This window comes from Pseudomonas pergaminensis, assembly GCF_024112395.2.
In the GTDB taxonomy this organism is placed as follows: Bacteria; Pseudomonadota; Gammaproteobacteria; order Pseudomonadales; family Pseudomonadaceae; genus Aquipseudomonas; species Aquipseudomonas pergaminensis.
Genome location: NZ_CP078013.2, coordinates 2060209 through 2117103, shown reverse-complemented (window position 1 = coordinate 2117103; position 56895 = coordinate 2060209). Strand labels below are relative to the sequence as shown.

Genomic DNA, 56895 nt, shown 5'->3' with positions numbered 1-56895 from the left:
AGGCCCATCACTGGCCGGGCGAAGGCAAGATCACCTTCATCCGTGGCGAAACCGCGCAAGCCATGGAAGCCGAGACGATCCAGCAACAGGTCAACCGATGGATCGCGGCAGACTACCCGCGCCATATGAACCTGGAAGACGGCACCCGGGAAGTCGGCTTTGGCGAGTTGCCCGCGTATGCCTGCGGCGGTACCCACGTGCAAACCTTGGGTGAACTGGGCCAGGTGACCATCCTGGCCCTTTCCGAAAAAAAGGGTGCGCTGTCCGTGCGCTACAGCCTCAACGAAACCGCGCCGCTGTAATCACCACAACCCCAGCAGGAGCCGGCTTGCCGGCGCCTACAGGACTGCGCCGGGTCGGCCGGACTCGTTCACAAATGATTTCAAGGTCGAAACGGTCGCCGCAGGGTCGCGCGGATCGGTAATCACACGAAAGTGCGTCAGCATCTTCTGCGCCTCCACTTCCACCGACACATACCCGCGCTGGCGACTGTCGAAGAACTTCACATGGGGATTGAGCGGCAGAATCTTGCTGAACGCCTCAAAGGGCGGCCCATCAGACGTCACCGACGTGCCGACGAACTCGGTGGCAACCACCGGCGAGTCCGGGTTGCTGGCATCCGCATGCAAGTCCGTCACCCAGAACGAATGGATATCGCCACCCCAGAACACCGGGTTCTGGACACGATGGCGCTCGATGGACGCCAGCATCCGTGAGCGGTTGGCCATGTAGCCATCCCAGCCATCGGTCCAGCGTCCCGGCTTGTGATTGGTCAGGTCGCGCTGGGTCAGCGGCGCGACCAGCAGGTCCTGGGCGATGATGTTCCACTGCGCCTTCGACTGGGCAAAGCCCTGATCCAGCCAGGCTTCCTGTTGCCAACCGAGCATCGTACGACCGGGGTCGCGCAAATCGTGGCAAAGGTTGTCGGCGATATGCCCTTGGTGACTGCCATTGGCCAAGATGCAGGGTTGTTCGGAGCGATACTGTCGGCCGTCCAGCACATGAAAACGGGCCAACTGCCCGTAGTCCAGGCGCCGATAAATGCGCATGTCCGCGCCTTTGGGCAGGCTGCTGGCACGCAGCGGCATGTGTTCGTAGTAAGCCTGGTAGGCCGCCGCCCGCTGCTGCAAGAATTGCCCGACCGGGATCTTCGGGTCCTGGGACCAGCGGTTGGCGTAGTCATTCTGCACTTCGTGATCGTCCCAGGTCACGACGCTGGGCGCTGCGGCGTGCAGGGCCTGTAGATCCGGGTCGGTTTTGTACAAGGCATAGCGGTTGCGGTAGTCACTCAAGCTCACCGCATTGCCGCTGCCATGGGGGCGAATGATTTTGCCCGAGTCCGCCGCGTAGGAACTGTCGTAGATGTAGTCGCCGAGAAAGAACACCAGGTCGGGCTGTTCTTGCGCCAAGTGGCGATAGGCACTGAAATAGCCACGTTCCCAATGCGAGCACGAGACAAACCCCAAGCGGGCCGACGTCATGGCATGCAACGCCGGCGCCGTGCGCGACTGCCCCACCGGGCTTTGCGCGCCGAGCCCTTCGAACTGATACCAATACGGCCTGCCCGGCTCCAGTCCCGCCACCTCCACATGCACCGAGTGCGCCCAGCGCTCGCTGGCCATCACCTCGCCCTGGCGCACCACGCGAGTCATCGCCGCATCGCTGGCAACCCGCCAACGCACCGGCACTGAACGGCTCAAGCCACCACGACCGTCCGCGGCATTGAACAGCGGCGCCAGGCGCGTCCAGATCACAAACCCATCCGGCAGCGGATCTCCGGAGGCCACGCCCAGGGTGAACGGATACTCCACCCCGGCACTGCGGGCAAACGGGCTGAGGATCGAAAAGGTGGTAGCGACCGCCAGCCCGGCAAGTACCCGGCGCCGGCCATGATCCACCTCGCCCCTCACAGCCGGTACTCCCAATCCTCACGCAGGGTGGCGAACACCAGCAGGTCTTCATGCACGCCGTTCTTGAAGAACGCCCCGCGCCTGCAGCCTTCGTATTGCAGGCCGATTTTCTCCATGACCCGCGCCGATTCCTTGTTGCGGCTGAAGCACTGGCTGCCCACGCGATGCAGGCCGAGTTCGGCAAAGCCGTAGTCCATCAACGCGGTCGCGGCTTCGGTGGCATACCCCAGGTTGCGCGCGTCCGCCGCCGCCCAGCCGCCTAGGTGCCCATAGTGATGATCTGCATGGATGCGCAAGCTGGCAACACCGATCAACTCGCCGGTGTCACGCACATGCACGCCAAGGCTCAACAGCCCCGTCGAGCGATATTTCTCCTGCATGCCGTCGATAAAATCCTGCGCCGTTTCCAGAGTGTAGGGCGATGGAATACTGGCGGTGTTGTCGGCGATCTTCGGGCCGTTGGCGAGGGCGCACAACCTGTCGGCCTGGTGTTTTTCCAGGGCGCGCATTAACAGTCGCGGGGTGGACAACTGTGGCAGTTCACTACTCATTTCCGGGGGCCCTCGATGTAAAGTTTTTGAGAATGCCCCTGCCGTATGTCAATTCTGTTACGTCACAAAAATGACTTGCGATTCACCTGTAAGACGCGTCCTAGAGCCCTTAAAACGTCAATTAAAGTTAACCAATCGGTCATTTTTGGTTGTTAGCGTGTCGCCCCTAATTCAATAACGGGGTAACGGAATGAGAACCTGGGACGAACCGAAAAAACGCAAGGCGCACATCGAACTGATCCCGATGATCGACGTGATGATGTTCCTCCTGGTGTTTTTCGTACTCGTGAGCCTGAACGTGATTCCGGCCCTCGGCATGAAGACCCAACTGCCGAGTGCCAGCAGTTCGCAGCAGCTCAAGCCACAGAACAAATTCATCCTCACCTTGGGTCTCGAAGGCCAACTGCAGTTGGATGGCAAGGACCTGACAGTCGATGCGCTGGTACCGGCGTTGAAGGCTGCCGAGAAGCCCGACACCAAGTCGACCATCATCGTTAACAGCGACAAAGGCGTAGAGGTTTCGCGCCTGGTCGAGGTGATGGACACCCTGCGCCTGGGTGGCTTTACCTCCGTGTCCATCGCCACGCGTAAGTCCTGATCATGTACGTCCTGTTTCGTGCGCGTCAGCTGCTCGGCAGTGTGCCGGCCCTGATCGCCCTGGTGCTGATTGCACTGGGTATCCAGTCCCAGACGTTGAAGGTCGAGCCGGTGTATGACGAGTCGGCGGTCGAGTTGGCGCTGGTCGAGCCAGAGCCGCAAGTGATCCCGGAGCCGGTGGTGGAACAAGAGCCGCCACCGCCGGTGATCGAGGATGAAGAGTCCGAGCCGGCCCCGCCACCGCCGCCACCTAAACCCTTGCCGAAACCCAAGCCTGAGCCCAAGCCAAAACCTGTGCCCAAGCCAGTGGCTGCCAAGCCAACGCCCGCCCCGACACCACCACCGGTCGCCGCCAAACCGGCACCCGCGCCCGTTCCCCAGGCTGCGCCAACGCCGGCGCCGCCGGCCCCCCCCAAAGTCGACGGCCAAGCGTTGGAAGGCGGTTACCTCAAGGGTTTGCGCAATGAGTTGGACACCTACAAGCAATACCCCACCGGCCGCCAGGCCTCCCTCGAACGCCCGACCGGCGAAGTGGTGATCTGGTTGCTGGTAGACCGCCAGGGTCGGGTTCTCGACTCCGGCTTGCAGACCCAGGCCTCGAGCATGTTGCTCAACCGGGCCGCCACCAACAGCTTGCGCCGTATCAAGCAGGTCAAGCCGTTCCCCGAGCAAGCCTTCGGGGGGCGCAATGAGCAGCGCTTCACCGCCACCTTCAACTACAGCGTGCAATAAGCACCCGACACCAGGACGACAGTGATGAGGTTCACACGGATTCATCTGGCACTCGTTGCCGCAAGCATGGGCCATGGCATGGTTATGGCCGACACCAGCGACAGCGACGTCGGGACCATTGGGGTCCAGGGCAAGGCCACGGCAGGTGGCGGCTACATGGTGCAGGAAGAAAGCATCAAGGGCCGCTCCACCGTGACCAAGGAGGCGCTGGATAAACAGACCGCCACCGGTAACGCCGTGGACAAGCTCAAATACACCCCGGGCTTGAACATCTCCAGCGAAGACGCCACCGGCCTGTCGGGCTTTCGCTTCACCATGCGCGGCCTCAACTCCGACCAGGTGGGCATGTCGGTTGACGGCATGCCGATCAACGACTCCGGCAACTACGCGCTGTACTCCAACCTGCTGGGCGACCCGGAAAACATCGAGCAGATCTTCGTCACCCAGGGCTCGGCGGAAGCCGACGGCCCGCACATCGGTTCCAGCGGCGGCAACATCGGCATCGTGACCATTCGCCCGACCAAGGAAACCGGTGCGTTCGTCAAACAGATCATGGGCAGCAACGCCACGCGCAAAACCTTTGCCCGCCTCAACACCGGCGAGATCAATGGCCTGAGCAACTGGTTGTCGGCGTCCCATACCGAAGGCCAGATGTGGCGCGGTTCGGGCGCCGTGCGCGCGGACAAAGTCGAGTGGAACAGCTTCTTCGACGCTGGCGATGGCAACACCGCCAACCTGATCCTCAAGTACCACGAGCAGGACAACAACAGCTACAGCCAATTGACCAAGGCCCAGTACCAGCAGAACGGCCGCAAGTACGACCCCTACCCGGCCACGCCTACGGTGGGCAGCAACGGCAAGTACAACAGCTATTACGCCCTGGCGCAGAACCCCTTCCAGACCTTCACCGCCGTGCTCAACACCCAGTTCAAGCTGGCAGACAACCTCGCACTGTCGGTGATCCCGTATTACTACTGGGGTAACGGCAGCGGTGTCGGTTCGTCCAGCTATGCACTGAACCGTGGCTCGAACCAGGGCGGTGTATTCGACCTGGGCAACCTGCCTACCGGCGCCCAGTACAATGCCGATGGCACCCCGAACAGCGGCGTGTACTACCGCCCTTCGCGCACACAGACCTGGCGTCCGGGCATCACCACCAAGTTGAACTGGGACCTGGGCGATCACAGCGTGCAAGTGGGCTACTGGTACGAGCGCGCACGCCAAAGCCAGACCCAACCGTTCATTCCGCTCAAGGCCAGCGGCAAACCGGTCGACACCTGGCCGGACTCCAACGACGCCGTGGTCGATGCCAATGGCAACACCATCCAGGGCCGCGACCGCTTTACCGTCACCCCAGCGCAAAAGGTCTGGGCCCAGGACACTTGGTACATCAACCCGGACTGGACCCTGGTGGCGGGCCTGGCCTACATGAACGTCAAGCGTGACGGCACCAACCACGGCAGCCTCACCGAGCAGGCGGAAAAACGTAACCAGACCTACAACAAACTGCTGCCCAACGTCGGCCTCAAATACCAGTTGGATGAGCGCGACCAGTTGTTCTACAGCCTGTCGCGCAACATGCGCATCCCGCAGAACTACGTGCTGTACGACAAGGGCGCCGGCTCTATCGACGCCAAGCCGGAAACCAGCTGGAACCACGAACTGGGCTGGCGCTACACCGATGACGACATGACCGTAGCCGCCACCTTGTTCTACATGCAGTTCAAGGACCGCCAGGTGTCGTCGCGCGACATCAACGGTGACTTCGCCGACATCAACGCCGGGGCCGTCAACAACAGCGGCCTGGAACTGGAGTGGAGCGGCCTGCTGCCCAACCACTTCAACTACTACACCTCCTACACCTACACCAAGGCCGAACAGCAGGACGACCTGACCGTCTACAACGCCGGCCAAGCCATCCTGTTGCCCACCAGCGGCAAGCAGTTCGCCAACGTGCCGAAGAACATGCTGGCCGCCAACATCGGCTACGACGACGGCCGCTTCTACGGCACCTTCGGCGGCAAGTACACCAGCAAGCTCTACGGCGACCTGACCAACGACGAAGCCATCTCCGGGCGCACCGTGTTCAACGCCGGCGCCGGTATCTACCTGCCGGTGGACAAGAAGGTGGTCAAGGACGCAACGCTGCGCCTGAACGTCGACAACCTGTTCGACAAGAAGTACCTGGACGGCGTGTACACCACCAAGACCAACGCGGCCACCTACGGTGGGTTCCGCGACGGCGACCCGGCCTACATCGTGGGCCTGGAACGCACTGTGACGGTTTCCCTGGAAGCCAATTTCTGACGGCGAGGTAATTGAACATGGACATGAACCTGCTCCACGACATCACCTTTTATGTGATGTATGCCGCGATGGCCATCGCGATCTTTATCACCATCGAGCGCGGTATCTACTTCGCTTACGTACGCCGCCAGGCCCGCGCGCTGACCGAGGTGCTCGGCGCCCACGTACACAGCGAGCGCGACCTGCCCGAAAGCTTGACGCGCCGTGACAGCTTGCCGCTGAACATGGTGTTGCCGGTCCTGGCACAGAAAGCGTCGCAAGGGTCGCGCAAGGACCTGGATGACGTCATCGAAACCCAGTACCTGACCACCCGCGCACCGCTGGCCCGCAGCCTGTGGATCATCGAAACGATCACCACCGCCGCGCCGCTGTTGGGCTTGCTGGGCACCATCCTCGGCATCATCGACACCTTCAAGGCGCTGGCCACGGCCGGTGTGTCCGACCCAGGGCAGATTTCTGGTGGCATCGGCACGGCGTTGTTCGCCACCGGCCTGGGGATCGCCATCGCGCTGTTCTGCGTGGTGTTCCACAACTTCTTCCAGGACAGCCTGGAGCGCATCAACGACCAGCTGAAAATCCTGCTGATCCGCGCCGCCACCGGTGCCCGCGTGCAGAGTGAACTGCCGCACCTGGTGCCAACGCCGCTGCATAGCCGCACGGCGTAAACGTTCAAGCGGGCGCGCAATGCGCCCGCTTTCTTTTGTGATGGGAATCCCTATGTCTGTTTCCTTGAAATTGCGCATCGCAGGCTTGGCCGGCTTGCTGATAAGTCCGCTGGCCCAGGCGGACTTTTCGATTCCGGGTTTTGAATTGGTGCATACCGTGCCGGTGGATACCGCCCTCGGCACCGACGACTTGCGCCAGCCCGGCCCAGTGTGGAGCGAGCTGTTTGACGGCGCAAAAAGCCACATCGAAATCGGCCAGTTCTACGCTGCCGATCACCCAGGCTCGGTGATGGACGGCGTGATCGAACGCCTGGAAGCCGCCGGTAAGCGCGGTGTGAAAATTCGCTTTTTGCTGGAAGAAAAAGGCATCAAGTTGTCGGAAGCCTCCACCCTTGAACGCCTGCGGGCGATCCCCAACCTGACCTTTCGCGTGTTGCCCTACGCGCGCGTGAGCGGTGGGATCATCCACGCCAAATACCTGGTGGTGGATGGCAAGCAGGCCTTTGTCGGCAGCCAGAATTTCGACTGGCGCTCCCTGGAACACATCCACGAAACCGGGCTGCTCATCACCAACTCGACCGTGGTGAGCCAGGTGCAGGCGATCTTCGAGCAGGATTGGAAAGCCCAGCAGGCCTTGACCGACAACCAACCGGTGCCGCTGCCTGCCATGAGCAACGAACCACCACGCACCGGCAACTACCTGGTCGCTAGCCCGCAACGCTACAACCCACCGGGCGTAGGCGATTCACAGCTGGAACTGCCGCGTTTACTGAGCGAAGCAAAACACGAAGTGCGCGTGCAACTGCTGGACTACGCCCCCCTGTCCTACGGACCGGACAAGACCCGCCCGTACTACGCGGTGATCGACAATGCCGTCCGTGCGGCGGCGGCACGTGGGGTGTCGATCAAGCTGATGGTGTCCAACTGGAATACCGACACGCTGGAACTGCCCTACCTCAAAAGCTTGGCGGTGCTGCCTAACGTCCAGATCAAAATCGTCACCCTCCCCGAGGCCAAGCAAGGTTTTATCCCGTATGCGCGAGTAATCCACAGCAAGACCATGGAGATCGACGGACAGGTTGCCTGGATCGGCACCAGCAACTGGCTGGGCGGGTATCTGGATAATTCGCGCAATCTGGAAGTGGTGATGCGCAGCGAAGCGATGGCCAAGCGTGTCGGGGCATTGCATGAGCAGTTGTGGGATGGGCCGTATGCCAAGGCGTTGGGTGTGACGGCTGAGTACGCGGCTCCGCACCCGGGAACCTTGTGATACGAAATCGGCTTGCGGACATTTGAATTCTGGCAATTGGCGGCTAGCCTTTTCAGGCTCCGGACGCAGCTTTAGCGGTGCTGCGCCCGGAGCCCACCCACACGAGAGCACAGCCATGAAAACCGCTACCCTTCGCACCTTGTGCGCACTGCTTCTGCTTATCTCCCTCAGCGCCTGCGTCAACAACTCGCCAACAGTCATGCTGGTCACCTATGCCGATGGTACTCGGGGCCTCAAGACGCCTGTGGATACAGGTGCACCGGGCCCCTCCCAAGGCGACCTGTTTGTCTATGACCAACCGTTGCAGGATCAGGGCGGACAGGACATCGGCAGCAACAGCGGCTACTGCGTCACCACACTGCCTGGTGCTCACAGCCAGTGTCAGTGGACATTGATATTCAGGGATGCCACCGGGAATATCGTAGGTACCATTGTCGTAGGCGGACAAGAGCACGAAACAGGCCTTTCCACCGTAGCCATTCTGGGCAGCACCGGGAAGTATGGAGGTTTTACAGGACACATGAATTCCGAACCCATGCCCGACGGCAGATTCAAGCAAACCTTGTATCTGGTTGCTCGCTGACCCTGCAAAAACGCCGCTCATGAAGACGCGGCGTTTTTTATTGAAGTACGATATTTCCTTCATTCGCATCTCCCCTCCCACGCCTTCGCAGTGGTAGTGTGTGGAAATGTTTCTGACAGTTTGATCAGAAACTTCCCACTTACTACCTGCAAAGGAATGCGTCTCTCCATGCACTTTCCACTCAAGCAACTGGCCGCTGCCACCCTGTTCGCGGCGAGCCTTTCGGCCATCACCAGCCCCGCTTTCGCCAACATCACTCCAGACCAAAGCACAGCGATTCTGAAGCATTTCAACGAAACCTCCGTCACCGATTTCCGGGGTTTCCTCGGCACCCTGGCCAAGGGCGACCTGGGCAAGACCAGTGACGTGGGCCCGGCGATCAGTGCGTTTCTTGATAACAAAACCTTGAGCGCGGATCAGCAGAACGAGATCAATCGCCTGCTCGGTATCTACACCCGAGTGAAGTACGGCAAGGCCGCCACCGAAACCCTGCGCGAGCTGGTGGAAATCCCGACCTTTAACGTCGATGGTGTGCCGCAGTACAAGAACCCGGAATTCATCAAGATCGCCGGCAAGATCCAGGACCTGGCCAAGGCCTTTAACCTGAACTTCCGCAACATTGATAACCGTGTGTACGAAATTTCCCTGGAAGGCAGCGGCGATGAAGTCGTCGGCATCCACGCCCACGCCGATGTGGTGCCGGTGACGCCGGAGAATTGGGTGCTGAAAGACGGCACCAAGCTCGACCCGTTCAAAGTCACGCTGATCGGCGACCGCATGTATGGCCGTGGCACCGAGGATGACAAGAACGGCATCGTGGTCGCCATGTACGCCATGAAAGTGATCAAGGAAGAGAAGCTGCCGCTGGCGCGCAACTTCAAGCTGCTGGTGGACACCACCGAAGAAACTTCCGGCGACGCGATCCCCTACTACTTCGAAAAGAATCCGACACCGCAATACAACCTGGCACTGGACGGTGGCTACCCGGTGGTGATTGCCGAAAAAGGCTACGGCACGGTGATGGCGACGTTCCCGCGTCGCAAGGGTGAAGGCAAAGGCGCGGAAATCATCTCGATGACCGGCGGCATGGCCACCAACCAGATTCCGTCGGCGTCGGTGGCGACGTTTGTCACCGACAAGCCAGCCGAATTGGCCGCCAGCCTGCAAAAAGCCGGCACTGAATACGCCAAGAACAACGGTGGCGATTTTGAAGTGGCCGCCAAGGTCGACGGCAAAAACGTCAAGCTGACGGTCACCGGCGTGTCCGCTCACTCGTCCGAGCCGGAGTCTGGGGTCAACCCGGTCGCGCGCATGCTGGAGCTGATCCACAGCGTCGACGGCAAAATCGCCCTCAAGCACAACCACATCACTGACGCCGCGCGTTATGCGTCCGACAACTGGGGCCTGGATTACCTGGGCGGCAAGTTGGGCGTGGGCTTCTCCGATGAGTTCATGGGGCCGCTGACCACCTCGCTGACCTTTGTCGGCCTGGATGACAAAGCCTTCAAGCTGGCGGTGAACCTGCGGGTGCCAAAGGGCAAGTCGCCGGAGAAACTCAAGGCCGAGATTGCCGACAAACTGAGCGCCTGGGACAAGCAATCCAAGGTCAAGGTGGACTTCACCTACTCGGTCGCGGAGCCGATGTACCGTAACCCTGAAGGCGAATGGGTCAAGGCCCTGCTCGCAGTGTCCACCGAAAACCTGGGTATGGAGCACAAGTTCGGCACCTCGGCCGGCGCAACCTCCGTGCATGAACTGCCCAACGGCGTGCAATTCGGCCTGGCGCGTCCGGAAGTGAAGTACACCGGGCACACCGACAACGAGTTCAAGACCGTCGACCAGTTCCTGCTGGACCTGCAGATCGTCACCGAGATGATGGGCCGTATCGGCCAGTTGCCGAAGCTCTGACCCTCAAGCGCTGACGCAAGCGAGCCCGCCGCAACGGCGGGCTCTTCAGGCCTGCAGCATCAACATATCCTCGAAAAAACCACCGACCGGTTCCGTGGGATGGCACAGCTGGATTTCCAGGACCCAGGCCATTTCACTCGGCGGGATCTCCAGCTCCGCCAGCACCTTGCTCTCGAACAACGCGTGGGGGAAATCCGCAAGGCGATGGCCTGCGAGATTACGCGCCAGCCTCCAGCCTTTTGCCACGGCGCTCTGTTCGGCAAAGTCATACAGTTCGCGACCGGTGAGGCCGCGCAACCAGGCTTCGCGAGTTTCGTCGAACACTTCGTGCAGTGCGGTCCTGCATGCCAGGTGCAGCGGCGATTCACCGAACACAAAAGTATCGCCGTAGTCGCCTTCATAGCCGTCCCACACCGGGCCCAGGTCAACCACGACGATATCGGTGGCGCGCAGCCTGCGCTGGCGGTCAATGCCTTCGCGCGGTGGGCGTACGGTGTCGTCGCCAAAGCGGATGTACGTCGGGTGCCACGTGTGGGACGCGCCCATGGCCTGCAGTTGTTCGGCGGCCATGTCGAGGGCTTCGCCGGTGGTCATGCCAACCTTCAGGCGACTGGCGATCGCCGCCAGGGCGCGGATGGATTGGTCACGGGCCGCCAGCATGCCGTCAAACGAGTAGCGCGGGCCGACTTTTTCCCAGATCGGGTCAAACGCGGGTGACGGCGTTTGCGCGCCGGAGCGCCCACTCGGCACAAAGGCCTCGGCGACAAACCGGTGAGCCGGCAAACCTGCGTCGAGACACTGCTCGCGGGCCTGGCGGATCATTGCGCCGTTACCACACGCGTACACCTGAGCGTGCTCCCAGGCATGCCCGTGACTCAACGCAACCTCCTGCACCCTGCCCTGCGACGCCAGCACCGGATGCCAGCAAAATCGCGGATGCTCGGCACTCGCGTCAGCCAGGAAGGCACGGTCATAAAAGTCCGTCGGTTGCGCCCCGCCCCAGTACAGCGTGACCTCGATGTTGCGTGCCAATGCAGTCAGCAGTATCGGCTTGATGCCCGCATAACCGGTGCCGGTGGCGAACAGGACGACAGGGCTGTCGTCCGTGTCCTGCCAGGTGCAGGCACCAAAAGGTCCTTCCAGTTGCACCAGATCGCCGGCTTCCAGGTCGCCGAGGATGGCCTCGGAAAACAGCCCGCCGCTGACCCGGCGAATCTGGAAGACCAGGCGCCCATCGTCTTCGGCCGGCAGGTTGGCGATCGAGAAACACCGCGAGTCACCGTCAACCAGTCGGAACTTGAGGTACTGGCCCGTCCGCACCGCCAATGGCCTATCCGGCATCACCACCAGCTCAACAATGTCGGGGGCCAGCGCGCGCTTGCTCACGACCTGTGCCTCGACCATCAGCACCGGCGTGTCCAGCGACCAGCCGGGGATTTCCAGGCGCATGTCGCCGCAGGCATGGCTCTGGCACAACAGCATTTCATTCGCCGCCAACGGATAGCACGGCGCGGGGGCACCTGGCGCCAGCTGCTTGGCCCGGTACTCGCCTTCTGCGACCACCACCTTGCACGATCCACAGGCCCCGCGCCGGCAGGAAAACGGCACGGACAGGCCATTGGCGAGCATCGCATCGAGCAACAGCTCGTCACCGGCCTCAAAGGTTTTCCCCGAGGGGGACAGTTCGATGACATGACGTGTATTCATAACAACCTCGGGGTGAGTGAGGCTTGATTGTTGCGCTAGAATAGGCCCATTAAAACCTCCAGTTTTGGATACTTCAGATGGTCCAGATGCGAAAATGGCGCCCGCTGCTCAAGCTGGACGAAAGTGGCAGCCAGGCGTCCTACCACAAGATTGCCGAAGGCCTGGTGACTGCAATCGTGGAAGGCCGTTTGCCGCCCGGCACCTTGCTGCCCGGCACGCGGGAAATGGCGCAGTTGCTCGACGTCAACCGCAAGACCGTGATCCTGGCCTACGAAGAAGCCCTGACCAAAGGCTGGCTGGTCAGCGAGCCGCGTCGCGGGACCTTCGTCAATGCGCAGTTGACGCCCAAGCCATTGCCGAGTCGCGCGCAGCAGTCCTTCGCACCGCCCATCCTGGCGCAGGCGAACGCCCCGTATTTCACCCAGAACGCCCAGGTGACGGCCCTGCAGCATCGGCAGGGGGCGCTGTTTTTCGATAACGGCACCAGCGACCACCGCTTGCTGCCCCAAGCCGTCCTGCATCGCTATTACCGCAATGCCCTGCGCAACAGCTTTGCCTCCAACACCGTGCGCTATGGCAGTGAAGGCACCGGCTATGAGCTGCGCTGCGCGCTGGCCGAGATGCTGCGCAATAACCGTGGGCTGACGGTCAGCGCCGAGAATATCTGCCTGACCCAAGGCACCCAGATATCGCTGTACCTGACCGCCAGCCTGCTGCTCAAGCCAGGCGATGTGGTACTGGTGGAGCGCCTGAGCTACCCGCCGGCATGGGAGATTTTTCGCAAGCTGGGCGCGCAACTGGTCACGGTGGACGTAGACGACGAAGGCTGTCGAACGGACCAGATCGACCGCCTGTGTCGCGAACATAACGTGCGGATGATCTATCTGACGCCGCATCACCAATTCCCTACCACCGTGAGCCTGCACGCAGCACGGCGGCAACAGCTGCTGGCATTGGCGGCGCAGCACGACTTCTGCATCATCGAAGAAGACTACGACCACGAATATCACTTTAACGGACGGCCCTACCTGCCCTTGGCCAGCGACCGCTCGCAACGCCATGTGATCTATGTCGGGTCGTTATCCAAGGCGCTCGGCTCAACGTTTCGCTGCAGTTATGTGGTCGCCCCCGCGCCGGTGGTTGAAGCCCTGCACAGCAACGCTGCATTGATGCTGGGGGACGCCGATGCAGTGGCGCAGAAGATGCTCGCGGACCTGATCAACAACGGCGAACTCAAGAAGCACCTGCGCCGGGTATCGAAGGAATACCGTGCACGCCGCGAAACCTTGCAGACATGCCTGCATGCGGCATTTGGTGAGCGGATCAGCGTGCGGGAGCCCGAAGGCGGGCTGGCGCTGTGGGTGCGGTTCGACGATCAGATAAACGTCGACCAGATGGTGGCAACCGCCGTGGACCATGGGCTGGTCGTGCGCAGTGGCCGGCAATTTTCGCCGCTGGACCAGCCAGAAAATGCGCTGCGCCTGGGCTTCGCCTCACTCAACCAGGACGAGATCCGCGAGGCTACATTACGCCTGGCCAACGCGGCGAACGCGCACGCACACGCGCAAAAAAATGCCGATCATCACTGATCGGCATTCGGTCAAAGCGGCAGCAGGAAGCGGGATTTCTCTTCGGCCCGGGCAAGCTCCGGGAATTCCAGCAACAACGCCCGGTTACCCCGGCCAATATGCTCCATCACCGCCCGCGTGATGTACTCACGCACCATGCCCGCCGAGACGTAATACATGGCCCAGGCTTGTTCGGGCGTACAGTGGCCGATCTGCTCTTCGATTTCCTTGTACGCACTGTCATCGTTCGACTTCACGTCACGCTGATAATAGCCTTGGCCCATGATTAATCTCCTTGACTGGAACGTCTGCGACAGCTGCATAGCCAACCGCTGGACATGCCTATTCATTCACTCGATCACGTCCCACTCTTCACCTTGGTCCACACACGCGTGCGGATCCGCTCCAACTTCAAGGGCAGCGGCTCAAGGGGCACCAAGGTGGCGATGGTCTCTTTGGACGGATAGATCCAGGGGTTGTCGCGCAACTTCTGCTCGACCAACTCGGTGGCATCCTTGTTGGCGTTGGGGTACAGCGTGTGGTTGGAGCTCTTGGCTATGACGTGCGGGTCGAGCATGTAGTTGATAAACGCCAGGCCTTGCCGGGCATGGGGCGCATCCTTGAGCAGCACGAAGTTTTCCGACCACACCAGCCCACCTTCACGCGGCAGGCTGTAGGCGATCTTGCGGCCGGTTTTGTTTTTTTCATTGATGGCCTGCGCCGTCAGCGCCCCGCTCGCCCAGCCCACCACCACACAAATATTGCCGTCGGCAAAGTCAGCATCCGTTCTGGATGAATCGAAATAGAGCACGTAAGGGCGGATCTTCAGCAACAACGCCTGGGCTTTCTGGTAGTCCTCAGGGTTCTGGCTGTTGCTCGGCAGCCCGAGGTAATGCAAGGCGATCGAAATGATTTCACTCGGGGAGTCGAGCATCGCCACGCCACACGACTTGAGCTTGCTGATGTTCGCTTCCTTGAAGATCAGGTCCCAGCTGTCCACCGGGGCATCGTCGCCCAGGGCGGCCTTGACCTTGTCCACGTCATAACCAATGCCGGTGGTGCCCCACAAATACGGCACGGCATACCGGTTACCCGGATCGTTGGCGGACAGCAGCGCCAGCATTTCGGGATCGATGTGCGAGAAATTACTCAGTTGGGAGCGGTCCAACGGTGCAAGCACGCCGGCCTGGATCAGGCTGGGCAAGACATTCGAGGTGGCGACGACGACGTCATACCCGGTGCGTCCGGCCATGACCTTGCTCTGCATGATCTCGGCGCTGTCGAAGGCATCCAAGTGCATCCGGGTACCGGTTTTCTGCTCGAATTCCTTCGGCGTTTCCGGCGCGATCAGCCCGAACCAGTTGTACAGGTTGACCCGTGATTCGGCCGCCGAAACCGGCGCACTGACACATAGGCAGACCAACACAGACATAAAAATGCCGCGCAAATGGGGTTGACTCATATAGCTATCCTTGTCAAAAACGACAGGCCATCATGGCCTTCATCCATTGGGGGGTGAATATACTCGGCACGTCCGATTAGTAAATACCTATAAGTACTTAGCCCCGTTCAACGCATCACTAACCCTAAAGGGGTAGTAAATGTCGCTCGACCTTCACAACCTGGCCTGGCATCGGTCGGCCGGGACGCTGATCATGCAGCTCAACCGCCCGGCCTTCTGGAGCTCGCTGGTTCGCGTGTTAAAGGAATACATGCAGCTCGACAACTGGGTGGTGCTGATCTTCAGCGACCAACACGTGCGGGTCATCAGCATGACCGAAGTCGCCGATGCGGATGAAGTGGACGCGCTGACCCAGCGCTATGTAAAGGGGCTGTACCTGCTGGACCCGTTTTACATCGCCAACCGAGAGCAGCCGCAGAGTGGTTTTTTTCACCTGTCCGACATTGCGCCGGAGCACTTCCTGACCACCGAGTACTACCACCAATATTTTGCCCAGTACGTCAGCGTGGATGAGGTGCAATACAACGTCCAGCTTGATGCCGACAGAACGTTGTGCATTTCATTGGGCAGCAACGTGCGCTACAGCCCGCAGCAGATCACCACGCTGGACATCATCAAGCCCTGGGTGATGGCATTGATGCATCAACGCATGTGCTTTGAGAGCGATGCAGAAAAAAGCCAGGCCGAGCCGCCGCCTTGGTCAGAGGCCATCGTGCAATTGGGCGCACAAATCACTGTGCGGGAAAAAGATGTGCTCAGGTTGCTGTTGAGCGGTTTTTCCAACAAAGAAATCGCCGGCAAGCTGAACCTGTCGACAGAGACCATCAAAGTCCACCGTCGCAACCTCTACAACAAACTGAACATCAAGTCTCAATCCGAGCTGTTTGCGCGTTTTTTCATGCCCGGGCAGGAACCCCTCACAGCGCACTGAACGGCGCCGCAGCAGGCCTGCGGCGTTTGCGCACAAATCACGCACACACAAAAACGCCGATCATCGCTGATCGGCGTTTTCATTGAATATGGAGCGGGAAACGAGACTCGAACTCGCGACCCCGACCTTGGCAAGGTCGTGCTCTACCAACTGAGCTATTCCCGCAAATGGCGTCCCCTAGGGGACTCGAACCCCTGTTACCGCCGTGAAAGGGCGGTGTCCTAGGCCACTAGACGAAGGGGACACACAACTGAAACACATGGTGTGTATTTCAGTGTCCAGAGATTAAATCCGAAGATTATGCCCTGGTTTCACTCAGTACCACCCGAAGGCAATACTGCTTAAATTTGGAGCGGGAAACGAGACTCGAACTCGCGACCCCGACCTTGGCAAGGTCGTGCTCTACCAACTGAGCTATTCCCGCATATTGGCGTCCCCTAGGGGACTCGAACCCCTGTTACCGCCGTGAAAGGGCGGTGTCCTAGGCCACTAGACGAAGGGGACACACGTACAACATTCACTCCCTACCGCGTTTCGCTGTGTGCTTTACGCTGTAAGTGGCGCGCATTCTATGGATGGATTGAAAGGTCGTCAACCCCCAAGGATAAATTTATTTAAATCAATGACTTCGCCCTGCTTTCCGGGCCCTGGCGGGCATTCTGCCCGTCCGGCCCTTGACGCCTATATTCTGGCGCCCGACAAGACGCTATAGTTCGTTCCAGCAAATGATGGCAATGTGCATCCATGCAGGGAACGCCTTTCTATATAGAAGCAAAGTACCCGGGCAACTGGTCGATCAGTCCTATCCGCCGGATGGCCCAGTCACTACACTCCACTGTAAACCCTATAAAGAGGTCACACCGGTGACACCACTCATGATCACCCTGCTGGTAATAGCCGGGATCGCAATACTGATCGCCATTGGCTACATGAACCACGTGGTGGAAAACAACAAGCTGGAAAAGAAGCGCACCGAGATCGAACTCAACGATCGCCTGCGCCGCTGCGGTGAAATCACCGAGACCTTCCCCGGCCAGTTGATGACCCCGGCGCTCAAGCTGTTACTGACTCGCCTGGAACTCAACGTCAACCAGCGCCTGTTGAACCTCAACAAAGGCAGCGCACCGATCAAGGCCCGCATTGCCGAGCTGAATACGCTGGTGGCCCAGGGTGAATCCATCCCGGTGAACAACCCACCCGCGCCGATCCAGACCGAAGCCAAGGCCAAGGACGTGCGCTTCCTGCTCGAAGCCCTGCATGGCCAAGTCACCCGCGCGGCCCAGGACGGTTTCCTGCCGGCCAACGAAGCCAAGCACTGGATCAGGGAAATCCGCCATATCCTGGTGTTGCTGCACATCGAATTCTTCAACAACCTCGGCCAGCACGCCCTGCAACAAGGCCAACCGGGTCAGGCACGCCTGGCCTTCGAACGTGGCGTGCAGTACCTGCGCAAACAGCCGGAGCCGGTGATCTACAGCGCACAACTGCAACAACTGGAAGCCCAACTGGCCCGCGCCAACTCCACCGTGCTGACCAACAGCAAACCGGCCGAAGACGAAGTCAACGAACTGACCGAAGGCCTCAAGGTGGTCGACGCCGACGCCGAGTGGAAGAAAAAAGTTATTTACGACTAATGATGCCCTCTCAGTGCATAGGTGCCTAACAACGCTGTAACCACCACCCCCAAACCACGATGCAAAGCGAGTCGCTGTTGATCGTGATCTTGATCTTGATCTTGATCTTGATCTCGCTTTTGATCTTAGGCGCCCCGTCAAACACGCTGGCCGGAATTCGACAGGGATTTGGGGGGTAAACCGGCAGGGATGCCGGTTTAGCCGCCCCGCGCCATGGATGGCGCGTGGCGGCGGCCCCCCAAATACCTGTCGGATTACGGGCACACCGAGCCTAAGCGAGGTGCCGAGTGTTGGGGCAAGAGCGTTTTGCTTACTTTTGCGCTTTTCAAAAGTGAGCCGCCGTAAGGGCGGAACCCATAGCAGCCCTTACCTAAATAACGGATATGTACCCGGTAAGATCCAACATCTAGGTCGGCTGTCAGGCCGCCTTCGCAGGCAAGCCAGCTCCCACATTTGGATCGTGGGGTGACAGTTAGATTGTGGTCGGCTGTCGGGCCGCCTTCGCAGGCAAGCCAGCTCCCACATTTTTAAATCGCGGGATGACAGTTAGATTGTGGTCGGCTGTCAGGCCGCCTTCGCAGGCAAGCCAGCTCCCACATTTTTGAATCGCGGGGTGACAGTTAGATTGTGGTCGGCTGTCGGGCCGCCTTCGCAGGCAAGCCAGCTCCCACATTTTTGAATCGCGGGGTGACAGTTAGATTGTGGTCGGCTGTCGGGCCGCCTTCGCTGGCAAGCCAGCTCCCACATTTTTGGATTGCGGGGTGACAGTTAGATTGTGGTCGGCTGTCGGGCCGCCTGCGCAGGCAAGCCAGCTCCCACATTTTTGAATCGCGGGGTGACAGTTAGATTGTGGTCGGCTGTCAGGCCGCCTTCGCAGGCAAGCCAGCTCCCACATTTTTGAATCGCGGGATGACAGTTAGATTGTGGTCGGCTGTCGGGCCGCCTTCGCAGGCAAGCCAGCTCCTACAGTTTGGATCTCGGGGTGACAGTTAGATAGCTGTGGCTTGTGGTCCAGCACCATCCCCAGACGCCCCCTGTGGCAAACCCAGTTCGCCATATGCCATCACTTTGCATCTATCCCCCCGCCTCCGACTAGCGTACAAAAGTGCCCCTTACTCCACGAAGTCAGAGGCCTGCTATGCCTGTCGCCGTCATTGATGGACAACCACTGCACTACGTCGACCAGGGCTCAGGCCCCGTCGTCCTGCTGGGCTCAAGCTACCTATGGGGCGCCGACATGTGGGCGCCGCAGATCGAAGCCCTGTCGCAACAATACCGCGTGATCGTGCCCGAGCTGTGGGGCCATGGCGAATCCGGCCCACTGCCGGCGCACACCCGCTCTCTTGACGACCTCGCGCGCCAGGCCCTGGCCTTGCTGGACCAACTGGATATCCCCCAGATCAACCTCGTGGGGCTCTCCGTCGGAGGCATGTGGGGCGCACGCCTGGCGTTGCTGGCGCCGCAGCGCATCAACAGCCTGGTGCTGATGGACACGTACCTGGGCGCCGAGCCCGAAGCCACGCGCCAGTACTATTTCTCGCTGTTCAAGATGATCGAAGACGCCGGTGCCATCCCTGAGCCCTTGCTGGACGTGGTCGCACCGATCTTTTTCCGCCCGGGTATCGACCGCGAATCAGCGCTGTACCAGGATTTTCGCAGGCAATTGCAGGGCTACTCCAAAGAGCGCCTGCTGCAGAGCATCGTGCCCCTGGGCCGCTTGATCTTCAGTCGCGAGGCTGTGCTGGAGCAGTTGCCACGCCTGGACGCCGACACCACCCTGGTGATGTGTGGCGAGCAGGACAAACCACGCCCACCCGCCGAGTCCGAGGAAATGGCCGGCCTGATTGGCTGCAGCCTGATCCTGATTCCAGAGGCGGGCCATATCAGCGCCCGGGAAAATCCGGACTTCGTCAACGAAGCGCTGCTGACCTTCCTCGCCAACAACGCCTGACCCCCCTTCCCTGTGATCGCTGCGCCAACGCGGCGATCACAGGCGGAAATGCCCCACCATCCCTTTGAGCTCCGCCCCCAACTGCGCCAGCTGGATGCTCGACGCGGCGTTGCCCTGCATGCTCAGCGCCGACTGATCGGCACTGGCGCGGATACTGGTGACACTGCGGTTGATCTCTTCGGCCACTGAGCTTTGCTCCTCGGCGGCCGCGGCGATCTGCTGGTTCATCTGCTGGATCAACGACACCGCCACGGCGATGCTGCCCAGGGCACTCTCGGTTTCCAGGGCGTCGCTCACCGCCAGCTTTACTAGCTCCCCGCTTTGCTGGATCTGCTGCACCGACGACTGGGCCGCGCTGCGCAAGCTACTGATCAGGCGCTCGATTTCTTCGGTGGATTGCTGGGTACGCTTGGCCAGGGCCCGTACTTCATCCGCCACCACCGCAAAGCCACGCCCTTGCTCGCCGGCACGGGCGGCTTCGATGGCGGCGTTGAGGGCCAGCAGGTTGGTCTGTTCGGCCACGCTCTTGATCACACTCAACACCGTGCCGATATTCTGGATCTCGACGCTCAGGCTCTCGATGCTGGCGCTGGCACTGGTGCTGGAGGTGGCGAGCAATTCAATGCGCTGCAGACTTTGGCGCACCACCTGCTGGCCACTGTCGACTTTGTCGTCTGCGGTCTGTGCAGCTTGCGCGGCCTCTTCAGCGTTGCGTGCCACGTCGTGTACCGTGGCGGTCATCTGGTTCATCGCCGTGGCGACCTGCTCGGTTTCTTCTTTCTGGCTGCTGACCTCGACGTTGGTCTGCTCGGTGACGCTGGACAGCGAATGCGCCGAGCTCGCCAGTTGCTCGATACCGGCTTGCAGGCCGCTGACCATCTGGCTGAGGCCGTTGCCCATCTGTTGCATGGCCTGCATCAGTTGGCCGATTTCATCGCGACGGCTGACCTCCATGCGCCCGCTCAAGTCGCCGGCGGCAATCTGTTGGGCTACCGCGATCACACTGCGCAGCGGGGCGACGATCAACCGGGTAATCACCCACGCCGCAATCAACCCCACCAGCAAGGCCAGGGCCGACGAGCCGATGATCAGCATCGCGCTTTTCTTCAACTGCCCCTGCATGGACTGGTCTTCAGCGTCATACGCCTGGTTGACCCGGCTGACTACCTCACCCGCCCGGTCATGCAGCTGTTTGTAGACCACCTTCTCCTGGGCCAGCAAGCCGGTGTACTCACCGAGTTTTTCACTGAAGGCGGCAATATGCCCGGACACTTCGTTGAGCACAGTCTGGTAGCCGGGGTCCTTGACCGAGGTCTTCAGTTGCTCGACCTGGGCCAAAGCCTGGTCGGCCTGCTCGATCTTGCCCTGTTCGATTTCTTCCTCGCTCACCTTGCGGCTCTGGTCCAGGCGCACCCGCGCTTCGTTCATGGCTTGCAGCATCAGGCGCGACACCTGGCTGACTTGCCCCGCCTGCTCGATGAATTCGGCACCCTCCTTGCCCTGGCTTTCCTTGAGGCCATAGGCACCGTCATCTGCCAGCCCGGCTTGCAGCACATCGAGGTTATTGGCCACGCTGGACACCGACCAACTGGCCATTTCCAACGCCAGGTCCTTGGTCTGGGTCAGTTCGACAAACTCATCGAACGCCTTGCGGTACGCCGCCAGGGCCTGCTCGACGTCGGTCATGACCGGCACATTGGTCGCCGACTGGGCCTTGAGGCTCGCGGCAAGGGCCGCCAACGCGTCGACACTTTCATGCAGCGCGTCGACGGCCTTGGGGTCGGCATGCAGCGCGTAGTCCTGCTCGATCAGGCGCACTTTGAGCAAGCCGCTGTTGAGCGAGGACATGGCCTTGAGGCCTTCGAAACGCTGGCCAACGGTTTGCAGGGACCACACGCCGATCGCCGCGACCACCGCCGTCAACAGCAGCACCAGGGTGAAGCCCAAGCCCAGTTTTTTTGCCATACCGAGGTTGGCGAATTGTCGTTGCACGGCCGAAATCATTGCACTTGAATCCTCTTGCAATGGCAATTGCCATCGAGCCCGGTTTACACAGGCGAGATTCGCAACCACAAGGCACTGAGCACAAGTCGTTGGCGCCACAATAATGGCAAAAAGCTACACGCTCGTCGTTTTCAGAATGGTCGAGGTCGATCTGGCGGGGCCCATGGCCCGGAACAACGCCAAGGCGCGTTGATCCGCCGCATAGGCCACATTAATGCGCAGCCAGTCGCAGGGCTCATGGGTTGGACTGAACAGCGCCCCCGGTGATAACAAAACCCCGAGCCGCCGCGCACAAGCCTGCAACCGCGACCGATCCCCCGACCCCGGCCGCGCCCACACAAACATCCCGCCGGCCGGAGCAGTGAACACCTCCCACTCCTCGTCTTCCAGCACCTGCAACGTGGCAGCCATTTGCGCATTCAGGCGCTTGCGCAAACGCTGCACCCACTTGCGGTAGGTGCCGTTGGCCAGCAGCGTGGCCACCACCGCCTCGGCAAATCGCGAGGTACCGAAGCCGGTCAAGGTCTTGAGGCTGGCCAATTGCCCGATGATCGCCGCGCTGGCACTCAGGTAACCCACGCGCAAGGCGCTGCTCAGGGTCTTGGAAAAACTCGATACGTAGATCACCCGGTCATCATGGGGCAACGCCGAAAGCCGTGTGCAACTGGCGTGCTGCAGGTCACCGAAGACATCCTCTTCGATGATCAGGAAATCTTCGCGGCGCGCCAGCTCCAGCAAACGCTCGGCCACCGTGCGGCTCAGGCTGGAGCCGGTGGGGTTGTGGTACAGGCTGTTGATGAACAGGCACTTGGGCCGATGCTGCTGCAACAGCGTTTCCAGCGCCGGGATGTCCGGGCCACCGCGAGTGCGTGGCACCTGCAGCAGTTGCACGCCGTGGAACGCCAATTGCCGATAAAGGTTGCCGTACCCCGGCGTTTCGACCACCACGCAATCGCCGGCCTTGAGCAATGTGCGGATCAGCAGGTCCTGGGCATGGCTGGCGCCGGCCGTGGTGAGGATGTGGTCGAGATGGGTAGCGATGTGGACCTGGCCCAGGCGCTTGAGCAATTGCTCGCGCAATGCGGGCAGCCCCAAGGGCGTGCTGTAGTTGAACAGGCCAGCGGTGTCGGTACGGGTCACTTCGCGGACCGCGTAACTGATGTCATCGCTTTCACGCCAGGTATCCGGCAACCAGCCGCAGCCCAGTTTCAGCTCACCCAACGGGTTATCGGCGAAGGCTCCCCAGTCTTGCTCGGCCCCTTCGTACCACTGGCCTTCGTGCGACGTCGGCGGTTGGGCAACGCTGAAACCCGAACCCTGTTTTGAAACCAGCACTCCCTGCGCGACCAATCGTTCAAACGCCTCGACCACGCTGGACTGGCTGAGCAGGTTATCAAGGGCCACCTGGCGAACGGACGGTAAGCGTGTGCCAGGGCTCGCCCCACTCGTGCGAATCCATTGCGCCACCGCGCTGATGATTTGCTGCACCACCGGTACAAGGGCTTGTCGATCGATCCCTAAATCCATGCGCCACTCACTTCACTGTCTGTTATTCAACCCAGGACAGTTAAGCACAGAAGCCCACCCCGGCCGCTCGCCAAGTTTTATTAAAGTATTGATTTTATTGAGTTATTTACCTGCTGATACACAATCTGACAAGGCACGGTGCCAGCTATGGAAATACCTCACGCCCCCCACACCGTTTTCGAATGAAGGGCGACCCGAGGTCCTAGATAGCCGTCGCGCCACCGTCCACCGCCAAGGCTTGGCCGGTGGTAAAGGCCGCACCGTCGCTGCACAGGTACAGCACCGCGCTGGCGATTTCCTCGACCTTGCCAATGCGTCCCACCGGGTGCATGGCGGCGGCAAATTCGGCCTTGCGTGGGTCGGCTTCGTAGGCACGCCGGAACATATCGGTATCGATCACGGCCGGGCACACCGCATTGACGCGGATTTTCTTCTTCGCATACTCGATGGCCGCCGATTTGGTCAGGCCGATCACGGCATGCTTGGACGCGGCATAAATGCTCATCTTAGGCGCCGCGCCCAGCCCCGCGACCGATGCAGTGTTGACGATCGCCCCGCCGCCCTGGGCCAGCAGCAGCGGCAATTGGTGCTTCATGCACAACCACACGCCCTTGACGTTGACCCCCATGATCGCGTCGAACTCATCCAGGCTGCCGTCAGCCAGCTTGCCTTTCTCAATCTCGATGCCGGCATTATTGAAGGCGTAGTCCAGGCGGCCATAGGCGGCGAGGGTCTGGGCCATCAATTGCTGTACTTCGGCTTCCTGCGTGACGTTGCAGCGCACAAACAGCGCTTCGCCACCGGCCTGGTGGATAAGGGCGACGGTGCCTTCACCGCCCGCTGCATCCAGGTCGGCAACCACTACCTTCAAGCCTTCGGCGGCGAACGCCAGCGCGGTAGCGCGGCCAATACCGGCGGCGGCGCCAGTCACCAGGGCAACCTGGCCGGAAAACGTCATGCTCATGGAAGATGTCCCGTGGGAAAAATAACTGTGGGTCGAGTCTAGCCAACGCCGCGCCGAGCGCGTCAGCACTATCAGAAGGCCAGTTGAGGCTGCATGAATCGCAGTGATAAGAGCCACAGCCCGACTATCAGCAGTGCCTATCGAGCGGCATTCGCGCCCTCGGTGAACCTTGCTCCCAGACCGTTCAAGGTCTATCACTTCAGGTTCATTTCCAGAAGAGTCGCTGCCATGACCGCCCAGACCAATCGCCAATTCCTGCTCGCCAAGCGCCCGGTCGGCGCGGCCACCCGGGAAACCTTCACCTACCAGGAAGTGCCCGTGGGCACGCCCCAGGACGGCCAGGTGCTGGTGCGCAATGAATACCTGTCCCTCGACCCCGCCATGCGTGGGTGGATGAATGAAGGCAAGTCCTACATCCCGCCGGTCGGCATCGGTGAAGTAATGCGCGCCCTCGGCGTGGGCAAAGTGATTGCCTCGAACAACCCAAAGTTTGCGGTCGGCGACTACGTCAACGGCGCCTTGGGCGTACAGGACTACTTCCTGGGCGAGCCTCGGGGTTTCTACAAGGTTGACCCGACACTGGCCCCGCTGCCCCGTTACCTGTCGGCCCTGGGCATGACCGGCATGACGGCTTACTTCGCCCTACTGGACACCGGTGCGCCCAAGGCCGGCGAAACCGTGGTGATCTCCGGTGCGGCCGGTGCCGTGGGCAGCATTGCCGGGCAAATCGCCAAAATCAAAGGCTGCCGCGTGGTGGGCATTGCCGGCGGTGCGGGCAAATGCAAGTTCCTGGTGGACGAACTCGGCTTCGATGCGGCTATCGACTACAAAAGCGAAGACGTACCCGCCGCACTCAAGCGCGAGTGCCCCAAAGGCGTAGACGTGTATTTCGATAACGTCGGCGGCGACATTCTCGACGCAGTGCTCAGCCGCCTGGCATTAAAAGCCCGCGTGGTGATTTGCGGTGCCATCAGCCAATACAACAACAAGGAAGCCGTGAAAGGCCCGGCCAACTACCTGTCACTGCTGGTCAACCGCGCACGCATGGAGGGCTTTGTCGTCATGGATCATGCCGCCCACTTCGCCGCCGCCGGCCAAGAAATGGCCGGCTGGATGGCCCAGGGCAAACTCAAGAGCAAAGAAGACATCGTAGAAGGGCTGGAAACCTTCCCCGAGACGCTGATGAAGCTATTCAACGGCGAAAACTTTGGGAAGCTCGTACTCAAAGTTATCTGAAAAAGCTGCCCCAACGTAACCACGATGCGAAGCGAGCCGCTGTTGATCGTGATCTTGATCTAGCTTTTGATCTGGCTTTTGACCTTAGGCGCCCCGTCAAACACGCTGGCCGGAATTCGACAGGGATTTGGGGGGGGTAAACCGGCAGGGATGCCGGTTTAGCCGCCCCGCGCCATGGATGGCGCGTGGCGGCGGCCCCCCAAATACCTGTCGGATTACGGGCACACCGAGCCTAGGCGAGGTGCCGAGTGTTGGGGCAAGAGCCCTTTGGTTACTTTGGGGCTCTTTTCCAAAGTGACCCGCCGTAAGGGCGGAACCATTAGCAGCCGTTACCCGAGTAACGGATATGTACTCGGTCTGATCCAACATCCCGGTCGGCTATCAGGCCGCCTTCGCAGGCAAGCCAGCTCCCACATTTTTAGATCGCGGGGCTACAGTTAGAGAGTGATCGGCAGTCAGGCCGTCTTCGCAGGCAAGCCAGCTCCCACATTTGGATTGCGGGGTGACTGTTAGATTGTGGTCGGCGTTAGGTCGCCATCGCTGGCAAGCCAGCTCCTACAGTTAGATCGCGCGGTGATAGTTAGATTGTGGTCGGCTGTCGGGCCGCTTTCGCAGGCAAGCCAGCTCCCACAGTTTTGGATCGCGGGGTGACAGTTGGAGAGTGGTCGGCTGTCGGGCCGTCTTCGCAGGCAAGCCAGCTCCCACAGTTTTGGATCGCGGGGTGACAGTTGGAGAGTGGTCGGCTGTCGGGCCGTCTTCGCAGGCAAGCCAGCTCCCACATTTGGATCGCAGGGCAGCAGTTGAAGAGTGGTCGGCAGTTAGGCCACCGTCGCTGGCAAGCCCGCTCCCTCACTTGGATCGCGGGGCTTCAGTCAGACAGCGGCCATCGGTCAGGCCGCCTCCAACAGGACGTCTCGGTCAGGCGATTTCGGCAACAACCGCCGCCAACGCCTTGGCCGGATCAGCCGCCTGGCTGATCGGCCGGCCGATCACCAAGTAATCGGAGCCCGCATCCAACGCCTGCCGCGGCGTCAAAATGCGCCGCTGATCATCCTGGGCACTGCCCGCCGGACGAATCCCCGGGGTCACCAGTTGCAGCGACGGGTGCGCAGTTTTCAACGCCTGGGCTTCCAGCGCCGAACACACCAGGCCATCAAGGCCAGCTTTCTGTGCCAGCGCTGCCAGGCGCAACACCTGCTCCTGAGGCTCAATGTCCAAGCCAATACCGGCCAGGTCCTCACGCTCCATGCTGGTCAGCACAGTCACACCGATCAGCAACGGCTTAGGCCCGCTACGCTGTTCCAGCACTTCACGGCAGGCACTCATCATGCGCAGGCCACCGGAGCAATGCACGTTGACCATCCACACGCCCATCTCGGCGGCAGCCTTGACCGCCATGGCAGTAGTGTTCGGGATATCGTGGAATTTCAGGTCGAGGAACACCTCGAAACCTTTGTCACGCAAGGTGCCGACGATTTCTGCGGCGCAACTGGTGAACAGTTCCTTGCCGACCTTGACCCGACACAGCTTCGGGTCCAACTGGTCAGCCAGCTTCAGTGCGGCGTCACGAGTGGGGTAATCCAGGGCGACGATGATAGGAGTCTGGCAGACGGACATTGGAATGGGCTCTCAGGCAAGTCGAAATCGGCGCGGATTGTAGCGCAAGCGGCGGCGTTGCGGGATCCGATGATCGGTAAATACTGACCAACCGCCATCGGGCAGGCATTTAAGGGCAATTATTTCAAAGCTGATACATTCACGACATGCCCCCAACACGCCCCACGGCTAGCCTCGCTCGCACGACCCACCGACCAGCACTTCCAGCCATGGGGCTGGGCGCCTATGCTGACCGCAACAACAGGGCAGATGATCGCATTATGCATACCCCTCCCGTCTCCATGACCGACGAGCAAAAAGGCGCGGTGATCGCCGATGACAAGCGGTGGAACACCCGCGCGCTGATCGTTGATGATGATGTGCCGATCCGCGAACTGCTGATCGACTACCTCGCCCGCTTCGGCATCCTGGCCACCGGTGTCACCGACGGCACCGCCATGCGCCAGGCCATGCAAGCCGAAACCTTTGACGTGGTCGTGCTCGACCTGATGCTGCCAGGCGAGGACGGCTTGTCGCTGTGCCGCTGGCTGCGCGCGGAATCGGACATCCCGATCCTGATGCTCACCGCCCGCTGTGAACCCACCGACCGCATCATCGGCCTGGAGCTGGGCGCCGACGACTATATGTCCAAGCCCTTCGAGCCGCGTGAGCTGGTGGCACGCATCCAGACCATCCTACGTCGCGTGCGCGATGACCGCACCGAACAGCGCGCCAATATCCGCTTCGACAACTGGCGCCTTAATAGTGTGCTGCGCCAACTGGTGGCCGACGATGGCCTGGTGGTGCCGCTGTCCAACGCCGAATTCCGCCTGCTCTGGGTGTTTATCGAGCGTCCGCGTCGGGTGCTGAGCCGCGAGCAATTGTTGGATGCCGCCCGTGGCCGCTCGATCGAAGCCTTTGATCGCAGCATTGACTTGCTGGTGTCGCGCCTGCGGCAGAAACTCGGGGATGACCCCAAGGCGCCGCAACTGATCAAGACCGTACGCGGCGAAGGCTACCTGTTCGACGCCCGGGATATCGGCTGATGCGCAACGCCTTCAACACGCTGTTCGGTCGGCTGTTTGGCGTGTTGTTGGTGGCCATTGTGCTGGCCCACGTGCTGGCAATCTCCTGGTTTCGCTACTACGGCCCGCCCCCGCCGCCACCGCCCCGGGAAGTCTTCGTGGAGCAGCCGGACGGATCCATGAAACCGCTGCACAAGGAGCATCGCCGCCCCTGGTTCGGTGGCCCGGTGGTGCCGCTGACGTTCCAGTTCATCTCGCTGATCATTGCTGCCTGGTACGGCGCCAAGCTGCTGAGCCGGCCGATCCAGCGCCTGAGTGAAGCCGCCGAGCGCTTGAGCCTGGACCTCGACAGCCCACCTCTCGACGAGTCGGGGCCACGGGAGGCACGGCAGGCAGCGTCGACCTTCAACCTGATGCAACGACGTATCCGCGAACAGGTCAGCCAGCGTGCGCGCATGCTCGGCGCGGTGTCCCATGACCTGCGCACCCCGCTGTCACGCCTCAAGCTGCGCCTGGAACAGATCGAAGACACCAAGCTGCAGGGCCAGATGCGCCAGGACCTCGACGACATGATCGGCATGCTCGACGCCACGTTGAGCTACCTGCACGAGCAACGCACCAGCGAAACCCGGCATTGGCTGGACGTGCAGGCGTTGGTGGAGTCGATGAGCGAAAACGCCCAGGACCAAGGCTCTGATGTGCAATTCGCCGGCACCTGCGCGCCGCTGCAGGTGCAGCCGATGGCCTTGCGTTCGTGCCTCAACAACCTGATCGACAACGCCTTGCGCTATGCCGGCACGGCGCGTATCGAACTGACGGACAGCCGCGAAGCCCTAGTCATCCGCGTGATCGACCACGGCCCCGGCATCGCGGCGGACAAGCGCGAGGCGGTGTTCGAGCCGTTCTATCGGCTTGAGGGCTCACGCAACCGCAACTCCGGCGGGGTCGGCCTGGGCATGACGATTTCCAAGGAGGCCGCGGAGCGCCTCGGCGGTCGACTGGAACTCGAAGAAACCCCAGGCGGTGGCTTGACTGCAGTGATGTGGTTGCCCAGGACCTGACCCCGGTTCCCATGGGTCACAGCGGTTTGTCTTCTCGGCGTACCTGGGCCTGGGTCGCACTCCAATCCATCAACAGGCTATAGGCCACCGCCAGCAGGGTCGGGCCGATAAACAGGCCGATGAAACCGAAGGCGATCAAGCCGCCGAACACCCCAAGCAGCACAATCACCAGCGGCAGGTTGCCGCCACGGCTGATGAGGTAGGGTTTGAGCACGTTGTCCACGCCGCTGATGATGAACGTGCCCCACACACCGAGGAACACCGCGTAGGTGTAGTCGCCTTTCCAGGCCAGCCAGGCCGTGGCCGGGATCCACACCAGCGGCGGGCCCATGGGGATTAGGCTGAGCAGGAAGGTGACGATACCCAGCACCAGCGCACCCGGCACGCCGGCGATCAGGAAACCGATCAGCGCCAGCACGGCCTGGGCGGCGGCGGTGCCGATCACGCCGTTGACCACCCGCTGGACCGTCCCCGCCACCAGTTCGATGTAGTAGCCGGCGCGGTCGCCGATCAAGCGCTCCAGCAGACGGTGGACGAACATTGCCAGGCGCGGCCCGTCCCGGTAGAAAAAGAATACGAAGACCAGGCTCAGGGTCAGCTCCAGGATTCCACCGCCGATCTGCGCACTGCGCGCCAGCAGCCAATTGCCGACTTGCCCCAGGTACGGCTTGATGCTGACCATCAAGGCTGCGCCCTGCTGGTCGATGCTGTCCCACATCGCCACCAGCCGTTCGCCGACAAAGGGGATCGAGCCAAGCCAGGTGGGCGCCTCCGGCAGGCCATCGACCTGGATATCCTTGATCAACGCCGTCGCATCGCGCACATGGTCTGCGAGATTGAAACCCAGCCACACCAGCGGCAGCGCCACCAGCAACATCCAGCACAACGTGAGGATGCCGGCGGCCAAGGATTCGCGACCGCCCAGCCAGCGCGTGAGCAGGACCATCAGCGGCCAACTGGCAAACGCCAGCACCGCGCCCCAGAACAGCGCCGACCAGAACGGCGCCATCACCCAGAAGCTGGCACCGAACAGCACCAGCAGCAGGATTTGCACCAGTAGGCGATCGTTATTGGGCATGGAGTATCTCTAGAAGAAGGCTGTAGGAAGAGAGCTTAGGCGAACGGCGCGGGTCCGCTCGCCTTGTGACGATCAGCGTATCAGATGCAGGTGCAGGCCTTTGGTTTCAGCGGCGCCGGTTTCCATGCGCGCAGCGCGCACACCTTTGTCGACCAGGGCTTGGCGCCAGGCTTCGGCGTTCGGGCCGGTAAGGCTGACGCGCAAGGTGGTATCGAGGTTCAACCCACGGGAAATCAGGGTCAGCCAGGTGTCGTCAGGGTCGCCGCCGAGCGCGGGGAAGTCCAGCTCGCCGGTGCTTTTCAACTCACGCAACAGCGTGGCCGACGTGGGCAACAGGTCACCCAGCGGCGCGTTGGCATCCAGTTGCTCCACATGCAGGTAGGCGCGGCGATTGCCGCGGGTGATGCCGTACAGCGCCACCAGGGAATTGTCCTGGGGGGCTGCCAGGCGCAGCAGCAGGTATTCCTGCTGGCCGTCGGCGCCGACCAGCTTGGCGTTGCCGAACACTTCATTGGCCCACAGGCTGCTTTCGCCGCAATCGCGGGCCTGGCACCAGAACAGTAACTGCGCGCCCTTCGCCTGCAACGCTTCGCGCGTTGCGGTAAAGGCTGCACTGGAGGTGTGTTCGGCGGGCAATTCGTAGGTAATCGCCGTGGCTTGCCCACGGGCGGTGGCCTGGCCTTCGTAACGCAGTTGGCCGCTGATCTTGCGGATCGCGCCCATAGGGTAGATGCGCTCCTTCTCTTCGGCCGGGCGGTAGTCGACGATCTGTGAGTCGACCTGACGGGACACTGCCGGTAAATCCTGGCTTCCCGGCACATCGGCGGCGAACACCAGGGGGCTGAAACAGCACAGCCCGAGGGCACGGATACATCCTTTACGAAGGCTCATCGGATCAAGGTGCCCTGGCCATCGGAGCGCACAGCGGTGTTGAGATGGTTCATGGTTGACTCCCTTTCAATCCGCCCAGCCTCGGCAGTTGACCGCGCCAAGTCAAGGCGTGGAGAAGAACCGATTGAAACAGTCTGCAACAAGGACCGCGCCGGGTTCGTCATTCAGGTGTAAATGATGGCCACCCGGCAGCGTGGTTACCGTAAAAGGTAGCTGAGAAAGCAATTCGGAATGTTTCGCCAGCATGCCGTCGGCGGCCACCACCAACTGCGTAGGGCAACTTACCCGCCGCACGAAGGCCATCGCCTGCTCATCGGTCAGACGCACCGGCGACGCCAGGGTCAAGCGGCTGTCGGAACGCCAAGTGTAGCCGCCCGGCACCGGCATCAAACCGCGCTGGGCCAGCAGTTCTGCGGCTTCACGGCTGACCGCCACCACGCCTTTCATGCGCGCCTCCACCGCTCGGTCCAGGGTGTTATAGACCGGCTTGCGCTTGTCCTGCAGGTTCAATTGCGCCTGCAACGCCATGCCCAGGCGCTCGGCGGCGTTCTCACCGCTGGCCGTCGGTGGGATCACACCGTCGATCAATCCCAGGTGCGTCACGCGCTCCGGCAACGCACCGGCCAGCACCAGCGACACAATGGCGCCGAGGGAGTGGCCAAGTAATGCAAAACGTTTCCAGCCCAGTTGCTCGGCGACTTGCAGCACATCGAAGACGTAATCCCACAAGGCATAACCGGCACCCATCGGACGATGCGCCGAATGCCCATGCCCGGCCATGTCCAGTGCAACGATGCGCAAGCCTTGGAGTTTCGGCGCCAGTCGCGCAAAGCTGTTGGCGTTGTCCAGCCAGCCATGCAGGGCGATCACCGGCAAACCGTCCTCGGGACCGAACAGATGGGCCGCCAGTTCGATATGCGGCAGGCTCAGGCGCACTTCTTCGACCGGTGTGCTCATGCGCAACTGCGCTCGCGGGCTTGCCAGCGGGAAAACAGGTTTTTGATCAAGGCCGCGGTGTCCTGGGGGCGTTCAAGGGGGAACATGTGGCCGCCGGGCATGGTGAGCATTTCGCCCATGGGCAGGCGCCCGACGCCGCTGGCGTGGTGACGCATCACCACCCGGCTCTGCCGGCCGCGCACCACCGCCAGCGGCACTTTCAACTGGCGCACCTGACCGGGGCTGGTGTGGGGCACGCCCCGGTAGATGCTGATTTCGGTGGACGGGTCGAAACGCAGGCGCAGGCGGTCACCGACCTGGTGCAGGCCGTGTTGCAGGTAAGCGTCGAAGCATTCCGGGTCAAAGCCACGGAACAAGGTCTTGCCGGCGAAATAGCTGCGCGCGGCGTCCAGGTCGCTGAACTCTTCGCGGCGTCCCAGGGTGCGCCCGGCCGGGGTCAGGCGGTCGATAAAGCCGAAGCGCTTGGCCGCGCGGATCACCCAGCGGTCAGCACGGGTCAGCACCGGCGAATCGAGCATGACCACCCCGCGATACAGCTGCGGGCAGCGCATGGCCGCGTGCAGGTGCAATACGCCCCCAAGGGAATGGCCCACGCCCCACACCGGTTCAGGTTGCTGCTCCAGGTGATGGATCAACTCGTCCACCAGGTTCTGCCAGTTATCGTCCACCGGAAACCGGGGGTCGTGACCGTGCTGCGGCAGGTGAGCCACCGCGTATTCCGGGGCCAGCGCGGCGAACAACTTGCCGTAGGTGGCCGAGGGGAAGCCATTGGCGTGGGCAAAAAACACGTGCTGCGACATACCAGATCCATCTACAAAAACAGAGATTGATTGTCACCATGCCCGGCCGGCACAGCAATGACTGTAACTGCCAGGAATGATGACACTCATGCCACGCCTATCGCGCCGGTGGGTTCTCGCCCAGTGGCACCACGGCCATGGTCAGCCGCGAGACGCAACTGGCCTTGCCATCATCGCTGGTCAGGCGGATGTCCCAGACCTGGGTGGTGCGGCCGATGTGGATCGCCTTGGCCACCGCCGTCACGCGCCCGCTGCGCACACCGCGCAGGTGGTTGGCGTTGACCTCCAGCCCCACGCAATAGAACTTGCTGGCATCGATGCACAGGTAGGCGGCCATGGAACCCACGCTTTCGGCCAACACCACCGACGCACCGCCATGCAACAAGCCGTAGGGCTGATGGGTGCGATGATCAACCACCATGCTGGCTGTCAGGGAGTCGTCGTCAAAGCTTTCAAAGCGAATGTCCAGCAGTTCACCGATGGTGTTTTTCTGGATCGCGTTGAGTTGATCGATATTCGGTTGAGTGCGCCACAGGCTCATGCCGTTGTCCTTTTTGGTTTTATGATGAGCCTAATCCTGCCACAGAACGGATTCGGAGCGCTCGCTCCAGGCTTGGAAATGTGCACCGTAAGTCGATTCGATCACGTTGCGCTTGATCTTCAGCGTCGGGGTCAGGAAGCCGTTTTCCACCGCCCAGTTGTCTTTCACCACCACCAACTGGCGCAGGCGTTCATGTTTATCCAGCGCCTGGTTGACCTGTTCCAGCCAGCGTTCAAGGCTGCTGCGCAGTGCGTGCGGGTCTTCGTTTACCGCCGATAACACGCACAGCCCAATCGGCGCGGTGAGGCCATCGCCCACCACGCACACCTGCTCGATGCGCGCATGTTCGGCCAGGCGGTTTTCAATCGGCGCGGGAGCGACGTATTTGCCTTTGCTGGTCTTGAAGATTTCCTTGAGCCGCCCGGTCAGGCGCAGCCGGCCATCGGCATCCTGCTCGCCCTTGTCACCGGTGCGCAGGAAGCCGTCGGCGGTGATCGTCTCGGCGGTTTTCTGCGGGTCCTTGTAATAGCCGAGCATGGTCGCGCCGCTGCGCACCTGGACTTCGCCCGAGGGGTCGATGCGCACGTCCACACCGGGGCACGGCAGGCCGATCCAGCCGAGGGTCTGCTGGCCGGGCCGGCACACGTGGGAGTAGCCACAGCTCTCGGTCATGCCATACACCTCCAGCACATCCAGGCCCAGGCGCTGATACCAGCGCAGCAGCGCCTCGGGCACCGGCGCCGCGCCGGACAGCGCGATGCGCAACGCATCCAGGCCCAGGCCGGCGAGCACCTTGTGGCCCACGCGCTTGCCGATAAAGGGCAGGCGCAGCAGGAAGTCCAGGCGCTTTTCCGGGATCCTGGCGTAGACGCCCATCTGGAATTTGGTCCAAATGCGCGGCACACCAAACAGTGCGGTCGGACGCGCCCTACGCAGATCAGTCAGAAAGGTATCCAGGCTTTCGGCGAAAAACACCGTCTGCCCGGTGTAGATCGCCGCCATTTCCACAAACATCCGTTCTGCCACGTGACACAACGGCAGGTACGACAGCAGCCGGTCGCCCTCCCCCAACCCGAACAACTCGGTGCCACGGGTGGCGGCAAACCCCAGCGCGCCGAAGCTGTGCATCACGCCTTTGGGCAAGCCGGTGGTGCCGGAGGTATAGATGATGGTGGCCAGCTCTGCGGCGGCCGGCTGAGGATTGTCCTGGATCGGCGAGCTGGCTTGCAGGTCGGCCCAGGTGAAATCGAATGCGCCCGGCGGGCATAACGGCAAGCTGATGGTCGGGACATCGGACGGCACGCCGGGCGCCATGGCTGGCCAGTCGTCAAGCTTGCCGATAAGCACCAGCGCCGCCTCGGAATGGCTGAGCACATGGGCAACGGAGTCGGCGGTGAGGTTGGGGTACAGCGGCACCGAGACATGCCCGGCCATCCAGATCGCCAGGTCGGCGATGATCCAGTGGGCGCAGTTTTTCGAGATCAGGGCAATGTGCGAGCCCTGGGGCAACTCCCGGGCGCACAGCCAGTGCGCGGCGCAGCGGGCCTGGTGGCCGGCCTCGCTCCAGGTGAGGCGTTGGACCTGGCCGCCGCCGACGGGCTGGACCAGAAAGGTTTGGCGCGGATGTCGCGCTTCACGTTCGAAGAAGACCTGCAACGGCAAACGAAAAGCGACGGGCATGGGACGCGCTCCTTTGTGGTCCGATGATAGCCAACCAAGCACTTGCTCGGTTGACTATATAGCACACACAAAGCAGCGATAACGCCTACGGATTCTTCACACTGACCAGGTTCATCAGCCCTGCCAGCGGGAAATCTCCCTCCAGTTCCGCCAGGCTGGCGGTGTGCATCGGCTGCGGCTGGCGCTGATGGCCATGCTGCAGGAAGCTGATCAGGCTGCCCACCAACGGTTGATGGCTGACCAGCAGCACGTTGTCATCGCTGTCGAGGTTTTGCAGCACCAACTGCGGGTTGCCCTCCGGTGTCAGCCACGGCACCGTGCGAATCTGCGGCTCAAAACCCAACGCCTCACGCACCAGGTGTGCGGTCTGCTGCGCCCGCACATAAGGGCTGGCGATGATCGCGCTGAGGGGCTGGCCGATCAGTTGCGCAGCACTGCGCAACACTTCGGCGCGGCCATGCTCGGTGAGGTTGCGCTCGGCATCGGTGCGCGCATGCCCTTCGGCCTCACCGTGGCGCAGTATCCACAGCTTCACAGCTTCGGCTCCTCGTCACGCACCGGGTGTGGCGCGGGCGGCACGCTGTGGGCGGTTTCGCCCTCGGGCGCGCGCGGGGTGGGCCAGTCGGCGAACGGCCAGGGCTTCTGTTCGGTGTGGAAGCTGCCGAAACGGCCGATCTGTGCAAGGAACTGGCTGAGGCTGTCGCCGAAGTTCATCAGGCCCAGGTTCGGCGCGCCGTAGACGAGGCGGTAGATCAACTGCACCACCACCAGTGCACCGAGCAGGAACTGCGCCACCTGCCACACCAGGGCGAACACCAGCATCCAGAGGATGCGCAAGGCAATGGATTCGTACTTGGGGGCTGCTTTCGGATCGTTCATGACGCGTTCCTCAGTTGAAACCACTGGTGGAAATAAAGTCGACATCGGTTTTCGGCTCGGCGCGCATCAGCAACTCGATGACTTGGTTCAAGGTGCGCCCTTCAAACAGGATCGCGTGCAACCCGGCGACCAGCGGCATATACACACCGACTTCCTGGGCCTTGGCCTTGAGCACCTTGAGGGTGTTGACGCCTTCGGCCACTTCGCCCAGGCGCGTGACCGCATCTTCCAGGCTCAAGCCCTGGCCGAGGGCGAACCCCACCTGGTAGTTGCGGCTTTTCGGCGAGGAGCAGGTGACGATCAGGTCGCCGACGCCGGCCAGCCCCAGGAACGTCATCGGGTTGGCGCCCTGGTTCACTGCAAAGCGGGTCATCTCGGCCAAGGCACGGGTGATCAGCATGCTTTTGGTGTTTTCGCCCATGCCCAGCGCCACGGCCATGCCGGCGATGATCGCGTAGACGTTTTTCAGTGCACCGCCCAGCTCGACGCCAAAGCGATCGCTGCTGGCGTAGACCCGGAAGGTACGGCCATGCAGCACCGCCTGGACGCGCTCGCACAGTTCCTCGTCTTCACTGGCCACCACTGTGGCTGTCAGCGCGTGCTCGGCGACTTCCCGCGCCAGATTCGGCCCGGACAGTACGCCAATGCGCGCCTGGGGCGCGATCTCTTCGAGGATCTCGCTCATCAGCTTGAAGGTTTGCGCTTCGATGCCCTTGGTCAGGCTGACCAGCAGCTTGCCCGCCAGGCGTTCGGCGTGGGGCGCCAGCACCGAGCGCAAGGCGCTGGAGGGCAGCGCGACGAAGCACAGGTCGCAGGCGGTGAGTGTTTCCAGCAGGTCGGTAACAGGCTCGACGGCCGGATGAATCTTGATGCCTTTGAGGTAACGCGGATTTTCCCGGTGCACCCGGATGGCCTCGGCCTGTTCGGGATCGCGCATCCACTGGCGCACAGCGTGACCGTTCTCGGCCAGCAGGTTTGCCACGGCGGTACCAAAACTTCCGCCTCCCAGGACCGCGATAGGGCGCTGTTCAGTCATATGCAATCCGTTAATCCATACCAGTGGCGATGCCGGCATTATACGGGCCGACCCGCTTGCGGCCAGCCCCCGTATCAATTCGTGCGTTTGTCGGAAAATGCCAGGTTTACATGAAGTAATTGCAAGTCCGGCGACTGGCAAAAGGCCCCACCTCAGTTAACATGGGCGGCTATCCGCAATTATCAAGGCCGTGCCGTGTATTTGGGCCCTCCTCCTCGCTCATCCCTCTGGTTGATGTTGTTGTGCAGCGCACCGGCGCTGGCCGACGACCTGTTCCTCGACAGCCAGCCGCTGCCCCAGGTGCTGACTGCCACGCGCCTCAAGCAATCGGCCGCCGCCGTGCCCGGCAGCATGACCGTGATCGACAGCGAGCTGATAAAGGCCAGCGGTGCACGGGACATCAGTGAGCTGCTGCGCCTGGTGCCGGGGATGATGGTCGGCTACACCACCGGCAACCAGGCAGCAGTGAACTACCACGGCACCAGTGCCAGCGATGCGCGGCGCATGCAGGTGTTGATCGATGGCCGCTCGGTGTACCGCGCCGGCCTGGCCACTGTGGACTGGAGTGACATTCCGGTGGCCATGGAAGATATCGAGCGCATCGAAGTGTTCCGCGGCCCCAACACCGTCAGCTATGGCGCCAATGCCTTGATGGCAGTGGTCAACATTCTTACGCGCTCACCGGCCAACAGCCACGGCACGCGGGTCAAGGTGGTGCGCGGCGAACGCGGCATCAATGACTTCTATGCCAGCCAGGGCGCGGGCTGGGAAACCGGTGACTTGCGCCTGTCCCTCTCCGGGCAACAGGACGACGGCTTCGACAGCGATGCCGCAGGCGCCGACCGCCGTGACAGCCGGCGTCTGAACCGCTTCAGCCTGGCGATCAGCCAGACGCTGAACACGCAACAAAGCATCGACTTGCAGCTGGATGCAAAGGAAGGCACCAACCAGCGTCCTTATACCTACAGCCCGGTATTTGCCGGGATTACCGAAGGCGGCAACAATTCCGACGTCACGGCCAAGGACTACGCCGGCTCCCTGCGCTGGAACTTCGACTTCAACCCAGACCACAGCCTGTATATCCAAGGCTCGGCGCAACAGTGGGACCGCCGGCAAATCTGGAAGGCCTGTGACGCCAAGGTGTCGTTCAGCCCCGAGTTGACCCAGCTGTGGCAGATGAACCCCAACTACGCCGAACTGCTCGCCCGGCATATGGACACCTACAGCCAGGGCAGCGCACCACCCGGCAGCGCCGCCGAGCAAGCACTGGCCAACCAAGTGCTGCAGCAATGGCGCGACGGTGCCAGCCAAAGCGTGTGCGGCGACATCGACCAGAGCACCCGCGAAAGCCGCTACGACCTGGAGATTCAAGACACCCTCAGCCTGTCCGACAGCCTGCGCCTGGTCAGCGGCATGAACTACCGCTACGACCGCGCCGACTCCGACACTTACTTCAACGGCACGTTGGACGACACCACCTGGCGCCTGTTCGGCCAGTTGGAGTGGCGCGCCAGCGAGCATTGGCTGCTGCAAGGCGGCGCCATGTATGAAGACACCCACCTGAGCGGCAACTCGCTGACGCCCCGGGTGGCGGTCAACTACCTGATCAACCCGCGCCACGGCCTGCGCGCGGTGTACTCCGAAGCGATCCGCTCACCGGACATGTTCGAGAACAACGTCAACTGGAGCTACCGCGTCACCAACCTCAGCTCCCCCGCCTATGGGCAGACCACCGGGCAATACTTCGTAAAGACCCGGGGCCCGGGCAACCTCGATAAAGAGATGATGAAATCGCGGGAACTGGGGTACAACGGCTTCTTTGCCGACATCGGGCTGAACATGGACGTGAAACTGTTCTATGACGAGATCACCGACATGATCAGCTCGCCGCTGCGCAATAACCAATACATTGCCAGCAACGCCAACAGTTCGCGGTTCACCGGCGCCGAATCCCAGTTCGACTGGCGCGTGAGCAACGCCGACCGCCTGCGGCTGACCTATGCTTACGTCGACGCCACCAGCAGCAACCCGCGGGACAAAGCGCAGACCGCGCGCAACAGCGGCTCCGCCGGTTGGTTGCGCGAATGGGGCCGAGGCTGGTCCAGCGCGCTGTTCTACTACGGCGATGACGCGCTCAACCAATATCGCTTCGAACGGGTCGACCTGCGGGTGGCCAAGCGCATTGCCCTGGGCAAAGCCAACGTGGAGCTGGCCGGCATGTTGCAGGAACGCCTGGATAACCAGCCCACCACCTGGGCCGATAACAATTATGACCATCGCCATGTGCTCTACTTCAGCGCGGAGTTAGAGTTCTGACATGGGCGACTCGTCACGGATGACCTGCTTTTTTATCACTCGGCGCTGGCGACGCGCGGTGCTGCTCGCGTGCCTGCTATTCAGCGCGCCAGCCTGGAGCGCCGATATCCTGCTGACCGCCGCCGAAGACGGCGCCGGCGTGCAGGCCTTCACCCAGGCCCTGGCCCAGCAACGCCCCGAAGACCACGTCACCTTCACACCGCTCAAAGACATGCCGGCCCCCAGCCGCCTGCCGGCCAACACACGGCTGATCCTGCTCGACCTGCCGGGCCTCGACTGGCGTTTGCAGGACACCCAGGGCCCGCCGACACTGGTGCTGCGCATCAGCCGGCTGCAGGCCCACCAGCGCCTGGGCAGCACCCAGCACCCACGCATCAGCCTGCTGTGGAGCGACCCGCCGCTGGAGCGCCAACTGCGCCTGATCGCGAGCATCCTGCCCCAGGCGCGGCGCATCGGCGTGCTCTATGGCGCCGACAGTGAATTCCTCCTGCCCGAACTGCGCCAGCACGCCACGCCCCTGGGCCTGGAGATCGTGCCGCAGCTCTGGGGCAACATTAATGACAGTCGGCCGCTGCAAACCCTGTTTCGCAACAGTGACGTGCTGCTCGGCCTCGACGACCCGCAGTTGTACAACCCCAAGACCGCGAAGAACCTGTTGCTGAGCAGCTACGCCCAGCAACTGCCGCTGGTGGGCCCGAACGCGGGCTTTGTGCGCGCCGGCAGCCTGGCCAGCACCTACAGCGACCAGGCCGACTGGCTGACGGTGCTCGACCGCCTGCTCGACCATCCACCGGGGAACTGGCCGCGCTCGCTGTACCCGGAACGCTTCAAAGTCGTGGGCAACCCGCAAGTCGCCCGCTCACTGGGGATCGAACAGGTGGACGAAGCCAGCGTCGCCACCCGATTGGCCGAAGGAGAAAAACGCCCATGACCTTGCGTCGTCGTTGGGACATCAACACCCGCACCCAGCTCATCACCCTGGGCCCGGCGCTGTTGCTGACGTTGCTGTTGATCAGCTTCTTCACCTTCGTGCGTATCCAGGACCTGCGCCAGGAACTGGACCACACCGGCCAGCTGATCGCCAACCAACTGGCGCCCGCCACCGAGTACGGGGTGATTTCCGGCAACAACGATGTGCTCGACAGCCTGTTGCGCGCCACGCTGGCCACGCCCCACGTGCGGTTCCTGGAGATCCAGGACAGCAGCGAGAACATCCTGGTGTATGTCGAGCAACCGTCGGAAAAACATGACCGCTCGCTGTCGGTCAAAGTGTTCCAGGCGCCGATCCGCCTGCAACACATCCAGTTGGGCAATGACTTCTTCCAGGACAACCTCAACGAACCCAAGGCGCCGCGCGCGGACTACCTGGGCCGGGTGATCGTCGGCATGTCCAACGACGCGTTCAGCCAGCGCCAGCAAGAGATCCTGTTCAAGGCCGGCATCCTCGCGCTGTTCGCCCTGCTGTTTACCTTTCTGCTCGCCAGGCGCCTGGCCGCCAGCCTGTCGCAGCCGATCAGCGCCATGGGCCACGCGGTGAAGGCCATCCAGCAAGGCGACTACAAGACCCCGCTGCCCATCGTGGATGACTCGGAACTGGGCGACCTGTCGCGGCATATCAACAACCTCGCCGAGGGCCTCAACCAGGCCAGTCGCGAACAGCAACAAGCCATGGCCCAGTTGATCCAGACCCGCGAAGAAGCTGAGCGCGCCAACAACGCCAAGTCGGATTTCCTGGCGATGATGAGCCATGAGTTGCGCACGCCCATGAACGGCGTGCTGGGCATGTTGCAGTTGCTGGAAACCACCGAGATGACCGAGGAGCAGACCGAGTACGCGGCGCTGGCCTCCGAATCCACCGAGCATTTGCTCAAGGTCATCAACGACATTCTCGACTTCTCGCGGATCGAACGCGCCGCCCTGGAGTTGGAGCACATTCCATTCAACCTCGCGGACCTGATCAACAGCTGCGCCCAGGCGTTCCAGCACAGCGCCCAGCAGAGCGGGTTGGCGCTGCAGCTGTCGATCCCGACGGGGATGGACGCCTTGCGGGTGCAGGGTGACCCGACGCGGATCCGCCAGATCCTGGTGAACCTGATCGGCAATGCCTTGAAGTTCACCGAACACGGCAGCGTCAGCGTCGAGCCGCACTGGCAGACCCTCGACCATGAACTGGTGTGGTTCACCTGCACCGTGCGCGACAGCGGCATCGGGATTTCCACCGAACGCCTGGAATTGATGTTCGACGCGTTCCAGCAGGCCGACAGTTCCATTTCAAGACGTTACGGCGGCACCGGCCTGGGCCTGCCCATCGCCCGCACCCTGGCCGAACGCATGGGCGGCACCCTGCGCGCCCAGAGCGAAGAAGGCCGTGGTTCGGTGTTCACCCTGGAAATCCCCCTGGCCATCGACCAGCACAGCGTGCCGGCCATTGCCAGCGATGCCGACGGCAAGGCCAGCGCCGGCAATGGCCGGCATGTCCTGCTGGTGGAAGACAACCCGGTCAACCGCACCGTGGTCGAAGCCATGCTGCGCAGCCTGGGCTTTGAAGTGAGCCTGGCCGCCGACGGCGCCGAAGCGATCCGCAGCGCCGAGAGCCTGATTTTCACGGTGATCCTGATGGATTGCCGGTTGCCGCTGATTGATGGCTACGAGGCCACCCGGCAAATTCGCCAACTGCCGGGCTGCGCCGACCTGCCGATCATCGCCCTCACCGCCAACGCCTTGCAGGGTGACCGGGAAGCCTGTTTGGCAGCCGGAATGAACGATTACCTGGCCAAGCCGTTCAAACGCACGGATTTGCAGCAAATCCTGCAGCGCTGGGTGCAATAGCGCCGCGCCATCAGCCAACTCCGACTGGCGTGAAAGACGAAAGTGCGGCAGTCTTAGGCACCCGAACGGGCCCATAAACAGGCCCGGTTTAAAATTTCAGTGAACAAGTGTACATTCAGTGCCTTGCCGCTGTGACTTTCACTACAACGCAATAGTCTATGTGTAGGCTGCCGACATGAGGCATGAACGCTTCATTCGGTTCGGGAAGATTTGCCCTACCCTGCCGCATGGGATTATTGAGGAGCTCGCATGACCAAACAAAACGCCTTTACTCGGGAAGACCTGCTGCGCTGCAGTCGCGGTGAGCTGTTCGGCCCAGGTAACGCGCAACTGCCCGCCCCGAACATGCTGATGGTGGATCGCATCACCCATATCAGCGAAGAGGGTGGCAAGTACGGCAAAGGTGAATTGGTCGCCGAGCTGGATATCACCCCGGACCTGTGGTTCTTCGCCTGCCATTTCGAAGGCGACCCTGTGATGCCAGGTTGCCTGGGCCTTGACGCCATGTGGCAACTGGTCGGTTTCTTCCTCGGCTGGCAAGGCCTGCCGGGTCGCGGTCGCGCCCTGGGTTCGGGCGAAGTGAAGTTCTTTGGCCAGGTCCTGCCGACCGCCAAGAAAGTCACCTACAACATTCAGATCAAGCGCGTCCTCAAGGGCAAGCTGAACCTCGCCATCGCCGATGGTTCGGTGAGCGTCGACGGTCGCGAGATCTATACTGCCGAAGGCCTTCGGGTCGGCGTATTCACTTCCACTGACAACTTTTAAGGGTTATCCGCATGCGCCGCGTCGTTATCACTGGTCTGGGCATTGTTTCTTGCCTGGGCAATGACAAAGAGACCGTCACCGCTAACCTGCGTGCAAGTCGCCCTGGCATCCGCTTCAACCCGGAATATGCCGAAATGGGTCTGCGTAGCCAGGTTTCCGGCTCCATCGACCTGCCCCTCGAAGAACTGATCGATCGCAAGATCTATCGCTTCGTCGGCCACGCTGCCGCCTACGCCTACCTGGCGATGAAAGACGCGATCGCCGACTCCGGTCTGAGCGAAGACCAGGTATCGAACGTACGCACCGGCCTGATCGCCGGCTCCGGCGGCGCATCGACCCTCAACCAGATGGAAGCGCTGGACATCCTGCGCGAAAAAGGCGTGAAGCGCGTTGGCCCGTACCGTGTTACACGGACCATGGGCAGCACCGTTTCGGCCTGCCTGGCCACGCCGTTCCAGATCAAGGGCGTGAACTACTCGATCTCCTCCGCGTGCGCCACCAGTGCTCACTGCATCGGTACTGCCGTCGAGCAGATCCAGCTGGGCAAGCAGGACATCGTCTTCGCCGGCGGCGGTGAAGAAGAGCATTGGAGCCAGTCGTTCCTGTTCGACGCCATGGGCGCGCTGTCCACCCAGTACAACGAAACCCCGGAAAAGGCCTCCCGCGCCTACGACGCCAAGCGTGACGGTTTCGTCATCGCCGGCGGTGGCGGCATGGTGGTGGTCGAGGAGCTGGAACACGCTCTGGCCCGTGGTGCCAAGATCTACGCGGAAATCGTTGGCTACGGCGCGACCTCCGACGGCTACGACATGGTTGCCCCAAGCGGTGAAGGCGCCATCCGTTGCATGCAGATGGCCATGTCCACTGTGGATACTACAATCGACTACCTGAACACCCACGGCACCTCGACTCCGGTCGGCGACGCCAAGGAAATGGAAGGCGTGCGTGCGGTATTCGGCGACAAGGCTCCGGCCATCAGCTCTACCAAGAGCCTGTCCGGTCACTCCTTGGGCGCCGCTGGCGTTCACGAAGCGATCTACTGCCTGCTGATGATGGAAGGCAACTTCATGGCCGGTTCGGCCAACATCGACGAGATTGATCCGGTGGTGGCTGACATGCCAATCCTGACCAAGACCGTTGAGAATGCAAAAATCGACACCGTGATGAGCAACAGCTTCGGCTTTGGTGGCACTAACGCTACCCTGGTGCTGAAACGCTGGCAGGGTCAGTAAGACCTGTAGCTTGATTGCATGAAAAAGCCCCGACTGGTTCGGGGCTTTTTTGTGGGTAATGGATTTGAGACCGAGTCGCCTTCATCGCAGGCAAGCCAGCTCCCACATTTGAAATACCTGTGGGAGCTGGCTTGCCCGCGATAGCGCCAACTCGGTACCCGGCCCTACACCGAAAACCGCGCCACCATCGAATTCAAATCCACCGCCAAGCGCGACAACTCCTGGCTCGCCGCACTGGTCTGATTCGCCCCGGTCGAGGTCTGATGCGCCAGGTCGCGGATGTTCATCAAGTTGCGATCCACCTCCCGCGCCACCGCCGCCTGTTGCTCGGATGCGCTGGCGATTACCAGGTTGCGCTCGTTGATCAAGGTGAACGCCGACGCAATTTCCTCCAGCGCCGTGCCCGCCGACTTGGCGATATCCAAGGTCGAACGCGCCCGCGTATTGCTCTGCTGCATCGAGCTGACCGCCTGATCGGTGCCCTGCTGAATGCCGCTGATCATCTGCTCGATTTCCTGGGTCGACTGCTGGGTGCGATGGGCCAGGGCGCGCACTTCATCGGCCACCACCGCAAAGCCACGCCCGGCATCCCCGGCGCGGGCGGCTTCAATGGCGGCATTCAGCGCCAGCAGGTTGGTCTGCTCGGCAATCGAGCGGATCACGTCGAGCACCTTGCTGATCCCATAGACCTTTTGCGCCAGGTCCTCGACCTGCGTCACGTTGTCTGTCACGTCAGTGGCCAGCGCCTCGATGGACACCACCGTCTGGTGCACCTGCTCGCGCCCGTGCTGGGCAATGCGGTCGGACTCGCGTGACGCCTGGGACGTGGCCACTGCATTGCTTGCCACCTCCTCCACCGCTGAGGTCATCTGATTGACCGCCGTGGCGGCCTGCTCGATTTCCTGATTCTGCTGGTGCAAGCCGCGGGTGGCGTCTTCGGTCACGCAACTGAGTTCTTCCGAGGCTGACGCCAACTGGTTGGAAGACTCGGAGATACGCCGGATGGTGTCGCGCAGGTTCTCCTGCATGCCCTTGAGCGCCTGCTGCAGGCGCGCCGGCTCGTCGTTGCCACTGACGCTGATCTCGCCCGTCAGATCGCCACTGGCCACGCCCTGGGCCACTTTCAACGACTGCGCCAGGGGCAGCACGATGCTGCGCGTCAGCCACACCGCCAGGCCGATGGTGATCAGCGCCGTGAGCACGATCATGCCGACCACCCAGCTGCGCGACTGGCTGAACACGCTCTGCGCCAGGCTGGCCGCCTGGTTGGCGTTGGCTTTGTTGAGGTTGACCAGTTCGTGCAGGGTCGCGGCCATTTCGTCGGCGATCTGGTTCATCTCGCCATTGACCACCCTGATCGCGTCTTCCAGCTGGTTGGCCTTGGAAAACCCCATGACCTGCTCCTGGCGTTGCAGGTATTGCTGCTCCTGGGCCTTGAAGCGATCAAACAGCGTGCGTTCCTCGGGCAGCACAATCAGCGCCTCGTAGAGGGTCTGCGCATGATGCAGGCCGCTTTTCAGGTCGCCCAGTTTCTGTTCGTTCTGCGCCAGCGCCTGGGAATCGCGGTTGACCAGCAGGCGCAAGGTCAGCGCCCGAACACGCAGCAAGTCCTGACTCATCTGCCCCACCGCCATCACGCTGGGCAGCCAGTTGTTCTCCACCTGGTCCGATTGCTGGCGCATATTGGCCATCTGCAACAGGGCAAAGCCGCCCAGGGCAAATACCATCAACGCCAATAGGCCAAACCCCAAGCCCGCGCGCGGGGCGATATTCAGACTTCTGATACTCATGCCTTGGCTCCTTCCAATTGCGCTGCATCCATTTGCAGCTGGCTCTTGAAAGGTATCGGCCTATTGCTCGTTTTGCGTAAGACGAAAACGCGATATCAACGCGCTACACCATCGCTCGGCGCTTTAGGCAGGATCGCCAAAAAGTTGTCCCGTGCGACTTTGCGAGCGACGTCCTCCGGCAGGGCATCCAGGAACGGGTCGAAGCGGCGCATTTCCTTACCGAGCTTGTTGAACCGCCCTACAACGTCCGAGCCCAGCATAAACCGCTCGGGGAAGCGCTCCACCAGCTTGACCCACTCCGGGCGCGGCAGCCCTGCGTCATCCAGCAAATACGGCGTGAGCATGCTCCAGGACAGGTCGATGTACAGGTTGGGGTAAGTCTCCAGCAGGCGGCTCAAGGTCGGCAGCAAAAAGTCCATCTGCACCTGATGGCGGTGGATTTCCTTGCTGGTGCCGGCATGGGCCCAAATGAAGCGGGTATGGGGATGGTTGCGCAGGGGCTGCTCGACCTCGGCCAGGTACAGCGGGTTGCGCTCGCGCTTGGAGGTGATGTTGGAGTGCAGCATCACGGGCAGGTCGTGTTCCGCCGCCAAGTGATAAATGCGGGTCATGGCTTCGTTATTGGCGCGTGGGGTGTCGCCGGCGGTGATGGCCGTGAGGTCGTCATGGCGGGTGAAGACTTCGCCGATGCCCTGCCACAGCCCCGGGTTGAGGTCGAGCATGCGCTGGATATGGGCCGCCGAGTTCTTGTCGTTGGGGTTGAAGCCGGACAGAAACGGATGAAAGCGTGGGCGCTGCTCAGGGGGCAGTTTGTTGACCGCTGCGGCCACGATCACGTCGGTGGCGCTGTACCAGTAGGCATCGGCATCGTCACCGGCGTAGTAGCGCGGGCGCTTGGGTTCGTCTTCGTGCCATTTCTTTGCGACCGGAATGCCGGAAATCATCACGTGCTCGATGCGGTTGTCAGCCATCGCCTTGAGCAGCTTGTCCATGCCGGCGGTTTCCTGGAAAAAATCGACGTAATGCAGGTGCGCATCGCTGTAGGCATAGTCGCGGGCCTGCACGGTAAGGCTGCTGGCGGCGAGCAACAGGGCAAGGCTCAGGCGGGTCCAGGGCACGGTAAAACCTCGATAAGGGCTGATACGGGTAGACCTTGTGCGCCCTGCCGGGGTTCATCCGGCAAAAAACGCGGAACACCGAAGTGCCAGCATGCTCTATAACTGCATGACCTTCATCCTGCCATCTTGTGATGGTTTGCCATGCCAGTTACCGTAAATACCCTGAACCAGGACAACTTCCGCCATAGCGTCACGATCAACAACCACGAGTTGTTCACCGACCTGCCCAAAAGCCTGGGTGGCGATGATTCGGCGCCCTCCCCCCATGACTACTTCGACGCCGCACTGGCCTCCTGCAAAGCCCTGACCGTAAAGCTTTACGCACAGAAAAAAGACATCCCGTTGACCGGTGTGACCGTGGAAGTCACCCACGATGCCGCCGAAGAACAAAAGGGCAAATACACACTCAACGTCAAGCTGACGCTCAAGGGCGTACTCACCGACGAACAACGCGATGAACTGCATCGCGTGGCCGATCGCTGCCCGGTGCACAAGCTGATGACCACCGCCGAGATCAGCATCGACACCCAACTGTCGGAAGGCGCGTTCAGCCAATAGCGGCAACCTCCCGTCGAGCGGGTTATGCTCAGCAGCATCTAACCCGCTCAGACTGGGACGCACCATGACCACCCTTACCGTGATCCGCCCTCGCCCCGAAGATGTCGAAGGCCAACCTATCCTGCGCCCGCTGCCTTCGCGGGAATGCCGCAGCGTCGGGCCTTTTGTGTTTTTTGACCACATGTTGCTCACCCGCTATGCGCCGGGTGACGGCATGAATATCCGCCAACATCCGCATATCGGGCTGTCGACCCTCACCTACCTGTTTGAAGGCGCGTTGCAGCACAAAGACAGCCTGGGCTCGGACCAAGTGGTGCAGGCCGGCGACGTCAGCTGGATGACCGCCGGCAGCGCCATCGCTCACGTCGAACGCACCCCCGAAGCAGTCAGGGCCGAAGGTTTCAGCCTGCACGGGTTGCAGGTGTGGCTGGCCTCCCCCAAGGACCACGAGACCGGGCCGGGGCACTACAGCCATCACCCGGCAGCCAGCCTGCCGGTGAGTGACAACCTGGGCGTGCAGATACGCCTGATCGCGGGCGATGGGTTCTGCCTCAAATCGCCGGTGCCGGTGCTGTCGCCCACGCTGTATGCCGAGGTGCAGATGCAAACGGCCACAACCCTGCTGATTCCGGATGAGCATGAGGAACGCGCGGTGTATGTGCTGGAGGGGGAAGCGCAGTTGGACGGCGAGACGCTTGAAGTGCACAGCCTGGTGGTGCTGCCGGCTGGTCAGGAGATGACACTGTTTGCCGAAAGCGATTGCCACCTGGTGGTGTTTGGCGGTGCGCCGCTGGATGGGCCTCGGCGGATCAATTGGAATTTTGTCGCGAGTGATCCGGCGGTGATCGAACAGGCCAGGCAGCGGTGGGCGGCTGGGGATTGGCCGACGGTGCCGGGTGAGTCTGAAAGAATTGAGTTGCCGGTGAGGTAGCATTCGCGAGCAAGCCCGCTCCCACATTTGACGGTGTTCACAAGTCAAAATGTGGGAGCGGGCTTGCTCGCGAAGAGGCCAAAACAGGCGCTGAAAAATCAGCCCTTGAACACTTCATCCAGCAAGTTATGCATCGACTGGAAAGCCCGCTTGGCCGTCTTCGCGTCGTACATCATCTTGCCCGGCAAATTCGCATGCGGGTCGGTGAAGGAATGCACCGCGCCGCCGTAGCTCAGCAATTGCCAATCCACGCCGGCCGCGTTCATTTCATCTTCGAACGCCGGCAGTTGCTCTTTAGGGACCAACGGGTCAGAAGCGCCATGCAGGACCAGCACTGAGCCCTTGATGTTCTTCGCATCCGCCGGGTTTGGCGTGTCGAGGGTGCCGTGGAACGAGATGGCAGCCTTGACCGGCGCACCGGTACGCGCCAGCTCCAGGGAGCAGCAACCGCCGAAGCAGAAACCGAAGGTCGCCAGTTTCGAGGTATCAACCGCTGCCTCGGTCTGGCCCTGCAGTTGCTCGAAGGCCGCCTGCATGCGCTTGTTCAACAATGCACGGTCGTTCTTCAACGGCATCATCGCAGCGCCGGCTTCATCGCCATTCGACGGGCGTACGGTCTGCCCGTACAGGTCGGCGATCAGTACCACGTAGCCCTTGCCGGCCACGCTTTTGGCAATTTCTTCAGCACCCGCACTCACCCCCATCCAGTTCGGCGCCATCAGCAGGCCGGGCAACGGGCCCGTGTGGCTGGCATCGAACGCGAGGCGGCTTTCGTAAGACTGGCCATCAATCTGATAGACCACGGAACGTACAGTGACTTGGCTCATCATTTACTCCAGTTGAGGTGCACTAGAACGAAAAAACCCGCCGAAGCGGGTTTTTCTACAACGGGGTCAGACCGACAGCTCTACCAACAACTTGTTAAGGCGGCGCACATAGGCGGCCGGGTCTTTCAGGCTGTCACCAGCGGCCAGGGCCGCCTGGTCGAAGAGGATGTGCGACAGGTCGCCAAAACGCTCTTCGCTCTGCTCGCCATCGAGCTTCTCGATCAGCGGGTGAGCCGGGTTGAATTCGAAGATCGGCTTGGAATCCGGAACCTTCTGACCGCTGGCTTCGAGGATCTGGCGCATCTGCATGCCCAGGTCCTGCTCGCCGATGGCCAGGATCGCCGGGGAATCCGTCAGGCGGTGGGAAACCCGCACTTCGCTGACCGCATCGCCCAGGGACGCCTTGATCCGCTCAACCAGGCCCTCTTTGGACTTGGCGACTTCTTCGGCTTCTTTCTTCTCTTCTTCGGAATCCAGATTACCCAGGTCCAGGTCACCACGGGCCACGTCGACGAAGGACTTGCCATCGAACTCGTTGAGGTAGCTCATCAGCCACTCATCGATACGGTCAGTCAGCAGCAGCACTTCGATGCCTTTCTTGCGGAAGACTTCCAGGTGCGGGCTGTTCTTGACCTGTGCGTAGGTTTCGCCGGTGAGGTAGTAGATCTTGTCCTGACCTTCCTTGGCGCGCGCCAAGTATTCGGCCAGCGACACAACCTGCTCGCCGTCGTCGCCCTGGGTGGAGGCAAAACGCAGCAGGCCGGCGATTTTTTCCTTGTTGGCAAAATCTTCCGCCGGGCCTTCTTTCATGACCTGGCCGAAGTTTTTCCAGAAACCTTTGTATTGCTCAGGCTCGTTCTTCGCCAGTTTTTCCAGCATGTCGAGCACGCGCTTGGTCAGCGCCGACTTCATGGAGTCGATGATCGGGTCTTTCTGCAGGATTTCCCGCGACACGTTCAGCGACAGGTCGTTGGAGTCGACCACGCCTTTGATGAAGCGCAGGTACAGCGGCAGGAAGGATTCCGCCTGGTCCATCACGAACACGCGCTGCACGTAGAGCTTCAGGCCTTTTGGCGCTTCACGCTGGTACAGGTCGAACGGAGCGCGGGCCGGTACGTAGAGCAACGAGCTGTATTCCAGCTTGCCTTCGACCTTGTTGTGGCTCCAGCTCAGCGGGTTTTCGTAGTCGTGACCGATGTGCTTGTAGAACTCCTGGTATTCCTCGTCCTTGATCTCGGTACGCGGACGGGTCCACAGCGCGCTGGCGCGGTTGACCACTTCCCATTCCTGGGCAGGTGCCTCTTCGCCTTCGGCGGCCGCTTGTTCTTTCGGCAGCTCGATCGGCAAAGCGATGTGGTCGGAGTACTTCTTGACGATGTTGCGCAGGCGCCAGCCATCGGCGAATTCGTCTTCACCGGATTTCAGGTGCAAGACGATGCGGGTACCACGGTCGGCCTTGTCGATAGTGGCGATTTCGAACTCGCCCTCGCCTTTGGACGACCAGTGCACGCCTTCGCTGGCGTCGAGGCCGGCGCGGCGGCTGAATACTTCAACCTTGTCGGCCACGATAAAGGCCGAGTAGAAGCCCACGCCAAACTGGCCGATCAGGTGCGAATCCTTCTTCTGGTCGCCCGACAGGTTCTTCATAAAGTCGGCAGTACCGGATTTGGCGATGGTCCCCAGGTGGGTGATCGCATCTTCGCGGCTCATGCCGATACCGTTGTCTTCGATCGTGACGGTCTTGGCGTCCTTGTCAAAGCTCACGCGGATTTTCAGTTCGGCGCCACCTTCCAGCAACTCAGGCTTGGACAGGGCTTCGAAACGTAATTTGTCGACAGCGTCAGAGGCGTTCGAGATCAATTCGCGAAGGAAGATTTCCTTGTTGGAATACAGCGAATGGATCATGAGGTGCAGCAGTTGCTTCACCTCGGTCTGGAAGCCCAGGGTTTCCTTTTGAGTTTCCACACTCATGGTCATCAAACTCCAATTGGATGGCAGTGGCCGCGCCCTAAAGGGTTGGCGGCGGGTTGTCATCAAAGTTGGGGGCTAAGACCAGGATTTCAAGGGCAGCTTGGTTCCTCGATCTTGAAATGCGCGCGGGCAGTGGCGATCGGCTCAGACGCAGTGCTTTGCCAAGCGGTAATCGCCACGTTCGCCACCCGTCGGCCCTGGCGCCACACCTGGCACTTGGCGTAAGTGTCGCGAAACTGGCCGGCGCGCAGGTAATCCAGGGAAAAATCGATGATTTTCGGAAAGCCTGGCGCGCCGGTGAACACCAGCAGATGCAATGCAGCGGACAGCTCCATGAAGCCCGCAATCACGCCGCCGTGGAGAGCCGGCAATATAGGGTTACCAATATTGTCCTTGTTGGCCGGCAATCGAAACAGCAACTCATCCCCCAGCCGGGTGCATTCGATGCCGATCAGCTTGGCGTAGGGAACCAGGCTCAGCAGCGCCTCGTAATCGCCGCGCTCGTGGGCCTGCTCCAGGCGAGTCTTGAATCGGTGCGTCATGGTTGCTCTCCCTTGATCGTGTTGCCCAGTCCTTGCGCGCCCTTGAGGCGCTTGCCCATGCGCATGAATGTGCCCACCACATGGGCGATGGGTTCCTGCGGATCGTCCTGGTAGGCAAAGCCACGGGTGAAGATCACGTCGGTGGTCACCCGGTAGCATTGGGCAAAGCCGTACACAGGTTTATGTGGCGCGGCGGGATGCATGTAGTCAACGCGCAGGTCCAGGGTCGGGCACACTTCGAATTCGGGTAAAACGCACAGGGTCGCCATGCCGCACGCGGTGTCCATCAGCGAGGTCAGCGCACCGCCGTGGATCACGCCGGTCCGGGGGTCGCCGACCAGATGCGGTGCGTAGGGCATGATCAGCGTGATGCCGTCTGCGTTGGCATGATGAGCGGTAATACCCAGCACTTGGCAATGGCGCAAGGCCGAGACAAAGCGTGTCGCACGCTCTAACAAGGGGTTTTCGGTCATTCGTTCCAGACTCTTATTAGTGTTGATCCGCAGAATGGGTGGGGCGGGCAAAAGTTCCGGCTAGTCAGCGATTTATATATCTATGGAATAAAAGGAACTAATGCCGAACCGCCATGCTCGAAAGGCCAGTAGATATCTTCAATAAGGAGAAACACCCCATGCGCAAGACTTTAGCTATTTCCATGATGTTGGCCGCTGCCCTCGGTCTCGCTGCCTGCGATAAGAAATCCGAAGACAAAGCCCAAGACGCCGCAGCACATTCTGAGCAAGCTCAGAAAGATATGGCCAAGGCTCAGGATAAAGTGAACGACGCTGCGAAAGAAAACGCCGATGCTGCCAAAGCTCAGGCTGAATCGAACGAAGCCGCCGCAAAAGAAGCAGCACCTGCTACCCCTGCCACCGGTTCTTGAGACCGCGGTTTGAAATAGCTTCGCTGCAAAAAGAAAGCCCGCTTAGATAGCGGGCTTTTCTTTGCCTGGCTTTTTTATTTGAAGGGTTAGTTAACCGGCTTCTTTAACCGCTTCCGGTGGCGGTGTGTCCGTCTGGGTATACACCATCACTTGCAAGACGTCGGAGTGAAACTCCCGACGGTACAGCACCAACACCACCCCACTGCTCATCAACATGAACAACCAGGGGCTGACAAACCACGCCAGCATGGTCATGCCGAAGTAATAAGCCCGCAGGCCAAAGTTGAACTGGTTGGCGGCCATGGAAATCACCCGCGCCGCCCGCAGGGCAAACGCCCGGCGCTCCTGTTCGGACACATGTCGCTCGCCGATCATCGGCGCCGAGCCCACCAGCACCGCCGCGAAGTTGTACTGGCGCATGCACCAACTGAACGTGAAGAACGCATAGACAAACACCAACGCCAAACACAGCAGCTTGATCTCCGACATGCCCTGGGAAGCCTGTTGCACCATGGGGATATCTGCCAGCAACGACACCGCACGCTCCGAGGCACCCAGCACGGTAAGAATACCGGCCAGGATGATCAGGGTGCTGGAGGCAAAGAATGAGGCATTGCGCTCCAGGTTGCCGATCACACTGGCGTCGGCGATACGGTTATCGCGCAGCAGCATCCGGCGCATCCAGTCTTCGCGATACAGGTGCAGCACACTGGCCAGGCACGCGGTATCCCGGGCCTTCCAGGTGGCATAACGGGTGTAGCCGCCCCAGCACAGGACGAACCAGAGCGCGGCAAGCAGGTGGATCTGATTGGTTTCGACGAACGACATGCGGGTCCTATCAACGTTGGTTGGGTGAACACAATCTATTCTTGGAGCTGGCAAGCCAGCGCCTACAGGATCGTGTTCTATAAGCATAAAAAATGCCCCGTATCGATTGATACGAGGCATTTCCTTGTAACGTAAACCCGGTTATTTAAGCGATGGCTTCGCTGCGCTTACCAAGCATGCGATCGACCCCAAACGCCACGGCCAGTGTCATCACCGATGGCACCAACCACGCCAGGCCCTGCTCGCTCAGTGGCAGGTGCGCCAACTGCGCAGGCAGCCAGTCCGCCAGGCCCGCGCCCTTGAGCGCGTCGATGCAACCGAAGATGAACGACACCAGCATTACCGGGCCAACGATGCGGCCCTGCTCCTGCCAGAAGTCTTTGCAGAAGCTCAGCGCCACCAGCACGATGCACGGCGGGTAGATCGCGGTGAGCACCGGGATCGAGAACGCAATCAGCTTGGTCAGGCCCAGGTTCGACACAAACAGCGAGAACAGCGCGAGGATCACCACCAATGCCTTGTAGGACAGCGGAAGGATTTTGCTGAAGTACTCGGCGCAGGCGCAGGTCAGGCCCACCGCCGTCACCAGGCACGCCAGGGAGATCAGTACCGCCAGGAAGCCGCTGCCCAGGGAGCCAAACGTGTGTTGCACATAGGCGTGCAGCACCGCCGCGCCATTGCTGGCACCGGCCGCCACGGCATGGCTGCCCGAGCCCAGGCGGAACAGGCTGACATACACCAGGGCCAGGCCCACGCCGGCAATCAGCCCGGCAATGATCGCGTAGCGGGTGATCAACTGCGGGGATTCCACGCCACGGGAACGAATGGCGTTGACGATCACGATGCCGAACACCAGGGCGCCCAGGGTATCCATGGTCAGGTAGCCATTGATGAAGCCTTGGGAGAACGGTGCAGCCACGTATTCCGGCGTGGCAACGCCCACATCACCGGCCGGCAAGGCAAACGCGGCGATACCGAGGATGGCCAGGGCGATGATCTTCAGTGGCGCCAAAAAACGCCCAACGGTGTCCAGCAGTCGACCTGGGTACAGGGAAACGAAGAACACCACCAGGAAGTACACCGAGCTGTAGAGGAACAGCGCCAGCGCGCTTTCGCCGGTCAGCGGCGCCAGGCCCACCTCGAACGAGACGGTCGCGGTGCGCGGGGTGGCGAACAGCGGCCCTACCGCCAGGTACGCCGCCGCCGCCAGCAGCCCACCGGCGATCTTGCCGATCGGGCTGCTCAACGCGTCCATGCCGCCGCCAACCTTGGCCAGGGCGATCACGGTGACCACCGGCAGGCCAACGGCGGTGATCAGGAAGCCCAGCGCTGCCATCCAGACATGAGGCCCGGACTGCAAACCAACGATAGGCGGGAAGATGATGTTGCCAGCGCCCACGAACAGGGCAAACGTCATGAAGCCCAGCGCCAGGATGTCCTGGCTTTTCAACACTTTCATTTGAGGAAATACCACACTACTGAATCGGAATTTAGAGAGGGATTCCCTATGGATGAGGGAAATACTGCCGGCCCTTATGGGAGCCGACCGGTCTAGCGCGCGGCTTCCTTTTGGGATGCGGACGCATAAAGAGGCAGCTAGGGTACAGAATTGGGCTGACAAACGCACTGTTGCGGGGCGGACTGTCCGATAAGCGACATCTCTATGTCGCGTTTTCATACTTAATCTGGCAATGCAGATAAATCTGGGAGGGGGCTTGCCCCCGATGGCGGAGTGTCAGTCACTGTATTTGTTAACTGACCCACTGCAATCGGGGGCAAGCCCCCTCTCACATTTTGATCTTTATTAAACCCCAGAACGCACAAAGGCCACCCGAAGGTGGCCTTTGTGGGGTGAAGCGTCAGTTAAGCGCGAGGCTTACTTGACAGCCCAACCGGTCAGCTCGGCCAGGGCCTTGCCGATGTCTGCCAGCGAACGCACGGTTTTTACGCCTGCGTCTTGCAGTGCAGCGAATTTCTCGTCTGCAGTGCCTTTGCCGCCAGAGATGATTGCGCCAGCATGGCCCATGCGCTTGCCAGCAGGGGCAGTCACACCAGCGATGTAGGAAACAACCGGCTTGGTTACGTGTGCCTTGATGTAGGCAGCCGCTTCTTCTTCAGCCGAACCGCCGATCTCACCGATCATTACGATCGCTTCGGTCTTCGGGTCTTCCTGGAACAGCTTCAGGATGTCGATGAAGTTCGAACCTGGGATCGGGTCACCGCCGATGCCGACGCAAGTCGACTGACCGAAACCGGCGTCAGTGGTCTGCTTCACAGCTTCGTAGGTCAGGGTGCCGGAACGGGAAACGATACCGACTTTACCTGGCAAGTGAATGTGACCTGGCATGATGCCGATCTTGCATTCGCCTGGAGTGATCACGCCTGGGCAGTTAGGGCCGATCAGGACTACGCCCAGCTCGTCGCACTTAACTTTAGCGTCCAGCATGTCCAGGGTAGGAATGCCTTCGGTGATGCAGACGATCAGCTTGATGCCGCCGAATGCTGCTTCCAGGATCGAGTCCTTGCAGAAAGGAGCTGGAACGTAGATCACGCTGGCGGTGGCGCCAGTGGCAGCTACAGCGTCTTTCACGGTGTTGAACACTGGCAGGCCCAGGTGCTCGGTGCCGCCTTTACCCGGTGTTACGCCGCCAACCATCTTGGTGCCGTATTCGATGGCTTGCTGGGTGTGGAAACTACCTTGCGAACCGGTAATACCCTGGCAGATAACTTTGGTGTCTTTATTGATCAGGACGCTCATTATTTGCCCTCCGCAGCTTTGACAACTTGTTGAGCAGCGTCGGTCAGGCTGGTAGCCGCGATGATGTTCAAACCGCTTTCTGCCAGTACTTTAGCGCCCAGTTCAGCGTTGTTACCTTCAAGGCGAACAACAACCGGGATTTTAACGCCAACTTCTTTCACTGCACCGATGATGCCTTCGGCAATCATGTCGCAACGAACGATGCCGCCGAAGATGTTGACCAGTACTGCAGCGACGTTGGAGTCGGACAGGATGATCTTGAAGGCTTCGGTTACGCGTTCTTTGGTAGCACCACCGCCCACGTCGAGGAAGTTGGCTGGTTTGCCGCCATGCAGGTTGACGATGTCCATGGTACCCATGGCCAGGCCAGCACCGTTGACCATGCAACCAATGTTACCTTCCAGCGCTACGTAGTTCAGTTCGAACTTGGCAGCGTGCGCTTCGCGCGGATCGTCTTGCGACGGATCGTGGAAAGTCTTCAGCTTAGGCTGACGGT

Annotated in this window: 51 protein-coding genes, 4 tRNA genes and 2 pseudogenes (2 of these 57 cut by a window edge); 23 read left to right on the top strand and 34 right to left on the bottom strand. The window is 61.3% G+C overall.

Annotated elements, in window-relative coordinates; all coding sequences use genetic code 11:
• Positions 1 to 302: the end of an alanyl-tRNA editing protein gene (locus KUA23_RS09725; protein WP_252993837.1), read on the top strand. It extends 340 nt beyond the left edge of the window; the window shows 302 of its 642 coding nt (coding positions 341-642); the start codon falls outside the window, past its left edge; it ends in the stop codon at positions 300 to 302.
• 36 nt (positions 303 to 338) lie between these two features.
• Here the strand turns inward: KUA23_RS09725 and KUA23_RS09720 are convergent, their stop codons facing one another.
• Together KUA23_RS09720 and KUA23_RS09715 are read right to left on the bottom strand one after the other, a co-directional pair.
• Positions 339 to 1910, bottom strand: coding sequence for an alkaline phosphatase D family protein (locus KUA23_RS09720; RefSeq protein WP_252993836.1), 1572 nt, complete (start codon positions 1908 to 1910; stop codon positions 339 to 341).
• Complete coding sequence (locus tag KUA23_RS09715) at positions 1907 to 2461, bottom strand: GNAT family N-acetyltransferase (RefSeq protein WP_078047670.1); 555 nt, start codon at positions 2459 to 2461, stop codon at positions 1907 to 1909. The genes KUA23_RS09720 and KUA23_RS09715 overlap by 4 nt, the downstream gene beginning before the upstream one ends.
• A gap of 190 nt (positions 2462 to 2651) precedes the next feature.
• On the opposite strand from KUA23_RS09715, the gene KUA23_RS09710 reads away from it, so the two are divergent.
• The 7 genes from KUA23_RS09710 (at position 2652) to KUA23_RS09680 (ending at position 10523) form a co-directional block, all read left to right on the top strand.
• Positions 2652 to 3059 carry an ExbD/TolR family protein gene (locus tag KUA23_RS09710; protein WP_005786670.1) on the top strand — a complete coding sequence of 136 codons (408 nt, stop codon included), beginning with the start codon at positions 2652 to 2654 and terminating at the stop codon, positions 3057 to 3059.
• 2 nt (positions 3060 to 3061) lie between these two features.
• Positions 3062 to 3790 carry an energy transducer TonB family protein gene (locus tag KUA23_RS09705; RefSeq protein ID WP_252993835.1) on the top strand — a complete coding sequence of 243 codons (729 nt, stop codon included), beginning with the start codon at positions 3062 to 3064 and terminating at the stop codon, positions 3788 to 3790.
• Positions 3791 to 3814: 24 nt separating this feature from the next.
• Entirely contained in the window at positions 3815 to 6097 is a 2283-nt protein-coding gene (locus KUA23_RS09700; RefSeq protein WP_252993834.1) for a TonB-dependent receptor, read from the top strand.
• Positions 6098 to 6114: 17 nt separating this feature from the next.
• The gene (locus KUA23_RS09695; RefSeq protein ID WP_100491170.1) at positions 6115 to 6762 is read left to right on the top strand and encodes a MotA/TolQ/ExbB proton channel family protein; all 648 of its coding nucleotides are present in this window, start codon (positions 6115 to 6117) and stop codon (positions 6760 to 6762) included.
• Positions 6763 to 6814: 52 nt separating this feature from the next.
• A complete protein-coding gene (locus KUA23_RS09690) occupies positions 6815 to 8032 on the top strand; it encodes a phospholipase D-like domain-containing protein (RefSeq protein ID WP_252993833.1) in 1218 nt (405 codons plus the stop codon).
• Between the two features lie 115 nt (positions 8033 to 8147).
• Positions 8148 to 8615, top strand: a complete 468-nt coding sequence (locus tag KUA23_RS09685) for a hypothetical protein (protein WP_252993832.1) — start codon at positions 8148 to 8150, stop codon at positions 8613 to 8615.
• Between the two features lie 168 nt (positions 8616 to 8783).
• Entirely contained in the window at positions 8784 to 10523 is a 1740-nt protein-coding gene (locus KUA23_RS09680; RefSeq protein ID WP_252993831.1) for a dipeptidase, read from the top strand.
• A gap of 45 nt (positions 10524 to 10568) precedes the next feature.
• Here KUA23_RS09680 and KUA23_RS09675 read toward each other — a convergent pair whose 3' ends face one another.
• The gene (locus KUA23_RS09675; protein WP_252993830.1) at positions 10569 to 12230 is read right to left on the bottom strand and encodes a M24 family metallopeptidase; all 1662 of its coding nucleotides are present in this window, start codon (positions 12228 to 12230) and stop codon (positions 10569 to 10571) included.
• A gap of 77 nt (positions 12231 to 12307) precedes the next feature.
• Between KUA23_RS09675 and pdxR the strand changes: the two genes are divergently transcribed.
• Complete coding sequence (pdxR, locus tag KUA23_RS09670) at positions 12308 to 13819, top strand: MocR-like pyridoxine biosynthesis transcription factor PdxR (RefSeq protein ID WP_252993829.1); 1512 nt, start codon at positions 12308 to 12310, stop codon at positions 13817 to 13819.
• An 11-nt stretch (positions 13820 to 13830) separates the two neighbouring features.
• Here pdxR and KUA23_RS09665 read toward each other — a convergent pair whose 3' ends face one another.
• Positions 13831 to 14082, bottom strand: coding sequence for a hypothetical protein (locus KUA23_RS09665; RefSeq protein ID WP_252993828.1), 252 nt, complete (start codon positions 14080 to 14082; stop codon positions 13831 to 13833).
• 74 nt (positions 14083 to 14156) lie between these two features.
• The gene (locus tag KUA23_RS09660) at positions 14157 to 15230 is read right to left on the bottom strand and encodes a polyamine ABC transporter substrate-binding protein (protein ID WP_428847456.1); all 1074 of its coding nucleotides are present in this window, start codon (positions 15228 to 15230) and stop codon (positions 14157 to 14159) included.
• A 169-nt stretch (positions 15231 to 15399) separates the two neighbouring features.
• On the opposite strand from KUA23_RS09660, the gene KUA23_RS09655 reads away from it, so the two are divergent.
• Entirely contained in the window at positions 15400 to 16191 is a 792-nt protein-coding gene (locus KUA23_RS09655) for a response regulator transcription factor (protein ID WP_252993826.1), read from the top strand.
• Between the two features lie 89 nt (positions 16192 to 16280).
• Here KUA23_RS09655 and KUA23_RS09650 read toward each other — a convergent pair.
• The 4 genes from KUA23_RS09650 to KUA23_RS09635 all read right to left on the bottom strand — a co-directional run bounded on the left by KUA23_RS09650 (position 16281) and on the right by KUA23_RS09635 (position 16695).
• Positions 16281 to 16356, bottom strand: a tRNA-Gly gene (locus KUA23_RS09650).
• A gap of 3 nt (positions 16357 to 16359) precedes the next feature.
• Positions 16360 to 16435, bottom strand: a tRNA-Glu gene (locus KUA23_RS09645).
• A gap of 104 nt (positions 16436 to 16539) precedes the next feature.
• A tRNA-Gly gene (locus tag KUA23_RS09640) sits at positions 16540 to 16615 on the bottom strand.
• Positions 16616 to 16619: 4 nt separating this feature from the next.
• Positions 16620 to 16695 (bottom strand) — tRNA-Glu (locus KUA23_RS09635).
• Between the two features lie 359 nt (positions 16696 to 17054).
• Here KUA23_RS09635 and KUA23_RS09630 point away from each other — a divergent pair.
• Together KUA23_RS09630 and KUA23_RS09625 are read left to right on the top strand one after the other, a co-directional pair.
• Positions 17055 to 17825: a hypothetical protein gene (locus KUA23_RS09630; RefSeq protein ID WP_099493402.1), complete on the top strand. Its 771-nt coding sequence runs from the start codon at positions 17055 to 17057 to the stop codon at positions 17823 to 17825.
• A gap of 1138 nt (positions 17826 to 18963) precedes the next feature.
• Positions 18964 to 19776, top strand: a complete 813-nt coding sequence (locus tag KUA23_RS09625) for an alpha/beta fold hydrolase (protein ID WP_078047658.1) — start codon at positions 18964 to 18966, stop codon at positions 19774 to 19776.
• Between the two features lie 36 nt (positions 19777 to 19812).
• Here KUA23_RS09625 and KUA23_RS30265 read toward each other — a convergent pair whose 3' ends face one another.
• The 4 genes and pseudogenes from KUA23_RS30265 to KUA23_RS09610 all read right to left on the bottom strand — a co-directional run bounded on the left by KUA23_RS30265 (position 19813) and on the right by KUA23_RS09610 (position 24271).
• Positions 19813 to 20655, bottom strand: a complete 843-nt coding sequence (locus KUA23_RS30265; RefSeq protein ID WP_410896877.1) for a methyl-accepting chemotaxis protein — start codon at positions 20653 to 20655, stop codon at positions 19813 to 19815.
• Between the two features lie 15 nt (positions 20656 to 20670).
• Positions 20671 to 20871, bottom strand: a pseudogene (locus KUA23_RS30260) (HAMP domain-containing protein); the annotation flags it as partial.
• A gap of 1023 nt (positions 20872 to 21894) precedes the next feature.
• The gene (locus tag KUA23_RS09615) at positions 21895 to 23307 is read right to left on the bottom strand and encodes an aminotransferase-like domain-containing protein (RefSeq protein WP_078047656.1); all 1413 of its coding nucleotides are present in this window, start codon (positions 23305 to 23307) and stop codon (positions 21895 to 21897) included.
• A gap of 202 nt (positions 23308 to 23509) precedes the next feature.
• The gene (locus KUA23_RS09610; protein WP_078047655.1) at positions 23510 to 24271 is read right to left on the bottom strand and encodes an SDR family oxidoreductase; all 762 of its coding nucleotides are present in this window, start codon (positions 24269 to 24271) and stop codon (positions 23510 to 23512) included.
• A 228-nt stretch (positions 24272 to 24499) separates the two neighbouring features.
• On the opposite strand from KUA23_RS09610, the gene KUA23_RS09605 reads away from it, so the two are divergent.
• Positions 24500 to 25507 (top strand): NADP-dependent oxidoreductase, encoded by a 1008-nt coding sequence (locus tag KUA23_RS09605; protein ID WP_252994267.1) that lies wholly within the window; start codon positions 24500 to 24502, stop codon positions 25505 to 25507.
• 918 nt (positions 25508 to 26425) lie between these two features.
• Here KUA23_RS09605 and pyrF read toward each other — a convergent pair.
• On the bottom strand, positions 26426 to 27124 hold the full coding sequence (gene pyrF, locus KUA23_RS09600; protein WP_010211681.1) for an orotidine-5'-phosphate decarboxylase: 699 nt from the start codon (positions 27122 to 27124) through the stop codon (positions 26426 to 26428).
• A 260-nt stretch (positions 27125 to 27384) separates the two neighbouring features.
• On the opposite strand from pyrF, the gene KUA23_RS09595 reads away from it, so the two are divergent.
• Both KUA23_RS09595 and KUA23_RS09590 read left to right on the top strand, forming a co-directional pair.
• On the top strand, positions 27385 to 28149 hold the full coding sequence (locus KUA23_RS09595) for a response regulator (protein WP_095017565.1): 765 nt from the start codon (positions 27385 to 27387) through the stop codon (positions 28147 to 28149).
• A complete protein-coding gene (locus tag KUA23_RS09590; protein ID WP_078047652.1) occupies positions 28149 to 29189 on the top strand; it encodes a sensor histidine kinase in 1041 nt (346 codons plus the stop codon). Before KUA23_RS09595 ends, KUA23_RS09590 begins: the two co-directional genes overlap by 1 nt.
• A 16-nt stretch (positions 29190 to 29205) precedes the next feature.
• Here the strand turns inward: KUA23_RS09590 and KUA23_RS09585 are convergent, their stop codons facing one another.
• From KUA23_RS09585 to KUA23_RS09545, 9 genes are all read right to left on the bottom strand, one after another.
• Positions 29206 to 30267 carry an AI-2E family transporter gene (locus tag KUA23_RS09585; RefSeq protein ID WP_252993824.1) on the bottom strand — a complete coding sequence of 354 codons (1062 nt, stop codon included), beginning with the start codon at positions 30265 to 30267 and terminating at the stop codon, positions 29206 to 29208.
• 72 nt (positions 30268 to 30339) lie between these two features.
• Positions 30340 to 31158: a DUF4892 domain-containing protein gene (locus KUA23_RS09580; protein ID WP_078047650.1), complete on the bottom strand. Its 819-nt coding sequence runs from the start codon at positions 31156 to 31158 to the stop codon at positions 30340 to 30342.
• Between the two features lie 102 nt (positions 31159 to 31260).
• Positions 31261 to 32115, bottom strand: a complete 855-nt coding sequence (locus KUA23_RS09575; RefSeq protein ID WP_252993823.1) for an alpha/beta hydrolase — start codon at positions 32113 to 32115, stop codon at positions 31261 to 31263.
• Positions 32112 to 32915: an alpha/beta fold hydrolase gene (locus tag KUA23_RS09570; protein ID WP_252993822.1), complete on the bottom strand. Its 804-nt coding sequence runs from the start codon at positions 32913 to 32915 to the stop codon at positions 32112 to 32114. Before KUA23_RS09570 ends, KUA23_RS09575 begins: the two co-directional genes overlap by 4 nt.
• 97 nt (positions 32916 to 33012) lie before the next feature.
• Positions 33013 to 33456 (bottom strand): hotdog fold thioesterase, encoded by a 444-nt coding sequence (locus KUA23_RS09565; protein WP_034102975.1) that lies wholly within the window; start codon positions 33454 to 33456, stop codon positions 33013 to 33015.
• Positions 33457 to 33486: 30 nt separating this feature from the next.
• Positions 33487 to 35136 (bottom strand): AMP-binding protein, encoded by a 1650-nt coding sequence (locus KUA23_RS09560; RefSeq protein WP_252993821.1) that lies wholly within the window; start codon positions 35134 to 35136, stop codon positions 33487 to 33489.
• A gap of 85 nt (positions 35137 to 35221) precedes the next feature.
• On the bottom strand, positions 35222 to 35671 hold the full coding sequence (gene sixA, locus KUA23_RS09555; RefSeq protein WP_099493394.1) for a phosphohistidine phosphatase SixA: 450 nt from the start codon (positions 35669 to 35671) through the stop codon (positions 35222 to 35224).
• Positions 35668 to 36015, bottom strand: a complete 348-nt coding sequence (locus KUA23_RS09550; RefSeq protein ID WP_099493393.1) for a DUF4389 domain-containing protein — start codon at positions 36013 to 36015, stop codon at positions 35668 to 35670. The genes sixA and KUA23_RS09550 overlap by 4 nt, the downstream gene beginning before the upstream one ends.
• 10 nt (positions 36016 to 36025) lie before the next feature.
• Positions 36026 to 37051 (bottom strand): NAD(P)H-dependent glycerol-3-phosphate dehydrogenase, encoded by a 1026-nt coding sequence (locus KUA23_RS09545; protein WP_012723107.1) that lies wholly within the window; start codon positions 37049 to 37051, stop codon positions 36026 to 36028.
• Positions 37052 to 37246: 195 nt separating this feature from the next.
• Here KUA23_RS09545 and KUA23_RS09540 point away from each other — a divergent pair, with 195 nt between their 5' ends.
• From KUA23_RS09540 to fabB, 5 genes are all read left to right on the top strand, one after another.
• Positions 37247 to 39367, top strand: coding sequence for a TonB-dependent receptor plug domain-containing protein (locus KUA23_RS09540; RefSeq protein WP_346356393.1), 2121 nt, complete (start codon positions 37247 to 37249; stop codon positions 39365 to 39367).
• Between the two features lies 1 nt (position 39368).
• Positions 39369 to 40298: an ABC transporter substrate-binding protein gene (locus tag KUA23_RS09535; protein WP_078047643.1), complete on the top strand. Its 930-nt coding sequence runs from the start codon at positions 39369 to 39371 to the stop codon at positions 40296 to 40298.
• Positions 40295 to 42196, top strand: a complete 1902-nt coding sequence (locus KUA23_RS09530) for an ATP-binding protein (protein ID WP_252993820.1) — start codon at positions 40295 to 40297, stop codon at positions 42194 to 42196. The genes KUA23_RS09535 and KUA23_RS09530 overlap by 4 nt, the downstream gene beginning before the upstream one ends.
• A gap of 249 nt (positions 42197 to 42445) precedes the next feature.
• Positions 42446 to 42961, top strand: coding sequence for a 3-hydroxyacyl-[acyl-carrier-protein] dehydratase FabA (gene fabA / locus KUA23_RS09525; RefSeq protein ID WP_010211704.1), 516 nt, complete (start codon positions 42446 to 42448; stop codon positions 42959 to 42961).
• An 11-nt stretch (positions 42962 to 42972) separates the two neighbouring features.
• A complete protein-coding gene (fabB, locus tag KUA23_RS09520) occupies positions 42973 to 44193 on the top strand; it encodes a beta-ketoacyl-ACP synthase I (RefSeq protein ID WP_252993819.1) in 1221 nt (406 codons plus the stop codon).
• Between the two features lie 164 nt (positions 44194 to 44357).
• Here the strand turns inward: fabB and KUA23_RS30255 are convergent, their stop codons facing one another.
• The 3 genes and pseudogenes from KUA23_RS30255 to KUA23_RS09510 form a co-directional block, all read right to left on the bottom strand.
• Positions 44358 to 45221 (bottom strand): methyl-accepting chemotaxis protein, encoded by an 864-nt coding sequence (locus KUA23_RS30255; protein WP_410896876.1) that lies wholly within the window; start codon positions 45219 to 45221, stop codon positions 44358 to 44360.
• A pseudogene (locus KUA23_RS30250) lies at positions 45213 to 45983 on the bottom strand (MCP four helix bundle domain-containing protein); the annotation flags it as partial. The gene KUA23_RS30255 and the pseudogene KUA23_RS30250, both read right to left, overlap by 9 nt.
• Positions 45984 to 46078: 95 nt before the next feature.
• Positions 46079 to 47101 (bottom strand): amidohydrolase family protein, encoded by a 1023-nt coding sequence (locus tag KUA23_RS09510; protein WP_078047640.1) that lies wholly within the window; start codon positions 47099 to 47101, stop codon positions 46079 to 46081.
• Between the two features lie 141 nt (positions 47102 to 47242).
• Here KUA23_RS09510 and KUA23_RS09505 point away from each other — a divergent pair, with 141 nt between their 5' ends.
• Both KUA23_RS09505 and KUA23_RS09500 read left to right on the top strand, forming a co-directional pair.
• Entirely contained in the window at positions 47243 to 47659 is a 417-nt protein-coding gene (locus KUA23_RS09505; RefSeq protein WP_078047639.1) for an OsmC family protein, read from the top strand.
• A gap of 64 nt (positions 47660 to 47723) precedes the next feature.
• Positions 47724 to 48590, top strand: coding sequence for a pirin family protein (locus tag KUA23_RS09500; RefSeq protein WP_100491182.1), 867 nt, complete (start codon positions 47724 to 47726; stop codon positions 48588 to 48590).
• A gap of 98 nt (positions 48591 to 48688) precedes the next feature.
• Here the strand turns inward: KUA23_RS09500 and KUA23_RS09495 are convergent, their stop codons facing one another.
• The 4 genes from KUA23_RS09495 to KUA23_RS09480 all read right to left on the bottom strand — a co-directional run bounded on the left by KUA23_RS09495 (position 48689) and on the right by KUA23_RS09480 (position 52403).
• On the bottom strand, positions 48689 to 49417 hold the full coding sequence (locus KUA23_RS09495) for a dienelactone hydrolase family protein (protein ID WP_252993818.1): 729 nt from the start codon (positions 49415 to 49417) through the stop codon (positions 48689 to 48691).
• A gap of 66 nt (positions 49418 to 49483) precedes the next feature.
• A complete protein-coding gene (gene htpG, locus KUA23_RS09490; RefSeq protein WP_100492490.1) occupies positions 49484 to 51388 on the bottom strand; it encodes a molecular chaperone HtpG in 1905 nt (634 codons plus the stop codon).
• Between the two features lie 89 nt (positions 51389 to 51477).
• Positions 51478 to 51930, bottom strand: coding sequence for a PaaI family thioesterase (locus tag KUA23_RS09485; RefSeq protein ID WP_078047636.1), 453 nt, complete (start codon positions 51928 to 51930; stop codon positions 51478 to 51480).
• On the bottom strand, positions 51927 to 52403 hold the full coding sequence (locus KUA23_RS09480; protein ID WP_099493388.1) for a PaaI family thioesterase: 477 nt from the start codon (positions 52401 to 52403) through the stop codon (positions 51927 to 51929). Before KUA23_RS09480 ends, KUA23_RS09485 begins: the two co-directional genes overlap by 4 nt.
• A 158-nt stretch (positions 52404 to 52561) precedes the next feature.
• Here KUA23_RS09480 and KUA23_RS09475 point away from each other — a divergent pair, with 158 nt between their 5' ends.
• Positions 52562 to 52813 (top strand): hypothetical protein, encoded by a 252-nt coding sequence (locus KUA23_RS09475; protein ID WP_010211724.1) that lies wholly within the window; start codon positions 52562 to 52564, stop codon positions 52811 to 52813.
• A 90-nt stretch (positions 52814 to 52903) separates the two neighbouring features.
• Here KUA23_RS09475 and KUA23_RS09470 read toward each other — a convergent pair whose 3' ends face one another.
• The 4 genes from KUA23_RS09470 to sucC all read right to left on the bottom strand — a co-directional run.
• On the bottom strand, positions 52904 to 53641 hold the full coding sequence (locus tag KUA23_RS09470) for a DUF599 domain-containing protein (protein WP_078047634.1): 738 nt from the start codon (positions 53639 to 53641) through the stop codon (positions 52904 to 52906).
• A 145-nt stretch (positions 53642 to 53786) separates the two neighbouring features.
• Complete coding sequence (gene brnQ / locus KUA23_RS09465; protein WP_252993817.1) at positions 53787 to 55100, bottom strand: branched-chain amino acid transport system II carrier protein; 1314 nt, start codon at positions 55098 to 55100, stop codon at positions 53787 to 53789.
• A 417-nt stretch (positions 55101 to 55517) separates the two neighbouring features.
• Positions 55518 to 56399 (bottom strand): succinate--CoA ligase subunit alpha, encoded by an 882-nt coding sequence (gene sucD / locus KUA23_RS09460; RefSeq protein WP_003172813.1) that lies wholly within the window; start codon positions 56397 to 56399, stop codon positions 55518 to 55520.
• Positions 56399 to 56895, bottom strand: partial view of an ADP-forming succinate--CoA ligase subunit beta gene (gene sucC / locus KUA23_RS09455; RefSeq protein WP_003190011.1) — the end only. 670 nt of this gene lie beyond the right edge of the window; 497 of the gene's 1167 nt are visible here — the last part of the coding sequence; the start codon falls outside the window, past its right edge — the gene reads right to left on this strand; it ends in the stop codon at positions 56399 to 56401. Before sucC ends, sucD begins: the two co-directional genes overlap by 1 nt.

Coding starts and splice junctions, on each gene's coding strand:
- KUA23_RS09585 (WP_252993824.1), bottom strand. CDS start 30,267: ATGCCCAATAACGATCGCCTACTGGTGCAAATCCTGCTGCTGGTGCTG.
- KUA23_RS09485 (WP_078047636.1), bottom strand. CDS start 51,930: ATGACGCACCGATTCAAGACTCGCCTGGAGCAGGCCCACGAGCGCGGC.
- KUA23_RS09710 (WP_005786670.1), top strand. CDS start 2,652: ATGAGAACCTGGGACGAACCGAAAAAACGCAAGGCGCACATCGAACTG.
- KUA23_RS09530 (WP_252993820.1), top strand. CDS start 40,295: ATGACCTTGCGTCGTCGTTGGGACATCAACACCCGCACCCAGCTCATC.
- fabA (WP_010211704.1), top strand. CDS start 42,446: ATGACCAAACAAAACGCCTTTACTCGGGAAGACCTGCTGCGCTGCAGT.
- sucD (WP_003172813.1), bottom strand. CDS start 56,399: ATGAGCGTCCTGATCAATAAAGACACCAAAGTTATCTGCCAGGGTATT.
- KUA23_RS09550 (WP_099493393.1), bottom strand. CDS start 36,015: ATGAACGATCCGAAAGCAGCCCCCAAGTACGAATCCATTGCCTTGCGC.
- KUA23_RS09545 (WP_012723107.1), bottom strand. CDS start 37,051: ATGACTGAACAGCGCCCTATCGCGGTCCTGGGAGGCGGAAGTTTTGGT.
- KUA23_RS09680 (WP_252993831.1), top strand. CDS start 8,784: ATGCACTTTCCACTCAAGCAACTGGCCGCTGCCACCCTGTTCGCGGCG.
- KUA23_RS09560 (WP_252993821.1), bottom strand. CDS start 35,136: ATGCCCGTCGCTTTTCGTTTGCCGTTGCAGGTCTTCTTCGAACGTGAA.
- KUA23_RS09570 (WP_252993822.1), bottom strand. CDS start 32,915: ATGTCGCAGCACGTGTTTTTTGCCCACGCCAATGGCTTCCCCTCGGCC.
- KUA23_RS09475 (WP_010211724.1), top strand. CDS start 52,562: ATGCGCAAGACTTTAGCTATTTCCATGATGTTGGCCGCTGCCCTCGGT.
- KUA23_RS09695 (WP_100491170.1), top strand. CDS start 6,115: ATGGACATGAACCTGCTCCACGACATCACCTTTTATGTGATGTATGCC.
- KUA23_RS09480 (WP_099493388.1), bottom strand. CDS start 52,403: ATGACCGAAAACCCCTTGTTAGAGCGTGCGACACGCTTTGTCTCGGCC.
- KUA23_RS09610 (WP_078047655.1), bottom strand. CDS start 24,271: ATGAGCATGACGTTTTCCGGCCAGGTTGCCCTGGTGACTGGCGCCGCC.
- KUA23_RS09575 (WP_252993823.1), bottom strand. CDS start 32,115: ATGAGCACACCGGTCGAAGAAGTGCGCCTGAGCCTGCCGCATATCGAA.
- KUA23_RS09580 (WP_078047650.1), bottom strand. CDS start 31,158: ATGAGCCTTCGTAAAGGATGTATCCGTGCCCTCGGGCTGTGCTGTTTC.
- KUA23_RS09605 (WP_252994267.1), top strand. CDS start 24,500: ATGACCGCCCAGACCAATCGCCAATTCCTGCTCGCCAAGCGCCCGGTC.
- fabB (WP_252993819.1), top strand. CDS start 42,973: ATGCGCCGCGTCGTTATCACTGGTCTGGGCATTGTTTCTTGCCTGGGC.
- KUA23_RS09535 (WP_078047643.1), top strand. CDS start 39,369: ATGGGCGACTCGTCACGGATGACCTGCTTTTTTATCACTCGGCGCTGG.
- KUA23_RS09705 (WP_252993835.1), top strand. CDS start 3,062: ATGTACGTCCTGTTTCGTGCGCGTCAGCTGCTCGGCAGTGTGCCGGCC.
- KUA23_RS09500 (WP_100491182.1), top strand. CDS start 47,724: ATGACCACCCTTACCGTGATCCGCCCTCGCCCCGAAGATGTCGAAGGC.
- KUA23_RS09625 (WP_078047658.1), top strand. CDS start 18,964: ATGCCTGTCGCCGTCATTGATGGACAACCACTGCACTACGTCGACCAG.
- KUA23_RS30265 (WP_410896877.1), bottom strand. CDS start 20,655: ATGGTCAGCGGCCTGCAAGCCGGTATCGAGCAACTGGCGAGCTCGGCG.
- brnQ (WP_252993817.1), bottom strand. CDS start 55,100: ATGAAAGTGTTGAAAAGCCAGGACATCCTGGCGCTGGGCTTCATGACG.
- KUA23_RS09470 (WP_078047634.1), bottom strand. CDS start 53,641: ATGTCGTTCGTCGAAACCAATCAGATCCACCTGCTTGCCGCGCTCTGG.
- KUA23_RS09665 (WP_252993828.1), bottom strand. CDS start 14,082: ATGGGCCAAGGCTATTATCAGCGTGACGTGAAGTCGAACGATGACAGT.
- KUA23_RS09660 (WP_428847456.1), bottom strand. CDS start 15,230: ATGTCTGTGTTGGTCTGCCTATGTGTCAGTGCGCCGGTTTCGGCGGCC.
- htpG (WP_100492490.1), bottom strand. CDS start 51,388: ATGAGTGTGGAAACTCAAAAGGAAACCCTGGGCTTCCAGACCGAGGTG.
- KUA23_RS09565 (WP_034102975.1), bottom strand. CDS start 33,456: ATGAGCCTGTGGCGCACTCAACCGAATATCGATCAACTCAACGCGATC.
- KUA23_RS09675 (WP_252993830.1), bottom strand. CDS start 12,230: ATGAATACACGTCATGTCATCGAACTGTCCCCCTCGGGGAAAACCTTT.
- KUA23_RS09690 (WP_252993833.1), top strand. CDS start 6,815: ATGTCTGTTTCCTTGAAATTGCGCATCGCAGGCTTGGCCGGCTTGCTG.
- KUA23_RS09615 (WP_078047656.1), bottom strand. CDS start 23,307: ATGGATTTAGGGATCGATCGACAAGCCCTTGTACCGGTGGTGCAGCAA.
- KUA23_RS09700 (WP_252993834.1), top strand. CDS start 3,815: ATGAGGTTCACACGGATTCATCTGGCACTCGTTGCCGCAAGCATGGGC.
- KUA23_RS09590 (WP_078047652.1), top strand. CDS start 28,149: ATGCGCAACGCCTTCAACACGCTGTTCGGTCGGCTGTTTGGCGTGTTG.
- KUA23_RS09655 (WP_252993826.1), top strand. CDS start 15,400: ATGTCGCTCGACCTTCACAACCTGGCCTGGCATCGGTCGGCCGGGACG.
- KUA23_RS09495 (WP_252993818.1), bottom strand. CDS start 49,417: ATGAGCCAAGTCACTGTACGTTCCGTGGTCTATCAGATTGATGGCCAG.
- KUA23_RS09715 (WP_078047670.1), bottom strand. CDS start 2,461: ATGAGTAGTGAACTGCCACAGTTGTCCACCCCGCGACTGTTAATGCGC.
- KUA23_RS09685 (WP_252993832.1), top strand. CDS start 8,148: ATGAAAACCGCTACCCTTCGCACCTTGTGCGCACTGCTTCTGCTTATC.
- KUA23_RS09505 (WP_078047639.1), top strand. CDS start 47,243: ATGCCAGTTACCGTAAATACCCTGAACCAGGACAACTTCCGCCATAGC.
- KUA23_RS30255 (WP_410896876.1), bottom strand. CDS start 45,221: ATGCAGGAGAACCTGCGCGACACCATCCGGCGTATCTCCGAGTCTTCC.
- pdxR (WP_252993829.1), top strand. CDS start 12,308: ATGGTCCAGATGCGAAAATGGCGCCCGCTGCTCAAGCTGGACGAAAGT.
- pyrF (WP_010211681.1), bottom strand. CDS start 27,124: ATGTCCGTCTGCCAGACTCCTATCATCGTCGCCCTGGATTACCCCACT.
- KUA23_RS09595 (WP_095017565.1), top strand. CDS start 27,385: ATGCATACCCCTCCCGTCTCCATGACCGACGAGCAAAAAGGCGCGGTG.